This is a genomic window from Rhizobium mongolense subsp. loessense (assembly GCF_900099775.1).
GTDB lineage: Bacteria > Pseudomonadota > Alphaproteobacteria > Rhizobiales > Rhizobiaceae > Rhizobium > Rhizobium loessense.
The window spans coordinates 57,672-115,165 of record NZ_FMTM01000010.1; the positions used below are offsets into that span (position 1 = coordinate 57,672).

At 60.3% G+C, this 57,494-nt stretch carries 50 protein-coding genes (1 of these 50 only partly in view); 17 read left to right on the forward strand and 33 right to left on the reverse strand.

Annotated elements, in window-relative coordinates; all coding sequences use genetic code 11:
- Positions 1-323: 323 nt before the first annotated feature.
- The 6 genes from BLP23_RS25960 to BLP23_RS25985 form a co-directional block, all read right to left on the reverse strand.
- Complete coding sequence (locus BLP23_RS25960; RefSeq protein ID WP_092587626.1) at positions 324-551, reverse strand: hypothetical protein; 228 nt, start codon at positions 549-551, stop codon at positions 324-326.
- Between the two features lie 205 nt (positions 552-756).
- Entirely contained in the window at positions 757-1,605 is an 849-nt protein-coding gene (locus BLP23_RS25965; RefSeq protein WP_092587627.1) for a sugar phosphate isomerase/epimerase family protein, read from the reverse strand.
- Positions 1,606-1,609: 4 nt separating this feature from the next.
- Entirely contained in the window at positions 1,610-2,605 is a 996-nt protein-coding gene (locus BLP23_RS25970; protein ID WP_092587628.1) for an ABC transporter permease, read from the reverse strand.
- Positions 2,602-3,603, reverse strand: coding sequence for an ABC transporter permease (locus tag BLP23_RS25975; RefSeq protein WP_074071933.1), 1,002 nt, complete (start codon positions 3,601-3,603; stop codon positions 2,602-2,604). The genes BLP23_RS25970 and BLP23_RS25975 overlap by 4 nt, the downstream gene beginning before the upstream one ends.
- Positions 3,596-5,107: a sugar ABC transporter ATP-binding protein gene (locus BLP23_RS25980; protein ID WP_092587629.1), complete on the reverse strand. Its 1,512-nt coding sequence runs from the start codon at positions 5,105-5,107 to the stop codon at positions 3,596-3,598. The genes BLP23_RS25975 and BLP23_RS25980 overlap by 8 nt, the downstream gene beginning before the upstream one ends.
- 90 nt (positions 5,108-5,197) lie before the next feature.
- Complete coding sequence (locus BLP23_RS25985; protein WP_092587630.1) at positions 5,198-6,181, reverse strand: autoinducer 2 ABC transporter substrate-binding protein; 984 nt, start codon at positions 6,179-6,181, stop codon at positions 5,198-5,200.
- Positions 6,182-6,442: 261 nt separating this feature from the next.
- On the opposite strand from BLP23_RS25985, the gene BLP23_RS25990 reads away from it, so the two are divergent.
- Positions 6,443-7,501, forward strand: a complete 1,059-nt coding sequence (locus BLP23_RS25990) for a LacI family DNA-binding transcriptional regulator (protein ID WP_092587631.1) — start codon at positions 6,443-6,445, stop codon at positions 7,499-7,501.
- A 736-nt stretch (positions 7,502-8,237) separates the two neighbouring features.
- A complete protein-coding gene (locus BLP23_RS26000; RefSeq protein WP_092587632.1) occupies positions 8,238-8,561 on the forward strand; it encodes a DUF6665 family protein in 324 nt (107 codons plus the stop codon).
- Positions 8,562-8,824: 263 nt separating this feature from the next.
- On the opposite strand, the gene BLP23_RS34115 is transcribed toward BLP23_RS26000, so the two are convergent.
- The 3 genes from BLP23_RS34115 to BLP23_RS33350 form a co-directional block, all read right to left on the reverse strand.
- The gene (locus BLP23_RS34115) at positions 8,825-9,088 is read right to left on the reverse strand and encodes a hypothetical protein (protein WP_208603204.1); all 264 of its coding nucleotides are present in this window, start codon (positions 9,086-9,088) and stop codon (positions 8,825-8,827) included.
- Positions 9,089-9,363: 275 nt separating this feature from the next.
- Positions 9,364-10,137 (reverse strand): TIGR01458 family HAD-type hydrolase, encoded by a 774-nt coding sequence (locus BLP23_RS26010; protein ID WP_092587633.1) that lies wholly within the window; start codon positions 10,135-10,137, stop codon positions 9,364-9,366.
- Positions 10,134-10,451, reverse strand: a complete 318-nt coding sequence (locus tag BLP23_RS33350; protein WP_139187113.1) for a hypothetical protein — start codon at positions 10,449-10,451, stop codon at positions 10,134-10,136. Before BLP23_RS33350 ends, BLP23_RS26010 begins: the two co-directional genes overlap by 4 nt.
- Before the next feature lie 121 nt (positions 10,452-10,572).
- Between BLP23_RS33350 and ppk2 the strand changes: the two genes are divergently transcribed.
- From ppk2 to BLP23_RS26040, 3 genes are all read left to right on the forward strand, one after another.
- Positions 10,573-11,493: a polyphosphate kinase 2 gene (gene ppk2, locus BLP23_RS26020; RefSeq protein WP_092587725.1), complete on the forward strand. Its 921-nt coding sequence runs from the start codon at positions 10,573-10,575 to the stop codon at positions 11,491-11,493.
- A 980-nt stretch (positions 11,494-12,473) separates the two neighbouring features.
- Complete coding sequence (locus BLP23_RS26035) at positions 12,474-13,208, forward strand: SDR family oxidoreductase (RefSeq protein WP_092587637.1); 735 nt, start codon at positions 12,474-12,476, stop codon at positions 13,206-13,208.
- 26 nt (positions 13,209-13,234) lie between these two features.
- On the forward strand, positions 13,235-14,512 hold the full coding sequence (locus BLP23_RS26040; protein WP_092587638.1) for an L-fuconate dehydratase: 1,278 nt from the start codon (positions 13,235-13,237) through the stop codon (positions 14,510-14,512).
- Positions 14,513-14,516: 4 nt separating this feature from the next.
- Here the strand turns inward: BLP23_RS26040 and BLP23_RS26045 are convergent, their stop codons facing one another.
- Positions 14,517-15,530: a Tim44 domain-containing protein gene (locus BLP23_RS26045; RefSeq protein WP_092587639.1), complete on the reverse strand. Its 1,014-nt coding sequence runs from the start codon at positions 15,528-15,530 to the stop codon at positions 14,517-14,519.
- A gap of 85 nt (positions 15,531-15,615) precedes the next feature.
- Positions 15,616-16,074, reverse strand: a complete 459-nt coding sequence (locus BLP23_RS26050; protein WP_092587640.1) for a YbaK/EbsC family protein — start codon at positions 16,072-16,074, stop codon at positions 15,616-15,618.
- A 159-nt stretch (positions 16,075-16,233) separates the two neighbouring features.
- Here BLP23_RS26050 and BLP23_RS26055 point away from each other — a divergent pair, with 159 nt between their 5' ends.
- Complete coding sequence (locus tag BLP23_RS26055; protein ID WP_092587641.1) at positions 16,234-17,067, forward strand: amidohydrolase family protein; 834 nt, start codon at positions 16,234-16,236, stop codon at positions 17,065-17,067.
- Positions 17,068-17,582: 515 nt separating this feature from the next.
- Here BLP23_RS26055 and BLP23_RS26060 read toward each other — a convergent pair.
- The 9 genes from BLP23_RS26060 to BLP23_RS26105 form a co-directional block, all read right to left on the reverse strand.
- Entirely contained in the window at positions 17,583-18,197 is a 615-nt protein-coding gene (locus BLP23_RS26060) for a TerC family protein (RefSeq protein ID WP_092587642.1), read from the reverse strand.
- Positions 18,198-18,339: 142 nt separating this feature from the next.
- Positions 18,340-18,645 (reverse strand): hypothetical protein, encoded by a 306-nt coding sequence (locus BLP23_RS26065; RefSeq protein ID WP_092587643.1) that lies wholly within the window; start codon positions 18,643-18,645, stop codon positions 18,340-18,342.
- Between the two features lie 144 nt (positions 18,646-18,789).
- Positions 18,790-18,900: a cytochrome bd-I oxidase subunit CydX gene (gene cydX / locus BLP23_RS26070; protein ID WP_040115511.1), complete on the reverse strand. Its 111-nt coding sequence runs from the start codon at positions 18,898-18,900 to the stop codon at positions 18,790-18,792.
- Between the two features lie 13 nt (positions 18,901-18,913).
- Entirely contained in the window at positions 18,914-20,065 is a 1,152-nt protein-coding gene (gene cydB, locus BLP23_RS26075; protein ID WP_092587644.1) for a cytochrome d ubiquinol oxidase subunit II, read from the reverse strand.
- Between the two features lie 5 nt (positions 20,066-20,070).
- On the reverse strand, positions 20,071-21,651 hold the full coding sequence (locus BLP23_RS26080) for a cytochrome ubiquinol oxidase subunit I (RefSeq protein ID WP_092587645.1): 1,581 nt from the start codon (positions 21,649-21,651) through the stop codon (positions 20,071-20,073).
- A 69-nt stretch (positions 21,652-21,720) separates the two neighbouring features.
- Positions 21,721-23,409, reverse strand: a complete 1,689-nt coding sequence (locus tag BLP23_RS26085) for an amino acid ABC transporter ATP-binding/permease protein (RefSeq protein ID WP_092587646.1) — start codon at positions 23,407-23,409, stop codon at positions 21,721-21,723.
- Positions 23,409-25,112: a thiol reductant ABC exporter subunit CydD gene (gene cydD / locus BLP23_RS26090; protein ID WP_092587647.1), complete on the reverse strand. Its 1,704-nt coding sequence runs from the start codon at positions 25,110-25,112 to the stop codon at positions 23,409-23,411. The genes BLP23_RS26085 and cydD overlap by 1 nt, the downstream gene beginning before the upstream one ends.
- A 4-nt stretch (positions 25,113-25,116) precedes the next feature.
- Complete coding sequence (locus BLP23_RS26095; RefSeq protein ID WP_092587648.1) at positions 25,117-25,689, reverse strand: GbsR/MarR family transcriptional regulator; 573 nt, start codon at positions 25,687-25,689, stop codon at positions 25,117-25,119.
- 264 nt (positions 25,690-25,953) lie between these two features.
- Positions 25,954-26,886, reverse strand: coding sequence for a dihydrodipicolinate synthase family protein (locus tag BLP23_RS26105; RefSeq protein WP_092587650.1), 933 nt, complete (start codon positions 26,884-26,886; stop codon positions 25,954-25,956).
- A 162-nt stretch (positions 26,887-27,048) separates the two neighbouring features.
- Between BLP23_RS26105 and BLP23_RS26110 the strand changes: the two genes are divergently transcribed.
- The 6 genes from BLP23_RS26110 (at position 27,049) to BLP23_RS26135 (ending at position 31,872) form a co-directional block, all read left to right on the forward strand.
- The gene (locus tag BLP23_RS26110; RefSeq protein ID WP_092587651.1) at positions 27,049-27,528 is read left to right on the forward strand and encodes a DUF2938 domain-containing protein; all 480 of its coding nucleotides are present in this window, start codon (positions 27,049-27,051) and stop codon (positions 27,526-27,528) included.
- Positions 27,529-27,553: 25 nt separating this feature from the next.
- The gene (gene cobF, locus BLP23_RS26115; protein WP_092587652.1) at positions 27,554-28,312 is read left to right on the forward strand and encodes a precorrin-6A synthase (deacetylating); all 759 of its coding nucleotides are present in this window, start codon (positions 27,554-27,556) and stop codon (positions 28,310-28,312) included.
- 101 nt (positions 28,313-28,413) lie between these two features.
- The gene (cobG, locus tag BLP23_RS26120) at positions 28,414-29,748 is read left to right on the forward strand and encodes a precorrin-3B synthase (RefSeq protein WP_233426822.1); all 1,335 of its coding nucleotides are present in this window, start codon (positions 28,414-28,416) and stop codon (positions 29,746-29,748) included.
- Positions 29,749-29,750: 2 nt separating this feature from the next.
- A complete protein-coding gene (locus BLP23_RS26125) occupies positions 29,751-30,383 on the forward strand; it encodes a precorrin-8X methylmutase (RefSeq protein WP_092587654.1) in 633 nt (210 codons plus the stop codon).
- Entirely contained in the window at positions 30,380-31,111 is a 732-nt protein-coding gene (locus tag BLP23_RS26130) for a precorrin-2 C(20)-methyltransferase (RefSeq protein ID WP_092587655.1), read from the forward strand. The genes BLP23_RS26125 and BLP23_RS26130 overlap by 4 nt, the downstream gene beginning before the upstream one ends.
- A complete protein-coding gene (locus tag BLP23_RS26135) occupies positions 31,108-31,872 on the forward strand; it encodes a precorrin-3B C(17)-methyltransferase (protein ID WP_092587656.1) in 765 nt (254 codons plus the stop codon). The genes BLP23_RS26130 and BLP23_RS26135 overlap by 4 nt, the downstream gene beginning before the upstream one ends.
- On the opposite strand, the gene BLP23_RS26140 is transcribed toward BLP23_RS26135, so the two are convergent.
- Entirely contained in the window at positions 31,836-32,606 is a 771-nt protein-coding gene (locus BLP23_RS26140) for a cobalt-precorrin-6A reductase (protein ID WP_092587657.1), read from the reverse strand. The two genes, BLP23_RS26135 and BLP23_RS26140, sit on opposite strands and share 37 nt — an antisense overlap.
- On the opposite strand from BLP23_RS26140, the gene cbiE reads away from it, so the two are divergent.
- Together cbiE and cobM are read left to right on the forward strand one after the other, a co-directional pair.
- Entirely contained in the window at positions 32,605-33,837 is a 1,233-nt protein-coding gene (cbiE, locus tag BLP23_RS26145) for a precorrin-6y C5,15-methyltransferase (decarboxylating) subunit CbiE (RefSeq protein ID WP_092587658.1), read from the forward strand. The two genes, BLP23_RS26140 and cbiE, sit on opposite strands and share 2 nt — an antisense overlap.
- A gap of 2 nt (positions 33,838-33,839) precedes the next feature.
- On the forward strand, positions 33,840-34,598 hold the full coding sequence (gene cobM, locus BLP23_RS26150; protein WP_092587659.1) for a precorrin-4 C(11)-methyltransferase: 759 nt from the start codon (positions 33,840-33,842) through the stop codon (positions 34,596-34,598).
- A gap of 259 nt (positions 34,599-34,857) precedes the next feature.
- Here the strand turns inward: cobM and BLP23_RS26155 are convergent, their stop codons facing one another.
- From BLP23_RS26155 to hutI, 4 genes are read right to left on the reverse strand one after another with little or no spacing between them, the layout of a single operon-like run.
- The gene (locus BLP23_RS26155; protein WP_092587660.1) at positions 34,858-35,433 is read right to left on the reverse strand and encodes a HutD/Ves family protein; all 576 of its coding nucleotides are present in this window, start codon (positions 35,431-35,433) and stop codon (positions 34,858-34,860) included.
- A 3-nt stretch (positions 35,434-35,436) separates the two neighbouring features.
- On the reverse strand, positions 35,437-37,110 hold the full coding sequence (hutU, locus tag BLP23_RS26160; protein ID WP_092587661.1) for a urocanate hydratase: 1,674 nt from the start codon (positions 37,108-37,110) through the stop codon (positions 35,437-35,439).
- 1 nt (position 37,111) lies between these two features.
- Complete coding sequence (gene hutH / locus BLP23_RS26165; RefSeq protein WP_092587662.1) at positions 37,112-38,647, reverse strand: histidine ammonia-lyase; 1,536 nt, start codon at positions 38,645-38,647, stop codon at positions 37,112-37,114.
- A complete protein-coding gene (gene hutI / locus BLP23_RS26170; protein WP_092587663.1) occupies positions 38,644-39,894 on the reverse strand; it encodes an imidazolonepropionase in 1,251 nt (416 codons plus the stop codon). Before hutI ends, hutH begins: the two co-directional genes overlap by 4 nt.
- A 119-nt stretch (positions 39,895-40,013) precedes the next feature.
- Here hutI and BLP23_RS26175 point away from each other — a divergent pair, with 119 nt between their 5' ends.
- The 3 genes from BLP23_RS26175 to BLP23_RS26185 all read left to right on the forward strand — a co-directional run bounded on the left by BLP23_RS26175 (position 40,014) and on the right by BLP23_RS26185 (position 43,324).
- Positions 40,014-41,360 (forward strand): formimidoylglutamate deiminase, encoded by a 1,347-nt coding sequence (locus tag BLP23_RS26175; RefSeq protein WP_092587664.1) that lies wholly within the window; start codon positions 40,014-40,016, stop codon positions 41,358-41,360.
- A 55-nt stretch (positions 41,361-41,415) separates the two neighbouring features.
- Positions 41,416-42,129: a histidine utilization repressor gene (gene hutC, locus BLP23_RS26180; RefSeq protein WP_092587665.1), complete on the forward strand. Its 714-nt coding sequence runs from the start codon at positions 41,416-41,418 to the stop codon at positions 42,127-42,129.
- Positions 42,130-42,205: 76 nt separating this feature from the next.
- Positions 42,206-43,324: an RHE_PE00001 family protein gene (locus tag BLP23_RS26185; protein ID WP_092587666.1), complete on the forward strand. Its 1,119-nt coding sequence runs from the start codon at positions 42,206-42,208 to the stop codon at positions 43,322-43,324.
- A 126-nt stretch (positions 43,325-43,450) separates the two neighbouring features.
- On the opposite strand, the gene BLP23_RS26190 is transcribed toward BLP23_RS26185, so the two are convergent.
- The 8 genes from BLP23_RS26190 to BLP23_RS26225 form a co-directional block, all read right to left on the reverse strand.
- Complete coding sequence (locus BLP23_RS26190) at positions 43,451-44,167, reverse strand: Bax inhibitor-1/YccA family protein (RefSeq protein WP_092587667.1); 717 nt, start codon at positions 44,165-44,167, stop codon at positions 43,451-43,453.
- A gap of 21 nt (positions 44,168-44,188) precedes the next feature.
- Positions 44,189-44,956: an anti-sigma factor family protein gene (locus BLP23_RS26195; RefSeq protein ID WP_092587668.1), complete on the reverse strand. Its 768-nt coding sequence runs from the start codon at positions 44,954-44,956 to the stop codon at positions 44,189-44,191.
- Positions 44,943-45,482, reverse strand: coding sequence for a sigma-70 family RNA polymerase sigma factor (locus BLP23_RS26200; protein WP_092587669.1), 540 nt, complete (start codon positions 45,480-45,482; stop codon positions 44,943-44,945). The genes BLP23_RS26195 and BLP23_RS26200 overlap by 14 nt, the downstream gene beginning before the upstream one ends.
- A gap of 690 nt (positions 45,483-46,172) precedes the next feature.
- Positions 46,173-46,568 (reverse strand): Cu(I)-responsive transcriptional regulator, encoded by a 396-nt coding sequence (gene cueR, locus BLP23_RS26205; protein WP_022717677.1) that lies wholly within the window; start codon positions 46,566-46,568, stop codon positions 46,173-46,175.
- A 12-nt stretch (positions 46,569-46,580) separates the two neighbouring features.
- Positions 46,581-49,091, reverse strand: coding sequence for a heavy metal translocating P-type ATPase (locus tag BLP23_RS26210; protein WP_092587670.1), 2,511 nt, complete (start codon positions 49,089-49,091; stop codon positions 46,581-46,583).
- Between the two features lie 75 nt (positions 49,092-49,166).
- Positions 49,167-51,686 (reverse strand): malto-oligosyltrehalose synthase, encoded by a 2,520-nt coding sequence (gene treY, locus BLP23_RS26215; RefSeq protein ID WP_092587671.1) that lies wholly within the window; start codon positions 51,684-51,686, stop codon positions 49,167-49,169.
- Positions 51,687-51,759: 73 nt separating this feature from the next.
- Positions 51,760-53,841 carry a penicillin-binding protein 1C gene (gene pbpC / locus BLP23_RS26220; protein ID WP_092587672.1) on the reverse strand — a complete coding sequence of 694 codons (2,082 nt, stop codon included), beginning with the start codon at positions 53,839-53,841 and terminating at the stop codon, positions 51,760-51,762.
- Positions 53,841-57,494, reverse strand: the 3' portion of a protein-coding gene (locus BLP23_RS26225) for an alpha-2-macroglobulin family protein (protein ID WP_092587673.1). The gene runs 1,815 nt beyond the window's last position; the window shows 3,654 of its 5,469 coding nt (coding positions 1,816-5,469); its start codon lies off the right edge, out of view; it ends in the stop codon at positions 53,841-53,843. Before BLP23_RS26225 ends, pbpC begins: the two co-directional genes overlap by 1 nt.

Below are 57,494 nucleotides of genomic sequence, written 5' to 3' on the forward strand. Positions count from 1 at the left end.
GAGGGCGGCAATCAGGTCACGAACGGCTCGTGCGCTTTGACCAAAAGGCGAGGAAGGGTTCACAGCTTCTTTGGATTGTTCCAATGGTGATGAAGATCCGGATGGTCCCTTGTGAGGCCCGGTTTCTTCTTCAGCGCCTTCAGCCGGAAATCCTTCGCTCTGCAGCAGCTGCGCAGATTCGGCGGCGGTGCGATCACCAGTCTGATTTGAGCTGCCGGTTTGTTTTGAACTGTCTGCGTTGCTTGCCATTTGTTACCGGCTGGTTGTTTTGAAGCAATTAGCGCGCAATGTTGCGGAGGAAAGACGACTTTGGCACTGCTCTCTCAAGTCTTTTCGAATATAGGCCCAGTCTGGAAAATTGGTGCGGGAAATGTTCTCACATCCGAAGCCAGCCTTTTCATGGCAACCCAGTACCAGATCAACAGCGTGCGTGAGCGGCGTTCGCCTCCGCTGGTGACAATCTGCACCTTCGGCATCCGGCATGGCCATAACGCATCGTGCGCAGCTGCTCGATCGTCGAATTCCATCTCCACCAGGTCGTCGGGCTTCATCGCGAAGGACTAGCTCCCCCTGGGCGTTCCTTCCGTTCAGTCGAGCCAGCCGTGACGGCGCCAAGGCGCGGTCGCAGCGGACCGGGTTCTGGAGGTTCAGCCTTTAGAGGAGATTGCCTGGGGCCAACACGGCGTCGAGGTTGCAACCGCCCCGGTCATTTCCTTTCTGCCTTCTGCGCCATCTTCGCCCGCGCGCCTTACGGCCTCAGATCAGGCCATATTGTTTCGCCTTGTTGCGCAAAAAAGGCAGGCCGTTGCCCATCACCTCTGCCTCGTCCCTGGCGACAGGACGCCAGACTGCGAGACCGTAGGCGACTTCCGCTGGCATGTTGATGAAACTCTCCATAGCAAGGCCGCCTTTGAACCCAATGGCCGCAAGTGCTGTATATATCTCGTCCCAAGGGACGTTTCCGTAGCCGGGCGTGCCACGGTCGCTTTCAGAAAGATGGATATATTTTAGATGTTCGCGCGCATCGAGAATGCCCGTGGCAGCGCCCTTCTCCTCGATGTTCATGTGATAGGTGTCGAGATGCACAAAGATATTGTCAGCGCCCACGCGCTCGATCATCTCAACGGCTTGCCTTCCTGTATTTATCAAATGATTTTCATAGCGGTTCACTGCCTCGACGCCGAGCTCGATGTTGCGGGATTTGGCGTGCTTGGCGGCGGCCGTCAGCGCGCGGGCGATGTTGTCATATTCCTTCTGCGTCGGCGGCACGCCAGTACGCTCGCCAATGCCGCCGAAGATGACGCCGGAGAGCGCCAATGCGCCCATGTCGGCCGTCTTGTCGATCGCGACCTTCAGATGCTCGATTGCCGCCTCCGGCCGCACCGACGCCCAGGCGTGCTCGGGGAGCCCGAGCGAGCAGACGGCCGGCAGGCTGTGCTTTTCGAGAAGCGCCCGGGTGTGTGGCGCATCGACGGCCGGCGCGTTGAGGAGCGCAATTTCGATGAAGTCCATCTTGTAGGACACCGCAGCTGCGATCGCCTTTTCGGCACCTGCCTTGTCCCAGTCCATTGTCCACATGCTGGTATGTACGCCGAAGCCTTGCATCGTCTCATTCCTTTCTGCGCAGAACGGTTCTGAAGTGTCCGGCAAGCCAGCGCAGCATCATGACACCGACGAGCAGGATGCCCCACACGGCCGTCGCCAGATGCTGGTTGGCGCCGAGAAGATTGAGCCCGGACGAAAAGAGCTGGAGTACCACAAGCGCCGCGAAGACCGGGATCACGCGGCCGAAGCCGCCGAAGGGATTTACCCCGCCAAGGAAGCAGGCAAGCACGGTAATGAGCAGGTAGGATTCGCCATGGCCGACGCGCACCGAGTTGAAGCGTGCCAGCATGATGATGCCGGCGACGGCACACATCGCGCCCGACAGCGTATAGACGAAGACGATGACCTTGCGTGTGTTGACGCCGGAATAGCGCGCCGCCTCGATGTTGGAGCCGATCATATAGGTGTTGAAGCCAAGCCTCGTGCGCGAAAGCAGCACATGCCAGAGTGCGACGCACAGGATGAAGATGAGGAGTGGCAGCGGAATCCCCATCACAGAACCATGGCCGAACGGCCGCAGGAAGGCCGGAAAGCCCGACACGTCCCCGCCGCGGGTCAGGAACTCGCCAAGCCCGCGCAGGAAGATCATCATCGACAGCGAGACAAGGATGGGATGAGCCTTCGTATAGGCAATGACAAGACCCATGACGACGCCACTTGCCGCACCTGCGGCAAGCGCAAGCGCCACCCCGAGCAGGAAGGATCCTGGTCCCGCGTCGACGCCACCGTTGGCCTGCAGCGTCCAAGCCACGGTGAGGCCTGCGATGTTGGCGGTGAAGGTGATTGCGAGGTTGAGCCCTCCCGTCAGGATCGGCAGCAGCATGGCAAGAGTAAGAAGGCCGAGCTCCGGAAGCTGGAAAGCAACAGAACCGAAGGTGGCCCGCGACAGGAACTGTGGCGAAGCGAGGCCGAAGACCACGACCACCAAGACGAAGGCGACGACCGAGCCCGCGATTTCCGATCCCAGGAGGTGGCGAGTCTGCCGGACCAGCGTCGTCATCTGCGCCTCCGCTCGTTCTTGACAATAGGCAGCAGCTTCTCGATGCGGGAATTCGAGAGCGTGATCGCGACGAGAATGATGGCGCCGATAATCATCTTGAACGCAAAGGGGGAAACGCCCATCAGGTTGAGGCCGTTCTGGGTGATCGAGATCAGCAGCACGCCGAGCACGCAGCCAAGCACCGAGCCCTTGCCCCCACCGAGGCGGGCGCCGCCGAGCACGGCCGCGGCAAGCACGTCCAGTTCGCGGCCATAGAGCGCATTTGGGACGACTTCCTGGGCATAGTGTGCCTGGATCAATCCTCCGATACCGGCCATGAGTCCCAACCAGCCGAAGGCGATGAACTGCATGGCGCCGATCGAGATTCCGAAGCGGCGGGCACCCTCGGGGTTGTCGCCGAAGGCATAAAGCTGGCGCCCGGTCGTGGTGTGGCGGATCAGGAACCAGGTTGCCGCAACGCAGATCGCCATGACAAGGACCGGCAGGCGGATTTCGGCCCAGCTGCCGTCAGCCATCTCCCGTTCGTAGAGGATGATCCGCTCCGTCCACCAGTCGGGCAGCGTGTAGATCGATACGCCGCGGGTGAAGAACATCAAAAGTCCGAAGTAAATATTGAAGGTGGCGATCGTAACGACGATCGAGATGATCTTGAACCGGTGGATCAGGAAAGCATTGAAGGCGCCGAGCAGGGTGCCGATGCCGCCGGCGATCAGCAGCCCGCTTGCCCAGCCTCCGCCGCCGACCTGGCCGAGGATGAGGGCGGTCACGTACTGCACGACCGAGGCGGCGACCGCAAATGAGATGTCTATGCCCCCCGCGATTAAGACAACGAGCAGACCGACTGCGAAGATGATGTTGACGGAACTGATGTTCAAAAGATCGAAGGCATTGCCGAGCGTAAAGAAACGCGGCGTCGCGAAGGAAAGAAACGCGCCGATCAGAACGATGACGGCGAGCAGGCAGATCTCCGTCGCATGGGTGCGGAAGAGCCTACGCATAGACGGCGGCCTCCAAGTCCTCAAGCGACGTCGCGCGCGGATCGTATTCGCCGGCGATCTCCCCCTGTGCCATGTGGAGCACCCGGTCGGCGTTGAAGTAGACCTCGGGCACCTCGTCGGAGATGAGGATGATGGAAAGCCCGCTTTGCGCAAGCCGTGCGACGATGTCGAAAATTCCGGCGCGCGCGCCGACGTCGACGCCGACCGTAGGTGCGTCGAGGATCAGCAGCTTAGGGTCGGTCGCCAACCATTTTGCGATGGCGATACGCTGCTGATTGCCGCCCGAGAGAGTCGAAATGGCATCCTCCTGCAGCCCAATCCTTATTCCGAGATCGGCAATCCAGCGTGCCGCAAGACCGTGCTTCTTAGGCTCCGAAATGAACCCGTGGGACAGAATCTTGCGCAGGGAGGAAATCACCAGGTTGTCGGCAATCGACTGCGGTTGGATGAGTCCGAGGGACAGGCGGTCCTCGGAGAGATAGGCAATGCCGGTTGCGATCGCGTCCCGATTGGACGAAAAGCGCACGAGCTCGCCATCAAGCCTTATGGTGCCGCGATCGGGACGGCGCATACCGAAGAGCGTCAGTGCCAGTTCCGTGCGGCCGGCGCCCAGCAGGCCAGTGATACCGAGCGTCTCGCCGCGGCGGACGGAGAAGGAGATGTTGCGAAACTCACCGCGCCGTGTCAGCCCCTCAACCGTAATGACGGGCGCGGCCCCATCATGCGATTGGGCGCGCACGCCGTGGTCGAAAATCTTGCCGGTCATAAGTTCGGTGATGCGCGACTGCGTCATGCCTTCGGCCGGATAGACGCCGACGAGCATGCCGTCGCGCAGCACGGTGATACGGTCCGATATTTCCAGCACCTCGGCCAATCGGTGGCTGACGAAGACGACGGCTACGCCCGAGGCGGAAAGATTACGGACGATCTCAAGCAGATGGTCGGTTTCTGACTGCGTCAGCGAAGCCGTCGGCTCGTCCATGAAGACGACCTTTGCCTCGCCGACCAAGGCTCGGGCGATCGCCACGATCTGCCGCTGGGCGACAGCGTATTCGCGCAGCGGCAGATCGACGTCGAGCGTAACGCCGAGGCGCGCCAACACGCGTTCGGCGGTCTCGCGCATGGCCCTGTGGTTGACGCGGCGCGGGCGATGGCCGAGCACGGTCTGGAAAGCGATGTTTTCTGCCACCGACATTTCCGGGAAGAGTGCGAGATCCTGCCAGATCACCTGTATGCCGGAGGCTTGGGCCGTGACCGGCGACATATGCGTATAGGGCTGGCCGTCATACTCGATTGCTGCACCGGCCTGCGGCCGATAGACCCCGGTGATGACCTTGATGAGGGTACTCTTGCCGGAGCCGTTTTCGCCGGCAAGGCAATGCACCTCGCCCGGTCGCACCTCGAAGGAGACGTCGCGGAGCGCGCGCACACCGCCGAAGGTCATGTTGATGTTCTTCATCGACAACAGAGGTCGTTGGACGTCTGCGCCAGTTGGAGATTCCATGTCGCGCCTGCCGTTGTGGTCCGCCGGTGCTCGCAGTCCACCGAGCCAGCCGAAGCCAGCCCGGCGGTCTGGGAGGTGCCTTCGAAAGGTTTAGAGGCCCATGGCCGCGAGTTCGTCGACCGTATCCTTGTTGATGGTCACGAGCTGGTCGACGATAATATCATTTCCCGTCGGGTTGATCTTCCCAAGGCCCTCGATCTCGTCACCCGCCTTGATCTTCTCGCCCTTCATGAGCTTGTCGGCGAGTGTCACGAAGACTTCGCCGGCCTGTTTCGGATTCCACATGAAGCCGCCGGAAATCGCGTCGGATTTAATGAGTTTCTGGCCCTGGCCCGGCGAGAATGGCCCCAGTACGAAGATCTCGCCAACCTTGCGGCGCTCTTCCACGGCACGGCCGGCGCCGATCGGGCCCTGGCTGCCGAAGGCGAGGAAGCCCTTGAGGTCGGGATTGGCTGAAATCAGGTCGAGCGCAGTTGACCGGCTCTTGTCCGCATCTTCAGCAACGCCGTAGCGCTCGCCGACCACTTCCATCTCCGGATATTTCTCTTTGAGATAGGCAATCGCCGCATCGGCCCAGGCATTGTGCAGCGGCACGGTGAGCGAGCCGACGAAAACCGCATATTTGCCCTTGCCGCCCATCTTCTTTGCAAGAAGCTCGGCATGCGCTTCGCCGAATCCGTTGGCCGAGGCGAGTTCGAAATTCCAATCCGCGCCCTTTTGACCGGGTGATTCATGCGTGATGACAATAATGCCGTTTTCCTTGGCCTTGCTGAGAACCGGCTCCAGGACTTTCGCATCGTTGGGCACGACGCCGATCACCTTGACGCCCTGGGCGATGAGATCCTCGATGGCGCGCACCTGCAGCGCCGGGTCGGCACTTGTCGGGCCAATCATGAAGGCATCGATACCGAGCGCGGCACCCTTCTCCTTGATGCCGGCTTCCATCGCGTTGAACCACGGGATGCCGCCGATCTTGACGACGACACCGACCTTTCCGGCCTCCTGCCCAAGGGCGCCGAAAGCGGCTGCGAGCGACAGCGAGGCCGCGAATGCGGCAACAAGCAATTTCCTCATCTTGTTCCTCCTCCATCGTTTCGAGATGGGCACAGGGGCCTGCTGAAGACCGCCGGCCTCCCGTTGCAAGTAACTGGCGGAGAATGTGAATTCCCGCCTCCCTTCGAAACCGCCTCCTCAAGCGGCACCACGTTGCACAATCGATATTTCTCTTTTGCACAATCGATAGTGCAAAGACTATCGGTCAGAGTTATACTTTCGTCAAGCGGAAACGCCTTTCGCCGCTTCGAAATCGGCACTAAGGAAATCCGAGGGTTTTGAATGAAGAACGGCATGAGGAAGAAGGCGACGATTTACGATCTGTCGGTGCTGTCGGGCAGCTCGCCCTCGACAGTCAGTGCCGTGCTGAATGGCACCTGGCGCAAACGGCGCATCAAGGAAGCGACCGCCGCACTGATCCGCGAGCTTGCAGAGAAGTACCAGTACACTGCAAACCGTCAGGCCCAGGGGCTACGCAGTTCCCGGTCCGGCCTGGTCGGTCTGCTTTTGCCGGTCCACGACAACCGCTACTTCTCTTCTATGGCCCAAACTTTTGAGGCGCACGTGCGCAGCAAGGGCCAGTGCCCGATCGTCGTCAGCGCCAGCCGCGATCCCCAGGAAGAGCGCGAAACGGCAGCGACGCTCATTTCCTATTCGATTGACGAGCTCTTCATCTGCGGTGCGACCGATCCAGACGGCGTACACGAGGTCTGCGAGAAGGCAGGGCTGAAGCATATCAACATCGACCTTCCAGGCAGCAAGGTTCCCTCCGTCATCAGCGACAACTACGAGGGCGGGCGGATGCTGACAGAAGCGATCATCCGCCAATTTCCGGCAGATAAGCCCCTTGCACCCGAAGAGCTCTACCTCTTCGGCGGCCGCAACGACCATGCGAGCCACGAGCGCATCCGAGGCTTTCGCGCCGTCAAACGCGAGCTGCTCGCAGGCGACCCCGACATTTGCATTCAAACGACGGGCTACTCGCCAAACAACACGCGCCTCGCCTTCGAAGCCTTCTACGAGCGGGAAGGGCGGCTGCCGCGCGCTCTCTTCGTGAATTCGTCCATCAACTTCGAAGGTTTCCTCCGTTTCATGGCGGGTCATCCACACGAGACCTTCTCCGACATGGTGGTCGGCTGCTACGACTACGATCCCTTCGCCTCTTTCCTGCCCTTTCCCGTGATCATGATAAGGCAGGATATCGAGAGCATGCTGGCAAAGGCGTTCGAGGTCATGAAAGAGCCGCGTCCCGCGCCAACCGTTCACATGATCCGGCCGGAACTCGTCAAACCCCGCACGGCGCTGGCCGGCCCTCTCGACGCATTGAAGGACATCGACTGAACGGTCTTGGGCTCTGGCGCGCCTGATAGCACGGCAGCGCTCCATCTGAAATTTCTGCGACTTCTCGCGATACGCCACCGACAAACAGACGTTGCGGGAGGGCAACCTTTGGGTGGCGTGCTCCTCTCATCGATCCTTCCGACCTTTACGGCCACTCTGCCGGCCTGGCGGGCGTGGTAGGCAAACATCGTATGGCACTAGAATGCAGCGGGGCGACTCCACGCCAACCAGCACAAAATGTGTGGCCTGAGACCCCGTCGCAAGCGCTACGTGAATGCGACCAGTAATAGGAACGCTGCTCCGGCCGCTATCATGCCCACACCCAGCCAGTTCCTCGTCAATCCTAGAAATCGAACCCCTTGGCTCCTGGGTTCCAATGTCCGCCCGCTAAGGGATGATTGGTGAGGGTCGCTGAGAGGCCGTCGGCCAAGAGCCTCCCGACACAGGAGGAGTATGCCGCATATGATGAGAATGGCGCCAATCGAGATTATCCACACGGTCTCCTCCTCTTGATCTCGCCTCATAAAGTACCAAACTTCCGTGGGGCATAACTGTTCCTCTTTGCGCTTGCGAGTATCATTCACCTGCCGCCGCTCGAAGCCGACAAAGTCAGCTGGTGGCAGTCGGCGATTGGCCCACGTCGTGTTGCTTGGCTTGATCAGGAGAATGTCCGGGCTGCCCTCTCGCATGCAAGCTGACGACAAAGCTTGCCCAACCTAACCTGGAAAGGCACTTCGTGAGTTTCAGACCACCACGATCGTTCTCGGATCGGCCGAATTCCGCATTCAGCCCCTTGGAATACGAACTTGCCTCGGAGCGGGCCGATGCACTTGGTCGCCAGGGCCGTAAAGTCGAGGCAGCGCTTGCAAAGCTTGCCGCCTCGACAAAGAGCGATAGTCGCACAGCTGATCGAGAAGACCTCCTGAATGACGCCTCGGAGGCTGTCTGGGCATTGTTCATTCAGCGGGAGATCTGCGGACTGAGCAACAACTGGGACCTCGTCACACAATATGGTATTCCCGGCGAAGTGCTCGCGAGGGTTGGGGCCATACGGCGATGACCTCATCAGGCCCGCCCCTATCCGAGAGCAAAAGACGTGTTTCGTTCAAGGCGAACCGGTCCGTCGCCAGGAAAGCACTGACAACGTCGTGAGACAAAGCGCTACAAACACAAACACTGAATTTGCCGCGTGAGAATACTCCCATTGCTATCTGAGCGTTGCCCAATTTTCGGGAGGTGTTTTCCAGTTGTTCGTGGCCTGATTGGCAGCAAACGTCCAAAGAAAGAATATCGCAAACACCAGGGTAAAACAGAGTGCGGCAGCTACGGAAAGCCTAATGGCCATTTCTGCGAGCGAACAATGACAGCGAGCAGAGCATTGATCGCCACCGCCGCAACCCAGAGCAAACCCAGAATAGCCCAGCCATCGTAGATGGCTTGGACGGTGAAATATTCGGATTGCGGCAGCGCGATCTTGTTGGGTAGGGCGGCAAGATGCGCGCCCGAGGGGATAAGCGCGAGCGCCGAAATGACGATGGCGAGAAACTGAGCGGCCCTAATTGTCGTGAGAATGCCTCTTTCCGTCAAAAACCGGCTCCGCAATGAGAAGTTCCGGGCAAAAGCGACCTGGGGGCATTGCATCAGTGGCGGCAGAACCGGCCAAATGTGGCTCTGTCGCAGAACTGAACCGTGGGAATTTCGCCGGTCAGATTGAAATCCCTGTCAGACAAGCGCGAAGACGTACCATGAACCGCGCAGAGCCCGGGTCAATGAGATCATGCAATGGCAGTACTCGCCCTATACCGGAGCTTCAGCTGACGTCGCCAAGCGGCTGCCGCCGCGATGTATCGCTACGGCCTCCATTAAACGTTGCGTGCCGCGAGGATCCAGTCTGCCGCAGCAGAAATATCGTCGACCGTCACGGTTGGCGAAGGCTTGTATCGTGTGTCGTCGCCGCGACGATACTTGCCTGTGCGCACGAGCACCGCTTTGGAAAGCCCAGCCTGCAAGGCACCTGCGACGTCCGTTTCCGCGTCGTCGCCCACCATGACGGCCTTTGTCTTCGGGCAATTCATGCTGGCGAGCGCGCACAGGAAGAATTCGGGCGCCGGCTTTCCCAGGATAATGGCACGCCTCTGACTTGCGAACTCCAGTGCCGCGATGAAGGCGCCCGCGTCGAGACTGAGTTTGCCGTCAACATCCTGGAAAGCCCGGTTTGGCGCGAGCCCCAGGAATTCCGCGCCTGTGACCAGCTCGCGAAATGCGGCATTCAAGGTTTGGTAATCGAAAGCATCGCCGGCGTCGCCGACAACAAGAGCCTTGTGGGGCCTTCCTGCCAGGCCGTGGAAATCCAGCGCAAGATCGGGATGCACCAACAGATATGGCGATCGATCGTGCTTATCGAGCCACTCGCGAGCGGCTTGCGCCGGGGTGAAGAGCTCATCGCTTGTGGCGTAAAGTCCAAGTTCTGCAAGTCGCTTCAAGAGCGCCTGCTTATTCGAGCGTGTCGTATTGCTCACGAACCGGATGAGTAGGCCGGCTTCGCGCAAGCGCGCAACAGCATCGGTGGCGCCCGGTATGACTTCCTCGCCGTCATAGATAACGCCAGCGAGATCCAGAAGTACTCCGCTGATCATGGACCCAGAATGAACGCCGAAGCATCTGGCGTCAAATTAAGGAATTTCGCCGCTAATCTCATCGCGAATCCGCGGGCTGCAGGGAAGTCACTGGTCTTTTCACTCAACCGCCTGACTTTCGCGGCCGAATCCGCGTCCGCCCGATGGCCGTCGGTGATATTTGCAGCGAGGGAAAATCCACAGAATGGCGAGGATCGCCGTTTTTGAAGGCGCAGCGCGCAATGCTGCCCATTTTCACGCACGCCTGCATCAACCGCTATATCGCGCTCATCAGCCGCATTGGTTTTCGAAGAGCACGAGCTCTCCGGCAGCATATTGTAATCGCTCCGTCATGCTGCAGGAGAAGATGGAGGTACTGTGGCTTCAAAATCCCGTCATATCGGCATGAAATACATTGCAATGCGTGGCATGATGCCGGGCACATCGGAGAGAGATATGAATACGCCAAAGGATGATCTCGATAAACCAGACTGGCTGGAAGCCGAATTGGCCGATACGCTCGACGAAGACTACGAACTCGAGCTCTCCGAACCGGCGCTGTCGGAAGAAATCCGCAAGATCTATCGCACATCGCATCCGCCCCCGATGCCGCGTGTCGATTACTTCCGCGCGCTTCTGGCGCTGCAGGCCGAGCTGATCAAATTGCAGGACTGGGTCTCCTATCATAGGGAGAAGGTCGTCGTGATCTTCGAGGGACGCGACTCGGCCGGCAAGGGCGGCGTGATCAAGCGCATCACGCAAAGGCTCAACCCTCGCGTTGTGAGAGTGGTGGCGCTGCCGGCTCCTTCGGACCGAGAGAAAACCCAATGGTATTTCCAGCGTTACGTGCCACATCTGCCGGCCGGTGGAGAGATCGTGCTCTTCGACAGATCCTGGTATAACCGGTCCGGCGTTGAGCGCGTCATGGGTTTTGCGACCGAAGACCAGGTGGAACAATTCTTCAACGATGTGCCCGAGTTCGAGCGCATGCTGGTGCGCTCCGGCATCCGGCTGATCAAATACTGGTTCTCGATCACTGACGAGGAACAGCAGATGCGTTTTTTGATGCGCATCCACGATCCGCTGAAGCAGTGGAAGCTGTCGCCGATGGACTTGCAATCGCGTGTGCGCTGGGAAGCTTATACCAAGGCAAAGGAAGAGACCTTCGCCCGCACGAATATCGCTGAGGCGCCCTGGTACATCGTCGAGGGCAACGACAAGAAGCGGGCCCGCCTCAACTGCATCGACCACCTGCTTACGCAGGTTCCCTACGAAGACGTGCCACATGAGGACATCACGCTCCCAGAGCGCGTGTTTAACCCCGACTACGAACGCAAGGTCCTCCCGCCGGAGCTCTACGTGCCGCCGAAATACTGAGGCCAGCCCAAAGGCATCAAAGACACTGTGCGGATCGCGCAGCCGTCCTGGCCGCTGGCTCGTCTACTGGTCCTGCAAGGGGCACGTGACGCTGTGGAAAAAGGCTTCCGTCTGCGTAGAGAGGACGGGTATCGTGTCGCCTGCTGCACAATCGGCACGAACACGGCAGCGTTGTCGTCGTCGCCAGGGGTCATCACGTACATCCGGGCACAATTTGCCTACTGCTGCTTCGGAAGATCCGGCGGGATTATGGGGGTGTTGCCAATAGGCGGCGCAGGCTTGACAAGATCTGCGTCGCCGATGGACGGCGGTACTAGCACGCCGTTGCAATCAGACAGTTTCGAGGTATCCGACCTATTCGTAAATCCTGAATTTGAATTGCCGTTCTCAAGGGGGCGCGCCCGGTTTTGCTGCTGATCAGGCGCCTGGCAGCGATCCGACTGACCGGCGATGGGTTGGGCAAGCGCCAATCCGCACAGAAGTCCGACGGCACATGCGCCGATGCGCTTCGTGCAATTGACGACATTTTCTTGAATGGAGAGCATGAACCCTCCTTCATTCGTTTGTCGTGGAAACACTTTGGAATATCGAATGTTCCAGTTGTATCCGCGCGGCGGTCAATCGACGGGAAACGCCCGATTTTGCGGCCGATGCTTTTGTCCCTGCCAGCATCGAAGCGCATGCTGGTTGACGGTCGAAGCAGCGCCGCCAGTTTGTCAGCTCGGCTCGACCTGCTGGATGCGGCTTCGGGATCGTTGCCAAAGCCGTTCGGTGACATACGGCATAAGATAGGGTGTGGCGCGATCGAAGCCGTAGACCCAGTCGGGGAAATGGCCACGTCCTGGATATAGGCTCCCATCAACGTCGAGCGAGAGACAGATTCACTATTCGATTGACACCATAAGAGCCGCCGTTCAGGTTCGGCACCGATGAAAGCGAGCGCTACCTACACCTATTGAAAACCCTGAGAAGGCCAAGACATGACCATCACTCTTTCCGGCAAGACCGTTCTGATCACAGCGGCAGCGCAAGGCATCGGCCGTGCCAGTGCAGTCGCCTTTCAGCAGGCCGGGGCCAAGGTTCACGCGACGGATATCAATACGAATGCGCTGGCAACGCTGGCCGCCGACACCGGGGTGTCGACGCACCAGTTGAACGTGCTCGACGAGGTGGCCGTGAAGGCATTGGTCGCTGAAATCGGCGTCGTCGACGTGCTCTTCAATTGCGCCGGCTTCGTGCATGCCGGATCCATTTTGGAAATGCAGGATGCCGACCTGGAATTCGCTTTCGACCTCAATGTCAAGGCGATGATCCGCACGATACGCGCCGTGCTTCCCGGCATGCTGGAGCGGAAGGACGGGTCGATCATCAACATGGCTTCGGTTGCCTCCAGCATCAAGGGTGTGCCGAACCGCTTTGCCTATGGCGTCACAAAAGCGGCGGTGATTGGCCTTACGAAATCGGTTGCCGCCGACTACGTGGCCGAAGGCGTCCGCTGCAATGCCATTTGCCCCGGCACGGTCGAAAGCCCCTCGCTGCAGGACCGCATGCGCGCGCAGGGCGACTATGATGCGGCACGCGCTGCTTTCATTTCTCGCCAGCCGATGGGCCGTCTCGGCACGCCGGAAGAGGTTGCCGACCTTGCCGTCTATCTTGCCGGTGCTACCTATACCAGCGGACAGGCCTACGCGATCGACGGCGGCTGGACGATCTGACCGCCCGGCCAGTTCGGGAGGAACCCATGACAGGCATTACCGGCCTTCGTGTCTTTGATCTTCGCTTTCCCACTTCGCAAAGCCTCGACGGCTCCGATGCGATGAATCCGGACCCGGACTATTCGGCCGCCTACGTTGTTCTGAATACGGACGAGCCGGGGCTTTCAGGCCACGGGCTCACCTTCACGATCGGCCGCGGCAACGACATCTGCTGCCTGGCAATAAAGGCGATGGAGCATTTGATTGTCGGCGCAGATCTTAGCAAGGTTCTTGCCAATCCAGGTGGATTCTGGCGGCATCTGACAGGCGACAGCCAGCTTCGCTGGATTGGTCCGGACAAGGGCGCCATCCATTTGGCGACGGGGGCCGTGGTCAACGCCGTCTGGGATCTCCTCGCGAAGCAGGCGGGAAAACCTGTGTGGCGGCTGGTGGCGGAGATGGGGGCGGAGGAAATCGCAGACATCGTCGACTACCGCTACCTCACCGACGTGCTGACGCGCGACGAGGCGGTCACGATCCTGAAACGTGCCGAGGCGGGGAAGGCCGAGCGGATCGCAACGCTCGAGAAAGAAGGTTACGCCTGCTACACGACCTCTGCCGGCTGGCTCGGATATGAGGATGCAAAGCTGCGCCGTCTCTGCCAGGAAGCGATAGACGCAGGTTTCAACCATGTAAAGATGAAGGTCGGCCGCGATCTCCAGGATGATATCCGCCGTCTGCGTATCGCCCGCGAGGTGATTGGCCCGGATCGTTACCTGATGATCGATGCCAATCAGGTCTGGGAGGTCAAGCAGGCGATCGACTGGGTGAAGGAGCTAGCCTTCGCCAAGCCCTACTTCATCGAGGAGCCGACAAGTCCCGACGACGTGGCCGGACACCGGAAAATTCGTGAGGCAATCCGACCGGTCAAGGTTGCAACCGGCGAGATGTGCCAAAACCGGATCATGTTCAAGCAATTCATCGCCGAAGGCGCGATCGACATCGTGCAGATCGATGCCTGCCGCATGGGCGGCCTGAACGAGGTGCTGGCCGTGCTGCTGATCGCCGCAAAATACCGTCTGCCGGTCTGGCCGCATGCGGGCGGCGTCGGCCTTTGCGAATATGTGCAACATCTGTCAATGATCGACTATGTTGCCGTGTCCGGTAGCAAGGACGGCCGCGTGATCGAATATGTCGATCATTTGCACGAACACTTCCTCGACCCGTGCGTGATCAGGGACGCGGCCTATATGCCGCCGTCAAAGCCTGGTTTTTCAATTGAAATGAAGGCGCAGTCGATCACCGACTACACCTTCAAGGGCTGATATTTCAGGCAGCGCGCTGCTCTGTGCTCTGAATGGCGGCGAGCTTCCAGTCGCTGCCGGTCCTGCGTACAAAGGTCCAGATTTCAGTGCTTTCGCCGGGGTGGCGATCGTCACCGGAAACGACGCGGCCGCTGTCACGATCGACCATCGCGTCGATCGACGAATAGCGCATTGCAAGCGTTGCGTAATCCTGACCGTCCTCGCGCCAGGCTTCGGCAATGTCACCCTGCAGCAGCTTGACGTCAGAGACGCGGTTGCGCACGCCATTGGTGGCATTTTCGCCGAGTTCTTCGGCGAGATAGGACATGGCTTCGGGCGTTGTGAGCTTGCGCAGCGTATTATAGTCCTCGGCGCCGTAGGCGGTCTGCACCTTGGTCAGCAACTCCTCGAACTGATCCAGATCGGCCTGCGCCAATCCGATTTCGTCACTTGGTCTGTCGTTGCGCTGCTGCTGTTGCTGTTGGTAGCCCGCAGCACCTGAGCCGATCGCCGGAATGCTAAACGACGAATTGCTGTTAGACGACATGTTGCTGTAGGACGAGGCACTCCGGCTGCCTGCCGCACCGTAGGACGGCTGGCGTCGATTGGCAAAGAAGCGCATGGCAAGCATGACTGCGCCGAAGATCAGGGCAATCTGCAGCAGCATGCCGAGGAACCCGAAGCCGCCGCCGAAACCGTGGCCGAGCAGCATGCCGAGCAGGCCGCCGGCGATCAGGCCGCCAATCATCGAACGGCCAAAGCCGCCGAAAAGACCGCCGGAACGTTGAGCGTTGACCGGCTGTTGGGCGGTCGCGGGCGTCTGTGGGCGCGGCGTCATCGAACGTTCCATCGGCGCGGCCGGAGCAGGCGCGGTTCGTGTGACCGGCGGCGCCTGGAAGGTGCGCGTTCCGCGGCTGCCGAACCCGCCAAAACCTCCGGCGCGGCGCGCCTCGGCATCGCTATAGGCAGCAAAAACGGTAGCGCTCGTCAGAACGGCGATCGCCGCAATCTTGGCAAAACGCGAAACGGCACTCTGCATCATATCTCCTGTCATGCAACAACCATGGCATGTTTGCGAGCTAATATAGGTGTTCTCCTGGCAATTTGAAGTTCGCCGACCCGACTTATTGGCAGACATCGACCCATTTGGCGCTGGTGAGTTCGGCAAGCCGCTCCGTCGCGATACGGACCGCCGAATGCGTGGAACCGGCGGCGGGCACGACTTCGTCGAAACGCCTCAATGAAACATCGCAGTAGACTGGAATTGGGGCGGGCAATCCAAAGGGGCAGACGCCGCCCACCGGATGGCTGGTAGCTTCCAGGACTTCTTGCGGTCCCAGCATGCGGCCCTTGCCGCCGAATGCATCCTTGAATTTCCGGTTGTCGAGACGAGCCGTGCCGCTTGCGACAACGAGCATCGTCTCATCCCCGACCCTGAGGCAGATCGTTTTGGCGATCTGCCCCGGCTCGACCCGGTGCGCTTCGGCCGCAAGCGCGACCGTCGAAGAGCTTTCGGCGGTTTCGATGATTTCAATCTCAGGTGCATTTGCGCTGAAGAATGCGCGGACGGACTCAAAGCTCATGGGCGGATCCAGGACCACAATGATCGGGATTTAAATGAGCTTGGAAAGTATCTGATGCTCGAGGAATTTCAATCGCGTTTCGAACCTGGATGCACTTGCGATCCGGCCCGTTTTCTGACCTTCTTTGTCGCGCCTAGAGACGTTTAAGGGAGGAGAGCGATGCGGCGCGTTGATTGCCATATGCATTTCTGGACGCTGGCGATGGAGCCTTACTATTCGCTCTGGATGTCGCCGGATGACAAGGTGCTCTATCGTGACTATGGGCCACGCGATGCCGTTCCGATGATGGAGAAGAACAATGTCGAGAGCGTCGTTGTCGTTTCGGCTGCGTCTTCTGCTCATGAAACCGGCTATCTTCTCGGCCTTGCCGACGGGCGGGATTTCATCAAGGGCGTTGTTGCCTGGCTTGATCTTCTCGCGCCGACGGCGGCCGACGACCTGGGCGGCTGGGCACGCTTTGCGAAGCTGAAGAGCATCCGTCCCTATCTTCAGGATCTGCCTGAAGAGGATTGGATCCTGAAGAAAGAACTCGATCCTGCTTTGCGCGCCATGCTCGACCACGGATTGCGGTTTGACGCATTGATCAAGCCTCGGCATATCCTCAACACGGTGAGGTTCATCGAGCGCTATCCCGATCTGCCGGTGATCATCGACCACATGGCCAAGCCCGAAATCGGAAGAGGCAATTTTGAACCCTGGCGGCGCGACATGGAACACTTCCGTGATCTCGACCATGTCCATTGCAAGATTTCCGGTATTCTCACCGAGGACGGGCCGGATTGGACACCGGAGCGGCTTCAACCCTATCTCGAGGCGGTATTCGACATTTTCGGACCCGATCGCCTCGTCTTCGGCAGCGACTGGCCGGTCGTCAATCTCGTCGCGGATTACAGCCGCTGGATCGCGACGCTCGACCACGCCATGCAGAGCCTGCCTGCTGCCGATCAGCAAAAGATCTGGGCATCAAACGGCGAGCGATTTTACGGGCTTTGACACGGCCGACATGAAGCGTATCGCGCAGCGCTATTGCCCCCGGTTTTCTATTGCCAACCGGCGCCATTTCTGGTCGTGATCGGGATTGCTTCCCGCGCGCGATTTTCGCCGGCGCGCATGCTACTTACCGGTATCGCCATCGGCGCCTTCCGATGGCCGTCGTAACGATTGTCCTCGCGCAAGGCGACATGCGCGGCTACATCCTTCTCACGATGGCTTTCGGGACCGATAAGCCGGGCAGGGCCGTTCGAGGCATGGACAAAGTGACGGTATTGGCCGGTCTGGCAGCGCCGCTAGCCCTCCGGAGCCGATGGTTGACCATCCTGCCGCTCGGTGGTTCGGCCGCGCGCGCCTTCGGCCTGTCGGCCAGGGTGAGCCGTCTGGTGCTAGCAACTAAGCGTCAAGCGAACGGCGTGCTGGAGTCGCTACCCATGCGCATCACTGTTTGTGGAAAAGTAAAAGCGGAGCGGCTCTCGCCGATCCGCTTAAAAGGGCAATTGCGTCGCCTCTTTAGGCTAGAGATGTGGCCACACTTCCAGGACGCCGCGATGAATCATGTCGAGGGAGACATAAAGGATGATGAGCAGGCCGACATAGGCGATCCAGCGATGGCGGTTGAGCAGGCGGGCGATGATGTTCGCCGCGACACCCATCATGGCGATCGAAAGCGCAAGGCCCAGGATAAGCACGGTCGGGTGGTCGCGTGCAGCACCGGCAACGGCCAGCACGTTGTCGAGCGACATCGACACGTCGGCGACGACGATCTGGGTTGCAGCCTGCATGAAGGTCTTCTTAGGTCCGGTGGACGCCTCGCCTTCCAGACCGATCTCCCCGCCGTTTGCGTGCTGGGAACGAAGCTCGCGCCACATCTTCCAGCAGACCCAGAGCAGGAGCAGGCCACCGGCAAGCAGCAGGCCGACGATGCTCAAGAGCTGAACTGTCACGGATGCAAATAGAATGCGCAGAATGGTGGCGGCAAGAATGCCGACCAGAATGGCCTTCTTGCGCTGTGCGACCGGAAGCCCGGCTGCAGCAAGACCAATGACGACGGCATTGTCGCCGGCAAGAACAAGATCGATTGCGATGACCTGCAGGAGTGCAGTCAGGCCCGCAGCAGTAAAGATTTCCATGGAAACGTCCCCAGAATGCCTTCGAGAAGCGTGCTAGTGTCCCCGGAACGCCACGTCAACCATGAATGACGCAAGGTCAAGAAAATGCGAAGCGGGGAAGCGCTCTGTCCCCAAGTTTTTAGGGGCGCGCCTACCAGCAAATTCAGTGCTTCAGCTTGATGATGATCTCCCGGTATTCGTCGGCAATGGCAATCGCTGCCTTTACAACGACCGGACTGATCGATTTGTGGTCAATCGCCAGCCGGCAGGTTTCGAACACGCCGCGCAGTTCGTTTTCGATATCCGAGAGATGTGGATATTTCTGCACCAGAAGATGAGGTAGAACCTTAGCCTTTTCCTTCATAGGTTTGGTTTCATTGGAAAACATCTGCGGATCCGCGATGACTTCCCGGATTGCATCTTCGAGACGCCATGTCGCACCAATCATGTCCGTGACTGACACCGTCATATCTTCTCCTGCCCACGCGCCATTCTTCCGATGGGTATTAAGACGCAATCCTTGTGCCAGATTGACCAAAGGCGCTGCGGGCACGGGACGGCGGTGTGGCAGGCTGCGTTCAGGGCCGGAATTTTGGCCTGACCTTTCTGTTTGTCATTGTTTCTTTTTCTTGGCCTCGTCGTCGACCAGCTCGTACCACATGGCGTTGAGGACGGCGAAGGCGGCCGCCAGCGGCAGCCCGAGCATCCATGCGAAATACCACATCGTCTTGTCTCCTTCAGTAGGCGTGTCCGCTTTTGTCGGTAACCGACTTTTCGTCGACTTTGCCCCACAGCACTTTGTAGACCCAGGCAGTATAAGCGGCGACGATCGGCAGAAAGATCAGCGAAACGACGAGCATGATGAAAAGCGTCATATGGCTTGAGGAAGCATCCCAGACCGTGAGGCTTGATCGCGGATCGAGCGAGGAGGGCAGAATGAAGGGAAACATCGAGACGCCGACCGTTGCGATGATGCCGAAGATCGAGAGCTTGCTGAAGAGCAGGGTCGAGACCTCGCGCCTCGCCCGCATTGCAGCAAACGAAAGTGCCGCACCCAGCAGGCCGAGTAGCGGAGCAATCAGCAGCCACGGATGGGTGTTGTAGTTCGCAAGCCACGAACCGTCGTGCTGCGCCGTTTTCAAGAGCGGATTTGACGGACCGGCCGGGCTGATGGTGCTGGTGATGCGATAGCCATCGATGCCGAGCGCCAGGAAGAGGCCGCCAAGGGCAAAGAGTACGATAACGCAAAGGGCAGCGATGCTTCCATAGTTTCTGGCGCGCTCGGCAACGGGACCGCTCGCCTTCAGCACCAGCCAGGATGCGCCGTGCAGGACGAGCATGGCGACCGAAAGCAGGCCGCAAAGCAGCGCATATGGATTGAGAAGGCCGAAGAACGAGCCTTCGTAAAAAATGCGCATGTCGTCGGCAAAACGGAAGGGCACCCCCTGCAGTACATTGCCGACGGCAACGCCGAAGATCAGCGACGGCACGAAGCCGCCGATGAACAGCGCCCAGTCCCAGTTGTTGCGCCAGCGCGCACTATCGCGCTTCGAACGGTACTTGAAGCCGACCGGGCGCAAGATGAGCGCAAGGAGGATCGCAAACATGGCGAGATAAAAGCCCGAGAAGGAAACGGCATAGAGCGGCGGCCACGCAGCGAAGATGGAGCCGCCCCCAAGGATCAGCCAGACCTGATTGCCTTCCCAGACCGGGCCGATCGTGTTGATTGCGATACGGCGTTCCGTGTCGGTCTTCGCGACGAAGGGCAACAGCGTACCGACACCCAGATCGAAGCCGTCCGTTGCCGCAAAGCCGATCAGCAATATGCCGAGCAGCAGCCACCAGATGAAGCGTAGGGTTTCGTAGTCGATGAGTTCATGAAGGATCATGGCGATCACTCCGCTGCTGGTACGAGGGTTTCGGAAACAAGTGCAGCGTCCGGCTCCTCATCCGGATCAGGCCCTTGCCGGATCGCTTTGATCATCAGGCTCATTTCGACGACGATGAGCGTCGTATAAAGTGCGGCAAAGCCGATGATGGTGAGGAGCACCGTGCTTGCCCCCAGGCTGGAAACTGCCATCGCCGTCGGCAGCACCCCTTCGATGACCCAGGGCTGGCGGCCGATCTCGGCGACGATCCAGCCCGCCTCGATGGCGATCCAAGGAAGGGGTATGGCGAAAACGGCGACCTTCAGGAGCAGCGGATATTTGTCGAGGTGGCGGCGGGCCGACAGCCAGAAAAAGACCGCCGTCAGCAGGATGAAGAACATGCCAAGCCCGACCATGATGCGGAACGACCAGAAAAGGGTCGGTACATGCGGGATCGTGTCGCGTGCAGCCTGGGCAATCTGTTCATCTGTTGCCTGGCGCGGATCATCGACATAGCGCTTCAATAAAAGCGCATAGCCGAGCTGGTGGCCTAGGTCGGCGAAGGAGCTACGAACCTCCTGCGCGATGCCGTTTGGTGTTGAAGCCGCGCGGATTTGCATCAGCGCATCGTAGGCCTTGATGCCTTCGCGGATACGGGTTTCGGCCTGCTGTTCAAGCTTGTCGATCCCTGGAATTTCGGTGGTCAGCGAGCGTGTCCCGATCAGCCCCATGACCCATGGAATATGGACGGCGAAATGCGTCTCACGCGATTGCTGGTCTGGAAAGCCGAAGGCCGTGAAGGCTGCAGGCGCCGGTTCGGTTTCCCACATAGCCTCGATTGCGGCGAGCTTCATCTTTTGGTTTTCCGTTGCCAGATAGCCGCTCTCGTCGCCGAGTACGACTACCGAGAGAGCCGAGGCAAGTCCGAAGGAGGCGGCAACCGTCATCGAGCGCTTGGCAAGCTCGATATGGCGGCCTTTCAGCAGGTACCAAGCTGAGACGCCAAGCACGAAGATCGAGGCACAGACGTAGCCGGCAGAAACCGTATGCACGAACTTCGCCTGCGCGACGGGATTGAAGACCACGTCGAAGAAGCTCGTAATCTCCATGCGCATGGTCTGCGGATTGAGCGCCGAGCCGACCGGGTTCTGCATCCAACCATTGGCGATCAGGATCCACAGTGCCGAGAAGTTGGAGCCGAGCGCCACGGCCCAGGTCGCAACCAGATGCCCCACTTTGGACAGCTTGTCCCAACCGAAGAAGAAGAGGCCGACGAAAGTCGCCTCCAAAAAGAAGGCCATCAGCCCTTCGATGGCCAGCGGCGCACCGAAGATGTCGCCGACATAATAGCTGTAGTAGCTCCAGTTCATACCGAACTGGAACTCCATGACGATGCCGGTCGCCACGCCCAGTACGAAGTTGATTCCGAAGAGCGTGCCCCAGAATTTCGTCATCTGCCGCCAGATCTGTCTGCCGGTCATCACATAGGTCGTTTCCATGATCGCGAGCAGCACCGACAGACCGAGCGTCAGCGGCACGAACAGGAAGTGATAAAGCGCCGTCAGGGCGAACTGGAAGCGCGATAGCGCGACGATATCTAGTTCCATTGTTTTTTCTTCCCACGGTCTGACAGGATGTCGAACGGGCGCCGCCGGCGTCCGCGGTTAGCGCACCATTCAATCCGGCCTTAGCCGCTCGAGCGCTCTTTCGAACGCCGCCTCTCCACGGCGCGATAGTTCTATAATACGACCGCCTTCGATGACTGCGATCTGATCGGCGATCGCAGCCTCCCGGCGGGCATGGCATGCAATGACGAGGGAACGGCCACACGCCCGTTCCTTGAGGCGGGACATGACGTCGCCTGCCGTTGCGCTGTCGAGACCTTCCGTCGCCTCATCGAGCAGCCACAGCGGCGTGTCGCGAAGGAAGAGGCGTGCAAGCGCCAGACGACGGGCCTGGCCGCCCGAAAGACCGAAACCGCCTTCGCCAAGAGGTGTGCCGAGCCCCTTCGGCAGAGCCTCGACATCCGAAAGCAGCCCCGCGGCGACAAGCGCTTCGCGCAATTCCACCTCGCTCGCCTCAGGCTTGGCGAGCCGCAGATTGCCTTCGAGCGTATCCTGAAAGAGTTCGGTCCTTTGCGTCAGAAGCGTCGCATCGACGCATGCAGCAGTCCCAACGCGCGGCTCCACTTCATCTGCAAGCAGCGAAAGCAGTGTCGATTTTCCGGCACCGCTCGGGCCGATGACGGCCAATGCTTCACCCAACCGCAATTCCAAGCTGATTGCGTGGAGCGCATCTCCGGCGGAGCCGTCATGTCTGACGCTTACCTCCTGCAGACAAAGGGCGATGCCGGCTTCAGGGGCACCTCGTTTTTGTCGCGACGTCTCTTCAGTCAGGCGCGGACCGATCCGCTTGGCTGCGACCAGGACACGGCCAAATTCAAGGGCGCCGCGCCGCAGGGCCGTGAAGGGTTCGACGGCTGCAAAGGCAATCAGCAGCCCCAACGCGGCAACCGGTGCAGTGATCGCCTCTACTTCGGCAAGCGCCGATACCGCAAGAAGCGAGCCGGCGAGCAAGATCGCCGTGACGAGGCCGAACGTCAGGGTGACGCCCGTTTCGATCCGATTTAGATGACGATCGGCCCTGGCGGTATAGCGATCGGCTGCGAGAACGGACGCGCATTGCGCTTCCATGCGCGATGCCATCAGGAGGTCCGTCTGGCCGGCGGTCAGGTCGATGGCGCGCGAGCGAAGCGCCTCGATGCCGTACGCGCGGCGCCGGGCAGGCTTTCGGGCAAGGCCGCCTGCGGCGATCGGAACGCAGATGCCGGACCCAAGCAAAATCGCGCCGACCGTGAGCCCGAAGGCGGGGTGCATGATGCCCAGCGTGACGACGGAGACAGTCGCGGCGCCGATCGCGGCACCCATCGGAACGAGAATTCTGAGGTAGAGCGATTCCAGCGCATCGATATCAGCCGTCAGGCGAAATAGCGCTTTGGAGGGCCGGCGGAGAAGATTGCATGCAGCATCAGGTCCCGCCCAGCCGCGAAAAAGCGTCTCACGAAGCGCCGCCAATATGCCCAGCGTTGCATCATGCGTCGTCATCCGCTCGCCGTAGCGCGCCGCCGTACGGCTGATTGCAAGCAAGCGGATTGCGGCCGCCGGCGCAAAGACGTCGAAGGCGACGGCTGCCGCAGATAGGCCGGCAATCGACGCAGCAGTGATGAACCAGCCCGACAAACCGAGCAGGGCAAGGCCCGCAATGACCGTGACGGCAGAAAGCAAGGCACCGGCCAAGAGCCGACGCGGCCGTTCAGAAAAGAAAAGCTTGAGGATCGGCGCAAGGATCCGGATCAGTTTTCTCATTACTCAGCAGCCTCTTTTAAGAACGGTGCATCGATGACGATCCTGCGGTCCATGCGCGCAGCAAGACGCGCGTCATGCGTGGCAACGACAAGCGTTCTCCCGCTGGCAAGGGCAATCAGGCTTTCCGTGATCTCCGCAGCAGTCACGGCGTCGAGATGCGCCGTCGGTTCGTCCGCCAGGATGATGCGAATGAAAGGATTGGCGGCCGCCCGTGCGATGGCAAGTCGCAACGCTTCGCCGCCGGAAAGGCCGGCCCCGCCTTCGCCGAGCGGCCGCTTGCCGTAGGCGGCCGCAACGCCGTCCAGTTTGGCAAGCGCCAAAGCCTCCTGGAGAACGCAGCAATGCCTGTCCAGCAAGACATTGCCGGCCAAGCTTCCGGCAAATATATGCGGCGTCTGGCCGATCCATGCCATGGTGCTGCGCACGCCTGCATCGATGGACCGGCCATCAATCAGCACTTGACCCGTCTGAGGTGCTGCCAGACCGGCGATCAGCGCAAGCAGCGTGGATTTTCCGGCGCCGCTCGCGCCTGCAAGCGCGACATGCTCACCGTCTGTGATAAGACAGTTGAAGCCGGTAAGCGCGGAAGGCCGCGAGCAATCGTAACGGAAGCTGACATCGTTGAATTCAATGTCGAGCCGGTCAACGCCCGGCGCCGGGCCGGTGCTCTGCGTATCGACGATCTCAATGCCGCCGCACGCGCCGAGGCTCTCGAGCGCCTTTATCGCCGCTTCTCCGGCGGCACGGTCATGCCAAACGGAGGAAAGTTCGCGCAAGGGCTCGAAAAAGGCGGGTGCGAGAAGGAGTATGAAAAGGCCTTCGGCCAGGCTGAGCTTGCCCGACCATGTCCCGAAGTGGATTTCGCCGAGGAGGCTGAAGCCCACATAGACCGCGACCATTGCGACGCCGAGCGCAGCAAAGAGCTCCAGCACGGCAGAGGAGAGAAAGGCGATTTTGAGCACCGCCATCGTGCGTGTCTTGAGGTCTTCAGCATCTGCCCGCAGCCGCGTAGCAGTCAGGCCGACTGCACCAAACGAGCGGATCGTGGCCAGTCCACGGAGCCGGTCGAGAAGGAATGCATTGAGCCTGCCTGTTGCAGCGAGCTGCTTTTCGCTCGCCGCCTGTGCGCGCCAGCCGATGAGTGCCATGAAAAGCGGAACAAGCGGCACTGCAATCAAGAGCACGAGCGCGGCAACCCAGGAGGTCGCTAGCACGCAAACAAGGATGACGAGAGGGGTGACTCTCGCTTTGAAGCGAGCGGGAAAAAAGCGCGCGAGGTAGGGAATGACAAGTTCCGCCTGCTCGCCGAGAATGCTCGCAACCTGCCCGGAAGCAGGACGCGTGCCGTCGATCGGCGATCGCCGGGCGAGCGCTGCAACGGCAACCCGTCTCCTCAAACTCAGCGCGGTGCGCGCGCTGTCGAGGGCAAGCTGGCCGCCAACCGCGTCAAGCAGCGCCTTTGCAATACCGAGTACCAACACGAAAAAGGCAGGCCCAAGCACATCACGAAAACCATCGCCATCTGCCATGCCGCCGACGGCATATGCGAGCAGACTGGCTTGCGGGATCCATAAGAGAGCGCCAGCGGTTTGAAGCAAAGCGGCATGACGAAGACCTAAGGGCCGGGCCGAGCGGGCCGGCAAGCCAGTTGCTGGCGCTGCGGCTGCATGCGCTTTTCCCTCGTCGAAGAAAGCACTCCCCATGGCGCTAGCTCTTGTTCGCAGGCCGTCGGCCACGGCCGAGTGAAACCACCCGGTCCTTGGCTTCGAGAAGCTTCGTAACCTTTGCTCCCAAAGAGAGTAGCGCTGCGAGGCGCTCTGTTTCAAGTTGTTTCACGTCCTCATACCAATGCGTCAGCTGCTCGATGAGACCGTGCATTTCGCTCATCCGCTCCTGGGCAAAGCGTTCGGCTTCGCTCGCCGGCCTTTGCATGAGGATTTCACGCAGAACCGAGAGTGTTGGATCGACCTCGCGCTTTTTCCGCTCTTCAGCAAGCGTGCGCAGGATAAGCCAGACATCGTCAGGCGTGGTGAAAAAATCCCTGCGGTCGTCAGGTCTATGTTTCAAAAGCACAAGGTTCCATGCCTGCAGCTCCCGCAGGCTCATCGAAACATTCGATCTCGAGATGCCGAGCGCGTCGACGATCTCATCGGCGCAAAGCGGCGAGGGCGAAACATAAAGAAGCGCATAGATCTGGCCGACCGTGCGATTGATGCCCCAACGCGAGCCCATCTCACCGAAATGCAAAACGAAGGATTGAACGAGCGGTGGAAGATTCATTGCCGATTCCGTTGTTTCTATGATTTCAGAAATTTCTGAAACTACTATACACCGGTTTTCGCAGCTCTCAATCGAGCAAACCAGGGCTGCGGCAATTTGGTTGCAGGCCGAGCTCAGCCTGCTGAGCGTCACGACTCCATTACCTTGTCACGATGTCCAGTCGGAACCAGAGGCTCTTTTTGCTGGCCGCGTGCCGTCCCTTGATGAAAAGAGCAGCGCAAAAACGATAGAGAAACGTAGAGCGCCGAATGGCAGATTGGCGGGCTAGGTTCTGAACGCTGCGCGCTTGTCGTATCTTGCAACGCGTGAAAGGAGGTAATCGATCTCCGCCTTTGCCCTCTGCGAAATGCTTCCCGCGGGCTTGCGCTGGGAATCGCTGGCGATTGCGCCGCGCTTCTTGAGGACATATTTGCGTATGGCAAGGCCAACGCCCTGCTGCTGCTCATAGCGCACGAGCGGCAGATGTGCATCGAAGAGGTCATGTGCCGCCTCGCGATTTCCGGCCCGCTGGAAATTCACGACGTCGACCAGCATATCCGGGAAGGCATAACCGGTCATCGCGCCATCGGCGCCGCGCTCCATCTCGAAATCGAGAAACAATCCGCCGTTGCCACAAAGGATCGAAATGTCGCGCATCTCGCTCGCCTTTTGCGCTGCCCGCAACTGGGAAATCTTCTCAAGGCCCGGCCAGTCCTCGTGCTTCAGCATCACGCAAGATGGATGATTGTTGACGATCTTCTGGATGACGCCAGGCGTCATCACCACGGTCAGCGTCAGCGGATAGTCCTGGATGACGAAAGGAATATCCTCGCCGATCGCCTCGACCGCCTGGGCATAGTAGCCGATGATTTGATCGTCCGTGCGAAGCGATGGCTGTGGGGCGATCATGACGCCCTGAGCACCGAGATCCATGGCGCCACGCGCAAGTGAGCGCATCGCCGCAAAGCCCGGCGCCGAGACGCCGACGATCACCGGAACGCCTGCGCGCTTCACGACCTGCCGGGTGATTGCAAGCGACTCCTCCGGCTCAAGCTTCGGTGCTTCGCCCATGATGCCGAGAATGGTAAGCCCGCTCACGCCGCAGCCGAGATAGAAATCGGTGAGCCGGTCGACTGACACCGTGTCCAGCCGTCCGTCCGGATGAAAAGGCGTTGCGGCGATGGCATAGACGCCCTTGGCTGTATGATCGAGCTTCATTACGCACTCTCCCTTTTGGCCGGAACTTAGGGGTAGTCATCGTTCCGATCAATTGAAATGCGCCGTTTGCGCCGCGATCCGACGTAACTGTAAGAGTGCTGTTGCAGGGCCTGCCGCGCGTGTTTAAGACAGTCCAGCAATCTACGACTCTGGATCTTATTCATGTTCGATATTTTATGGCGCGGCATTGCAATGGGGATCGGTGCGACGATCCTCATGGATATTTGGGCAATCGTGCTTTTCCAGGCCTTCGGTCAGGCGCCTGCCAACTGGGCGCCTGTCGGACGGTGGTTCTGGCACCTTGGGCGCGGCAAGGTATTTCACGACAGTATCGCCGAAGCAGAGCCCTATAGGCACGAGCTGGCACTGGGGTGGATCGGCCATTATGCGACCGGCATCATCTATGGCCTTGCTCTTGCGGCTATCACGGGGCCATCCTGGCTGGCAGCGCCGACTTTCCTCCCCGCCTGGATCCTTGGTATTGTCACGGTCGGGGCCGGCTGGTTCCTGCTGCAGCCCGGGCTTGGCATCGGCTGGGCCGCGTCGAGGTCGCCGAACCCGAACAAGGTGCGCGCGCTCAATCTGATCGCCCATACCGTCTTTGCCATTGGGCTCTACGGCACGGCGCTTTTGATCGCCTAACGGCGCAAGACCGCAAGGAGGCTCAGTGAAGCATATTTACGCGATCGGCATTGGCACCGGAAACCCGGAGCACATGACCATTCAGGCGATCAACGCCATGAATGCTGCAGATTTGGTCTTCATCCCCACAAAAGGTGCACAGAAGGAAGAGCTTGCCGATGTCCGCCGCGAAATCTGCAAGCGGTATCTCAAGCAGAGGGATGGCAAGATCATCGAATTTGCGGTGCCGCTTCGCGAGACGAAGGAGCGTGGCTATGGTCAAAGCGTCGATGAATGGCACGCCGCGATTGCTGCCACCTATCGTCAACTGATCAGCGAGTTGCCTGAAAATGGCACGGGTGCTTTCCTCGTATGGGGCGATCCGAGCCTTTACGACAGCACGTTGCGCATCCTGGAACGGGTGCGGGATAAAGTGGCATTCGATCTCACCGTCATCCCGGGCATTACCAGCATTCAGGCGCTTGCAGCCAGCCACCGCATCCCTATCAATCTCGTCGGCAAGCCGGTGGAAATTACGACCGGCCGAAGGCTTGCCGAAGAGGGGCTTAAGACGGAAAGTACGGTTGTAATGCTCGACGGCACCCAGGCGTTTACGAAGATCGACGACCCGGATGCGGAGATCTTCTGGGGAGCCTATCTTGGCACGCAGGACGAAATCATCCGTGCCGGGCGGCTTAGCGACGTCGCCGATGACATCGTGAGGACCCGGGCCCAAGCGCGCGAACGGCACGGTTGGATCATGGATATCTACCTGCTGCGCAAAGGTCGCGACTTTCAGGATTAGTCCAGTGGATTAGTCGGGCCGCTTTACCGCAAGGGTGCGGCCCCGTAAAGGCATGGATGAAAGGACGCGCCATGGGCCTTGCCGGCGAAAGAGAGATCGACATGGAAGGGCGCGCCATTGGTGCACCAGGCTCGCGCCGAGGCGCCTGTCCGAGCCTTGCTGCGCCGATGGCGACCGGCGACGGCCTTCTCGTACGGTTGCGGCCGGCCGGCGGCGCGCTAACGCCTTCGCAATTGAATATGCTTGCAGCCTCCGCCGCGGCATACGGCAATGGCGTTCTGGAAATTTCTGCGCGGGGAAGTCTGCAAATCCGCGGCCTGCGGCCGGAAACTGTCGGGCGGCTCGCCACTGATGTTGATGCGGCCGGGATCCTTGTTCCAGCAGGTCCGCCGATCGAGCTATCGCCGCTGCATGGCATCGATCCGGGTGAGATAGGAAGTGCCGCCGCGATCGAAGCCCGGTTGCGAGGTGAGCTCAAGATTATGCTGTCTTCACCACTTCTGGCCCCAAAGCTCTCCATCATCGTCGATGGTGGAGGACGTTTCGGTCTATCCGGTCTTTCGGCCGATATCCGTGTTGTCGCTCTGGACGAAAGCCGCTGGCTGGTCGCGATAAACGGCGATGCAAAAACGGCAAAGCCGGTTTGTATCGGTTCAGCCGACGACGCCGCCCGGGCGGTCGGGCAATTGCTGGCGATACTCATGGAAATTGGCAAGAATTCTCGAACGGGCGACATTGGACCGCTTGCATTGCGCGATGTGTTCCCAGCAATGGACGCGCAATTGGCCGCTGGGCCACATTCGCAAATGCCGAGGCCCGGCCTTCATCAGCTTTCCGATCACAGCCCGGTCCTTGGCCTCAGACCGCGCTTCGGCCAGATCAAGGCAAACGACCTGTCAAGATTTCTGGGAGAAGTCGAGCGCCTCGGTGCAGCGGAAATTCGCCTGGCACCGGGCCGCCAGTTCTTCGTGACGGGCTGTAGCACAGAGGAGGCGAAGGCGTTGCAGGCAGCTGCAAAGGGGTATGGCCTCAGCTCCGATCCGGATGATCCATCTGCAAATATTGCCGCTTGCGCCGGGGCGGGCGCCTGCGCCTCGGGCTTTTATGAAACGAGGGTGCGGGCACAGCATTTACTGCAGCATTCACCGGTTCTTTTCGATGGATCGCTGATGTTTCATCTCTCGGGTTGTTCCAAGGGATGCGCCCATCCGCGACCGGCGCTGGCGCTGACTGGAATGGCGAGCGGTTATGGTATTGTGTTGAGCGGATATGCAGGCGACAGCCCCGATGCAACGATTGCTGGCGGCGAGATCGATTTCGCTATAGAGAAGCTCGCCCGGCTTGTCGGGAAGAACAAGAGCGCTGATGAATCGGCTGCTGCCTGCCTAACGCGGCTCGGCCCCCAGACGATCGTGAAGGCGCTGAAACAGGAATAGGTATGCCAGATTACGACTATATTCGCAGCGGCGAGGCGATCTACGAACGCTCCTTTGCGATTATCCGCAGCGAAGCGGACCTCTCGCGCTTTTCGTCGGAAGAAGCCGAGATTGCCGTGCGCATGATCCATGCCTGCGGGCTGGTCGAAGCCGCCACACATTTCGACTTCTCGCCAAATTTCGTCTTTGCAGCGCGCGGCGCGCTCCAAAAGGGCGCACCGATTTTCTGCGACGCGGAAATGGTGGCTCATGGCATCACGCGCGCCAGGCTGCCAGAAAAGAACGACGTGATCTGCACTCTGCGCGACCCGCGCACCCCTGAAATGGCAGCAGCAAGCGGCAACACGCGTTCGGCGGCGGCCATCGACCTTTGGGTCGATCGTCTGGCCGGCAGCGTTGTCGCGATAGGCAACGCTCCAACGGCACTCTTCCACCTTCTTGAACTGCTGCGCGCCGGCGCACCAAAGCCGGCTGCCATCATCGGTATGCCGGTCGGCTTCGTCGGTGCGGCAGAATCCAAGGACGCGTTGGCGGAAAATTCTTATGGCGTGCCCTTTGCGATCGTTCGCGGCCGCCTGGGCGGCAGTGCGATGACGGCGGCCGCAATCAACGCGCTGGCGAGGTCGGGACTATGAGCAGACCCAGCCGTCTGATCGGCGTCGGCACGGGCCCAGGCGACCCGGATCTGCTGACCATCAAGGCAAAGAAGGCGATCGAAGCTGCTGACGTCATTGCCTATTTCGCCAAACAGGGCAGGGCCGGCAACGGCCGGGCGGTCGTCGAGCACCTGATCGGTCCCGAGACAGAACTGCTGCCGCTCTATTATCCGGTTACCACTGAAATCGAAAAGAGTGACGCGCTCTATCAAAGCCAGATCACCGCCTTTTACGATGATTCTGCAGCCCTGGTCGCAGCCTACCTCGATGCAGGGAAAACCGTTGCGGTCCTCAGCGAAGGCGATCCGATGTTCTACGGATCTTATATGCACCTGCATGTGCGCCTCGCCGATCGCTATCCGACCGAGGTGATCCCGGGCATCAGCGCCATGTCCGGCTGCTGGTCGCTTGCCGGCATGCCGATCGTCCAAGGTGACGATGTGCTTTCCGTGCTGCCGGGCACCATGGCCGAAGCGGAACTGACGCGACGGCTTGGCGATACCCAGGCAGCCGTCATTATGAAGGTCGGCCGCAATCTTCCGAAGATCCGCCGCGCTCTCGAAGCGGCAGGGCGTCTCGGTCAAGCCGTCTATGTCGAGCGTGGGACGATGGCGAATGCCGCCATGCTGAAGCTTGTGGAACGGCCGGAGGGTGAGGCGCCGTATTTCTCGCTTGTGCTGGTACCAGGCTGGGAGGCTAACCGATGAGTGGAATCCTGTTTGTCATTGGCACCGGTCCTGGCAACCCAGAGCAGATGACGCCGCAAGCGCATTCAGCCGTTTCGGCATCGACCGATTTCTTCGGCTATGGTCCCTATCTCGACCGGCTGCAACTCGGTGCCCATCAAATCCGCCATCCCTCCGACAATCGCGAGGAGATGAGGCGGGCAGGGGATGCTTTGACGATGGCGGCAGGCGGCCGCAAGGTCTGTATCGTCTCCGGCGGCGATCCCGGTGTTTTCGCCATGGCCGCGGCAGTCTGCGAGGCAATCGACACAGGTCCGGCGGAGTGGCGTTCCGTCGAGCTGGTCGTCGTCCCGGGCATTACCGCGATGCTTGCGGTTGCAGCGCGTGTCGGCGCCCCGCTCGGCCACGATTTCTGCGCGATCTCGCTTTCGGATAACCTCAAATCCTGGGAGATCATCGAAAAGCGCCTGACGCTGGCTGCAAAGGCGGGCTTCGTGATTGCCCTTTACAATCCAATCAGCAAAGCGCGGCCCTGGCAGCTCGGCAAGGCCTTTGAACTGCTGCGCGCACATCTGCCGCGGCAGACGCCGGTGATCTTCGGCCGCGCCGCCGGACGTCCCGATGAGCGGATCATCATTCAGCCCCTCGGTGACGCCCACGCTTCCGTTGCGGATATGGCGACCTGCATCATCATCGGGTCGCCGGAAACACGGATTATTTCGGGCGGCGGCAGGCCCGAACTCGTCTATACCCCCCGTTCCATGGCGGGAGGAAACAAGTGACCGATCGCGCCGAGCGCTTCCTCGACGGTTTCCACCGCTCTCATGGCAGGCGCGGGCGCACGGGCGATCATGAAGACCTCAATGCCGAGGTGGCGAGCCGCCTCGATTTTCGCGTAGGTCGCCCAGCCGCCGCTGTTTTTGGCAACGATCGCATCGATGCGGTGAGAGGCAAGAAGCGCGGCCTCGCCGTCCACATCGAAGGGGCCGCGATCGAGAATATATTCGACGTTTGCAATATTGAGCGGCGGGATGACCGGGTCGACGCTGCGAACAAGATAGAAATGATGTGCCGCCGCCTCGGCACAGTGCGCCTCCTGACGCCCGATCGCCAGGAAGACGCGGCGGGCGGCAGGTCCAAGCGCGGCGATGGCCTGCGGGATGTTTCTGCTGGCGGTCCATTTGTCGCCCGGCCGCTCGATCCATTCGGACCGGCGAAGGGCAAGTGCCGCAATTCCGGAAAGTCGTGCTGCGTCGAAGGCATTGGCGGAGATGCGGGCGGCAAAGGGATGTGTCGCATCGACGAGAAGGTCAAATCCTTTGTCGCGCAGGAAAGAAGCAAGGCCCTCCGCTCCGCCGAAACCACCAGTGCGAACGGGAACAGGCTGGATCGATGGTTTTTCCGTGCGGCCGGCCAAAGACAAAAGGATGTCAAAACCGGCCTTCTTGGAGAGCATCTGCGCCAAAGCACGCGCTTCACTCGTTCCGCCCAGTATCAGCACGCGGATTTTTGCCATGTCTGATATGCCTAGCCACACCCCGAAACCCTGGCTAACCATTATCGGTATCGGCGAGGATGGTCCAGAAGGACTTGGCGATCACGCCAAGCGCCTGATCCTGGCCGCGCCCGCCGTCTTCGGAGGCGAACGGCACCATGCGCTGATGGATAGTCTGATTGCGGGCGAGCGGCTCGTCTGGCAAAGCCCCTTTGAGAAGTCGATCGACGCGATCCTTAGGCGGCGCGGCACACCGGTCGTCGTACTCGCTTCCGGTGACCCATTTCTATTTGGTGTCGGCGCGACACTCTCGCGGCATGTGAATGCCGAGGAGATGCGCACCATTCCAGCTCCGTCGGCCTTCAGCATGGCCGCGTCCCGTCTCGGCTGGCCATTGCAGGAAACCGCCTGCCTCTCGCTTCATGGCCGTTCCATCCATCTCATCCGCCCCCATTTGCATTCCGGACGGCGCATTATTGCGCTGACTTCCGACGGGAAGGGGCCCGGGGAACTGGCTGTGCTGCTGTCAAACAGCGGCTTCGGCCATTCCCGCATAACCGTTCTGGAGGCGCTCGGCGGCGCGCGCGAGCGTATCCTCAGCACGTCTGCAGAAAACTTCCAGTTTAGAGATATCGACCCTCTCAATGTCTGCGCCATCGAGGTTAAGGCAGGAATAGAAGCTCGCGTCCTGCCTTTTGCAACCGGCCTGGAAGACGAGCTGTTTGAACATGACGGGCAGATCACCAAGCGCGAAATCCGCACTCTGACGCTATCGGCACTTGCGCCGCGCCATGGGGAACTGCTGTGGGATATCGGGGCCGGCTCGGGTTCGATCGGCATCGAGTGGATGCTCTGCGACCCATCACTGAAGACGGTCGCTATTGAGCAATCGCCAGATCGCGTCAGCCGGATCGCGCGCAATGCCTCTGCGCTGGGCGTGCCGGGCCTTGCCGTTGTCGAGGGAACAGCCCCTGCAGCTTTCAGCGGATTGCCGGAACCTGACGCCATATTTGTCGGCGGAGGCGGCAGCGAGCCGGGCGTCATGGATGCCGCAATCGTCTCGCTCAAGAGCGGCGGGCGCCTTGTCGCCAACGCGGTGACACTGGAAATGGAGGCCGTTCTGCTTGCCGAACAGGCCAGGCGCGGCGGCTTCCTGACAAGGATCGAGATTTCCCGAGCCGGCCCCCTCGGCGCAATGAGCGGCTGGCGCCCGGCAATGCCCGTGGCGCAATGGCGCTGGATCAAGGACTAAAAATGACGGTTCACTTCATCGGAGCAGGCCCAGGTGCAGCCGATCTCATCACCGTTCGCGGCCGCGACCTCATTGGCAGATGCCAGGTATGCCTTTATGCCGGATCGATCGTATCCCCGGAACTGCTCAAATACTGCCCGCCTGATGCGCGCATCATCGATACCGCGCCGATGTCGCTCGATGAGATCGAGACGGAATATCTGCGTGCGGCCAACGCAGGAGAGGATGTGGCTCGTCTGCACTCCGGCGATCTTTCCGTCTGGAGCGCTGTCGCTGAGCAGGTTCGGCGCCTTGACAAGCATGGCATCGCCTACACGATGACACCGGGCGTTCCGGCCTTTGCTGCTGCGGCCTCCGCGCTTGGCCGGGAACTGACAATTCCGGCCGTTGCCCAGAGCCTGGTGCTGACCCGCGTCTCGGGCCGCGCTTCGCCGATGCCGAATGAGGAAACGCTTGCCAGGTTTGGTGCGACGGGTTCGACGCTTGCAATCCATCTGGCAATTCATGCACTCAGCCAGGTCGTTCAAGAACTGACACCGCTTTATGGCGCTGATTGTCCTGTTGCGATCGTCGTCAAAGCGTCCTGGCCGGACGAGCGCGTCCTGCATGGCACGCTTGCTGACATCGAGGCGAGGGTCGCCCTCGAACCGATCGAGCGCACGGCGATCATCTTCGTCGGTCGAACGCTTGCTGTAGGCGATTTTCGCGAAAGCGCCCTTTACGATGCCTCCTACCAGCGGCGGTTCAGGGGCAGGCAATAGCGAGCCGGAATTCCGGCTCGCCATCCACGCTCAGAGCCTTGCCGACAGATAGTTCGGCTGCGAAAGGCTCGAAGGAGAAGGGACCTGTGTCGTTAGCCTGGAAGAGCGCGCAGATCTGCCCGGCCTTGTCGAGGCGGTCGCAGGCGTCGACGAGAACTCGAGTGCAGATGGCGCATGAGCCTTGCGGTTGATGAGTGTCTCGACCACCTCGAAATCTGGCGCATTTGTCTATACAAAATGCGAGGAAATCGTCGTGGCTTCAGATGGCGGTGATGCTGATCAAATAGCAGGTCGCGGCACCAGCAAGCGTCAACGCGGCGCGGCAAGGAGCCTCGATCATCAATACGTCGCCGGCATAAATCATGCCGTTTTCTTCGGCCAATTCGAATGCTGCTTCGCCTTCGTGGCACAGCACAAGCGATATTGCGGCCGGTAGAGAGCCGCTCCAACTGCGCTCGATATGCAGCCTTTCGACCTTGTGCATAAAGGCGTCGCGCCGCGTCATGACATTGAGGTCGGTGATCGGTCCCGCCATAAGCTGTGCCGTCACGGCAATGTCGGCTGCAAAAGCAAATGGCGGGCTCTGCTGCGCCAAGACCACAGGCTCATGCCCGTCGATCTCCAGCATCATGCCAGTGCCGGACAGGATTGAAAGTGTGCGGTCGATGCCGGGAAAGATCGAAAACGGTCCATCGAAAGCAACCGTGGCCATGCTGACCCGCCAGTCGAAATCGCCGAGGGTTGCCCCTTGCGGCGAAACGGCCACCTCCACTGTCTCGCCGCCGCCGTTCTTCCACGGCATGCGCCGGTGATTGGCCGCGCGAAGGATCTGCATGGTTCAATCCCCCAAGATCCCCGGCAATCTCAGCCCCTTCTCCTTGGCGCAATCAAGCGCGATATCGTAGCCCGCGTCGGCATGGCGCATGACGCCGGTTGCCGGGTCGTTCCAAAGTACGCGTTCGATGCGGCGCGCCGCATCGTCGGTGCCGTCGCAGCAGATGACCATGCCTGAATGTTGCGAATAGCCCATGCCGACGCCGCCGCCGTGATGGAGCGAAACCCAAGTTGCGCCGGAGGCGGTGTTCAAAAGAGCGTTCAACAGCGGCCAGTCGGAGACGGCATCAGAACCATCCTTCATCGCTTCCGTCTCGCGGTTCGGGGATGCAACCGAGCCGGAATCGAGGTGATCGCGGCCGATAACGATCGGCGCCTTTAACTCGCCGCTCCTCACCATCTCGTTGAAGGCAAGGCCGAGACGATGGCGGTCGCCAAGGCCGACCCAGCAGATGCGCGCTGGCAGACCCTGGAAGGCGATACGCGCGCGGGCCATGTCCAGCCAGTTGTGCAGGTGCTTGTTGTCCGGCAGCAATTCCTTCACCTTGGCGTCGGTCCTGTAGATATCCTCAGGATCGCCCGAGAGTGCCGCCCAGCGAAAGGGACCGATGCCGCGGCAAAAGAGCGGGCGGATATAGGCAGGCACAAAGCCGGGGAAGGCGAAGGCGTTCTCGAGACCCTCATCTTGAGCAACCTGCCGGATATTGTTGCCGTAATCGAGCGTGGGAATACCTGCATCCCAAAATGCGATCATCGCTTCGACATGCTCGCGCATAGAGGCGCGAGCCGCTCTTTCGACAGCCTTCGGATCGCTTTCGCGCATCGCTTTCCATTGCGCGATCGTCCATCCTTTCGGTAAGTATCCGTTGATCGGGTCGTGCGCTGATGTTTGGTCGGTGACAATATCCGGGCGGATGCCGCGGCGGACCATTTCAGGCAGGATTTCGGCGGCGTTGCCGAGCAGACCGACCGATTTGGCTTCGCCCGCCTTGGTCCAGCCGCCGATCATTTCGAGGGCTTCGTCCAGCGTTTCGGCCTTGGCATCGAGATATCGAGTACGCAGGCGGAAATCGATCGAGTCCGGATTGCACTCGACGGCAAGGCAGCAGGCACCTGCCATCACGGCAGCGAGCGGCTGCGCACCACCCATGCCGCCAAGGCCACCGGTCAAAATCCATTTGCCCTTGAGGTTGCCGCCATAATGCTGCCGGCCCGCCTCGACAAAGGTTTCATAGGTCCCCTGGACGATGCCTTGTGTGCCGATATAGATCCATGATCCTGCCGTCATCTGGCCATACATCGCCAAGCCCTTCTTATCGAGCTCGTTGAAGTGGTCCCAAGTCGCCCAGTGCGGCACGAGGTTGGAATTGGCGATCAGGACGCGCGGTGCATCCTTGTGTGTGCGGAAGACGCCGACCGGCTTGCCGGACTGCACCAGAAGCGTCTCGTCTTCGCTAAGCGTCTTCAACGTCGCGACGATGCGGTCGAAATCCTCCCAGGTGCGGGCAGCGCGGCCGATGCCGCCATAGACGACGAGTTCGTTCGGATTTTCTGCCACATCTGGATCTAGATTGTTCATCAGCATGCGAAGCGGCGCTTCGGTCATCCAGCTCTTGGCATTGAGCTCCGGTCCGCGAGGTGCCCGGATTTCGCGGATGTTGTGACGGGGATTGTTCATCTCAGATCTCCAGGGACGGAAGGATGTTTTCGGAAACCGACGCGTTCAATACGCCGGTTGCAACAAGTTCGCTGACGGCTTGCAGGTCGCCCGCCATGTAGCGATCGACCTCCAGCGTCGGCACCACATTGCGGACGGCAGCGATCGCCTTTTGCAGTTCAGGGCTGGTTGCAAGCGGTGTGCGCAATTCTACGCCTTGTGCGGCCGTCAATGCCTCGATGCCGACGATGCCGAAGAGGTTTTCGGTCATCTGCAATAGACGGCGTGCACCATGGCAGGCCATGGAAACATGGTCTTCCTGGTTCGCCGAGGTCGGCGTCGAGTCGACGGAAGCTGGATGCGACATCTGCTTGTTTTCCGACATCAGCGCGGCAGAGGTGACCTCCGCAATCATCAGACCGGAATTGAGCCCCGGCTTCTTGGCGAGGAAGGCTGGAAGCCCGTAAGACAGAGCCGGATCGACGAGAAGCGCGATGCGGCGCTGCGAAATTGCACCGACCTCGCAAACCGCAAGCGCGATCTGATCGGCGGCGAAGGCGATCGGCTCGGCATGGAAGTTGCCACCGGAAACGACGGAGTTGTCGGAAAGCACCAACGGATTGTCGGTCACTGCATTGGCTTCGATTTCGAGCGTGCGTGCGACCGACCGGAGAAGATCGAGGCAGGCGCCATCGACTTGCGGCTGACAACGAATGCAATAGGGATCCTGCACGCGCTCGTCGCCCTCTATATGACTTTCACGGATAACGGAGCCTTCAAGCAGCGCCCGCAAGGCCGCGGCCGTATCGATCTGGCCGCGATGACCGCGAAGCGTGTGGATATCCGGATGGAACGGTGCCGAAGAGCCCATGGCCGCATCGGTGGACATGGCGCCGGTGATCAGGGCCGCATGGGCGGCACGATGCGCACGAAATAGGCCGGCAAGTGCAAGCGCAGTCGAGGTCTGCGTGCCATTGATCAGCGCAAGGCCTTCTTTTGCGGCGAGAACGACCGGCGTAAGCCCCGCCTTGTTCAAGGCTTCCGCGCCTGGAAGCCGCTCGCCTTTGAAGTAGGCTTCGGCCTCTCCCATCATTACGGCCGCCAGATGCGCAAGCGGCGCAAGATCGCCCGAGGCGCCGACGGAACCTTTTTCCGGAATGACCGGTATGACGCCCTTGTCGAGCATTGCTTCGATCAGCCGCACCAGCTCAAGTCGAACGCCGGAGGCGCCGCGGCCGAGTGACACGAGCTTCAGCGCCATGACGAGACGCACGATATTTTCGGGTAGCGGCGCGCCCACACCACAGCAATGCGAGAGGATGAGATTGCGCTGAAGTGTGGCGACATCGGCACTGTCGATCTTAATCGAAGCGAGTTTTCCGAAACCGGTATTGATGCCGTAGACCGGCGCATTGCCGGCGGCGATCTCGGCTATACGCGCCGCCGCCTTGTTTATGCCGGCATCAAATGCGGGATCGAGTTCTGCCGATTCGCCGGTCCAGTAAATTTTTTCCAGCTGTTTCAGCGAAACGGAGCCTGGATGGAGAATGATGGTCAACGGTCGATCCTTTCGCCCTTGAAGACACGCGCAAAGAGCGGGTTGTACCCGATGCGATAGACAAGTTCGGCCGGGCTCTCGATCTCCCAGATGGCAAGATCGGCGGATTTTTCGGCCTGTATTGTTCCCGTTTCGGCAAGAAGGCCGAGTGCGCGAGCGCCTTCACGTGTGGCCCCTGCAATACACTCCTCAACCGTCAGGCCGAAGAGCGTCGCCGACATATTCATCGTCAAAAGCAGGGAGGTGAGAGGCGATGTGCCCGGGTTGCAATCCGTCGCGACCGCGATCGGAACACCGGCGGCGCGCAGCGCCTTTACGGGTGGCTTCTGTTTTTCGTTGATGGAATAAAATGCGCCGGGCAGCAATACCGCGACGGTTCCGGCTGCCGCCATGGCGACCACGCCGTCGTCGTCGAGATATTCGAGATGATCCGCCGAAAGCGCACCATACTCAGCGGCAAGTGCAGCTCCACCAAGATTGGACAACTGCTCGGCATGCAGCTTCACCGGAAGGCCAAGCGCCTCGGCGCGATCAAAGACAAGGCCGATCTCTTCCGTTGAGAAGGCGATGCCTTCGCAGAACCCATCGACGGCATCGATGAGGCCTTTGCCGTGTGCCTCTTCAAGCGCGGGCAGCACGACTTCGGTTATGTAGTCGCTATTGCGGTCCTTGTATTCGGCGGGTGTCGCATGGGCGCCGAGATAACTCGTCTTGACGCGCACCGGACGCATACTGCCGAGAACACGGGCAGCCTCGAGCATCTTCACTTCGCCAGCGATGCTGAGACCGTAGCCCGACTTGATCTCGATCGTCGTCACCCCCTCGCAAAGCAATGTATCGAGGCGGGGCAGGGAAGCTTGCACAAGGCCTTCGACAGAAAGCGCATTCGTCGCCTTGACCGAGGAGACGATGCCGCCGCCAGCGCGGGCAATCTCTTCATAGGTCGCGCCCTCAAGGCGCATTTCGAATTCGCGCGCCCGGTTGCCGCCATGAACGATGTGGGTGTGGCAATCGACGAGCCCCGGCGTCACCCAGCGACCCTCAAGGTCGATGATTTGGGCACGTTCGATGACGGAAACCGGCAATTCGCCCTCCGGGCCGGCATAGCGGATTCGGCCGTTTTCAGTGACGATTGCGCCTTTTTCAACGATACCCAGCCCCGGCTTACCCGGATCGAGCGTCGCGAGCCGGCCATTTCGCCAGAGGCTCGGTCGCTGCTCCCGCGTAAAAAGATTGTTCCCGCTCATCAGCTTTACGCCTTTCCTTCGCTCGAAACATGTATATACATAATAATCGGGTGACAAGTGGAAATTTGGGCGTTTCCATGGAAAAGAAAGATGGAAGGCGAACGGGAAGGGAAAAGGCGATGACGACACTTCATGCGGCGACTGCGCTCCTGCCTAAGGGGTGGCAAAGCGACGTGCGTCTCACAATTGATGGCGGCATTATCGCGAAGATTGAGGTCGACGCGAAGGCCGAGGCGGGCGACGAGTGCCACAAGCTCCTCGTTCCTGCGATGCCCAACCTGCACAGCCATGCCTTCCAGCGCGCCATGGCGGGCCTTGCTGAAGTCCGTGGTCCTGCAAGCGACAGCTTCTGGAGTTGGCGGACGGTCATGTACAGGTTCGCGCATTCGATGACGCCGGAGCATGTCCAGGCCGTTGCCGCACAGCTTTACATGGAAATGCTTGAAGCCGGTTTCTCGCGCGTCGGCGAATTCCACTATCTGCATCATGACAAGGACGGCAGTCCTTATGCCAATATTGCGGAGTTGGCGGAACGCATCGGCGCGGCGAGCGAGACGGCCGGTATCGGCCTGACATTGCTGCCGGTCTTTTACGCGCATTCGAGCTTCGGTGGTGCTGCTCCCCTCGAAGGCCAGCGGCGCTTCATCAACTCGCTTGAGAGCTTCGGCAAGCTGATGGAGCGGGCTCACACGATCACCCGCAAGCTGGAAGGCGCAAAGATTGGGATTGCGCCACACAGCCTTCGCGCCGTCACGCCTGATGAGTTGGCAAAGCTTTTGCCGCTTGCAGAAGGCGGTCCGGTCCATATCCACGTCGCCGAACAGGTCAAGGAAGTGGACGATTGCATCGCCTGGTCAGGCGCAAGACCGATCGAGTGGCTCCTTGAGCATGCGCCCGTCGACGACCGCTGGTGCCTCATCCATGCTACCCACATGACCGAGGACGAAACGCGGCGTATGGCAAAAAGCGGATCGGTCGCCGGTCTCTGCCCCATCACTGAAGCCAATCTGGGCGACGGAGTTTTTCCGGCGCCGATCTTTCTCGAAGAGGGCGGGCGTTATGGCATTGGTTCGGACTCGAATGTGCAGATAACGCTTCCGGGGGAGCTTCGCCAGCTCGAATATTCCGAGCGCCTGAATCTTCAGGCCCGCAACGTGATTGCACAAACCAGCGGCTCGACGGGCCGCACGCTGTTCGATCACGCGCTTTTAGGTGGTGGGACCGCGCTCGGTGCTGCCGCGGGCCTGGCCGAAGGCAATTACGCGGATATCGTCGCGCTTGACTGCAGCACGGTGCCTTATCTCGCACATGATCAAATCCTCGACCACTGGATATTTGCCGGCAGCGTCGCTGTCGATTGCCTCTGGGCGCTTGGCCGCAAGCAGGTCGAAGCCGGCCGTCATCGGCAACGCGAGGCGATCAGTCGACGTTTCCGCGCTGTGATGAACGAAATGCTTGCCGCCTAAGGCTTTCCTTGCTGCTGCATTCGCAATAAGCAGGTGGCGCGAAGCGGAGAGAATGATGAACGACAGCAAGGATGCGACCCTGCATCAGCGCATCTTGAGCGAGATCGAAGGTCGCATCGTTTCGGGCGAGTGGCCGCCGGGTTATCGCATCCCCTTCGAGGTCGATCTCGCTGCGCAATACGATTGCTCACGAATGACCGTCAACAAAGTGCTGACGCAGCTGGCCAAAGCCGGGTTGATCGAGCGGCGCAAGAAGTCCGGCAGCTTCGTCACCCAGCCGCAGGCGCAGTCCGCTGTGCTGGAAATCCACGACATCAAGGCAGAAGTTCAATCGCTGAATTTACCGTATGCCTATTCGGTCACAAAAAACGCGAGCCGCAAAACAAAGGCGGATGACAAACTCGATCTTCCGGCCGGTGGTCTCGTTAAAGAGGTCGTTTGCGTCCATTTTGCGGGCACCCGGCCTTTCTGCCTGGAACAGCGTCTCATCAATCTTGGCACCGTTCCGGAAGCGGGTGATGCCAACTTCGGCGCAGTCGCGCCTGGCCCCTGGCTTCTAAAGCAAGTTCCTTGGAGCAGGGCGGAGCACAAGATTTACGCCTTTGCGGCCGGTGCTGAGGAAGCCGCAGCGCTCGACATTCCCCGCTCTGCGGCGTGCCTCGTTATCGAGCGTCGCACCTGGAGCAGTGCCGGGCCTGTGACGCATGTGCGCCTTACCTATCCCGGCGACCGCCATGCGCTCGTTGCCCGTTTCAGCCCGGCCTCCTGAGAATTCGCAGCAGGTCTATTGCGAATCATCCCACAAATAGCGGAAGTAAACATCAAGATGACTTCCGGCCGATAAGATGCGCTACGAAATCGACAATACCCTGTTGAAGAGCCTGCTGCCCGCATTCGCGCTGGCGGAGGATATGCTGGCCAGGCTGGATGAGAGGGTGGCCCGTTCTCCGGTCGGCGCTGGTTTTGCCGAGCGCGGCCACTTTTTCGACGCCGCAAGCGCGCTGTGGGTTGCTGGAGAACTCGTGCATGTCGAAGATCTGGTGCTGCATGACGCGCATATGGACAGCCGGACGCCGAGCCACGAGCTGACGATTGCCCATGCCGTGCTGCGCGCACGGCGTCGCATCTGGACGGCCGACCCCATCTGGGCGCTGAGTGGCGCCGGACTGAATGTACTTGCCGGCGCCGGTTTAGAGGATGCCGGTCGGGCACCCGAGGCAAGGAGCACGCTGGCGTCTTCTGAAGAAGAAAAGGACGAAGGCGAAGCGCTGCTGTCGATGGAACTTGCCGAGATCGACGCCGTACTGGCGCGCTCTCAGCGATTGCTCGACACTCACCTCGGCAGAGGTTCTAAGGTGGAAGAAAGGCCGAAGGAGACGCCGGCCGATCCGCTTGGCCTGCTTGGCGACGATGAATGGGACGAGGCCCAGCGTCTATCCGATTGGCGTGCGGTTATTCCACTCGCCGAGGAGTTGCCTTCCGCATTGGGCGCAGCCGTCCTTTTCGAGGCCTGGGAGAGAACCGAACCGCTTCGGCGGCAGCACTGGCTGGGTGGGCTTTTAGTTTCGAGCTATCTACGATCGCGTGGCAAGGTCGCCTCCCATCTCTTTTCATTCTATGCCGGATTGAAGGTAATCCGCCATGAGCGGCGCCGCTCGCGCGACCGGGCGACGCGGCTGCTCGCCTTCCTGGAGGCAATGCGTGAGAGTGCGGCGGCTGGCCTGAAGGATATGGATCGTTTGTCCCTTGCCCGCACCCAGATGGAACTGCGGTTCAGGGATCGCCGCTCGAACAGCAGCCTGCCGCAGCTTGCGGAATTCGTCCTTTCGCGGCCCATGGTCTCCTCGACGATGGTTGCCCGTCAGTTGCGGGTGACGAGCCGGGGCGCACTCAATCTTCTCAACGAGATCGGCATCCGCGAGATCACCGGCCGCGGACGCTACCGCGCCTGGGGTATCATCTGACGCAAAATGAAGACGGCCGGGCATGAGGCCCGGCCGTCTTTTTTCAGTGAACGCCCGGCCCGCCATCCTGTCTCAGACTACGGACCGAGCGTTCTTGCGCTTCCATTGCCCCCAGAAGCGCAGTCTTTATTCCCGCTCGCCCGTGAAGTTGAGCAGGAGCTGGAAGATGTTCACGAAGTTCAGATAGAGCGAGAGCGCGCCGAAGACAGCAAGCTTCTGGTTCGATTCCTGATCGTGATTTTCCGAATACTGTTCCTTGATGTTCTGCGTGTCCCAGGCGGTCAGGCCGACGAAGACGACGATACCGATCACCGAAATGGCGAACTGCAGCGCGCTCGAACCCAGGAAGAGGTTGACGATGCTGGCGATGATGACGCCGATCAGGCCCATGATGAGAAACGAGCCGAAGCGGGAAAGATCACGCTTTGTCGCGTAGCCATAGAGACTGGTCGCGCCGAACATCGTCGCGGCGATGAAGAAAGTGCGCGCGATGCTCGTGCCGGTAAAGACCAGAAACACCGAGGCAAGCGACAGTCCCATCACCGCGCAGAACGCCCAGAAAGTCATCTGCGCAGCACTTGCCGACATCGTCTGGATGCGGAACGTGAAGAAGAAGACGAAGGCAAGCGGTGCGAGCATCACCACCCACTTCAAGGGTGACTGGAAGATCGGGACGTAAAGAGCCGGCGTGCTGCCGACGATGAAGGCGACGATCCCGGTGATGACCAGGCCGAGACCCATGTAGTTATAGACGCGCAGCATATGCTGGCGGAGGCCTTCGTCCAAGATAGCCTGCGAGCCTGCGGCGGAGCCGTAGCCGTATCGCGGATTGTTCGGATTCATGTTGATCTCCTCGGGTTGACACTAGTAGAGCGAACGGGCGAGCCCTTCGGCAGCCCGGTCGAGTTCAAGTTCCTTGTCGCTGGCAATCAGCGCATAGGCGACCTCGCCGATTTGCCAGTAAGCAGCCTCGGCATTGTCGAGCGCCAGATGGCTGACCGGCTGAACGGCAAACGCCCCGGGCCGCACGGCAAAAAGCGAAAGCCGCTTTCCGTCCGGTTCCCGGATTGCCATTTCGACACTTGGGCCGAACTCAGACGGAAAGATCTGGACATCGGAAACCTTCCAGTCTTTTGGGAGCTCTGGCATCGCGATTGCGGTCGCCGCACGAATGTCGTCGGCATTATATTGCGCCGCCGGCTGCGAGAGCATCGTTTCGCGAAGCTTGGCTGTCTGGTAGGCGCGCACTGCATCCTCGACGTAGGGCGGGGCCGGAACGGATGCGGCCACCTCCGTCGCCGTAAAGGCACCAAAGGATGTATGCGCCACCCAGCCTGCCATCACGAGCACGCCGACGGCGGCAATCCGCTGAACCGAATGCAGGATACGGCCGTAGGAAAGTCCCCGCTCTAGCCGCCGTGCGGCATCGCGTATTTCGATCCGGCCAAAGGCGTTTTCTCCGGCAAGCGCCAGACGAAGCTCGCCCTTGATGCTGAGATCTGCCATGACCTTTGCTGCAATCGCCGGATTCTCAGACAGATAAGACTCCACCTGGATGCGGCGCGCCACGTCCAGTTCGCCATCCACATAGGCGTCGAGATCGGCATCGATGATCGGATCAACTGCTTTCATTGCCGTTCCTTCCGATTAACTTCAGGTGCGAGGCGCGCGGCGTCGCTGCCTCGAATTCACGAAGCTGGGCCCGGGCGCGCGAGATCCGCGACATCAGCGTTCCGACCGGGATGCCGAGCGAGGCTGCAGCTTCTTGGTAGGAAAGATCCTCGATCGCAACGAGATGCAGTGCTTCGCGCTGTTCTTCCGGCAGGTCGAAGAAAGCATCGCGGACCTGCTGAAGACGCACAGCGTGTTCCTGTCCTGCCGGCAGCGACTGGTCTGCCTCGATGGCTGCCTGGTCATGCCGGCGCGTTATGGACCGGTTCTGACGAACCCGGTCGATATGGGCGTTGTGGAGAATGGAAAGCAGCCAGGTCCTGAGGTTGCCGCCGCGCCTAAAGCTCTGCCGCTTCTCGAAGGCACGCACAAGCGCATCATGGACAAGATCTTCGGCGTCATCCGAATTGCGCACCAACGCACGCGCATAGCGCCTCAGCGCCGCGAGCTGCCCGATGACGTCGAATGGCCGTTCTTTCCGTTCCATGATTGAGTATACGACTGTCCGTGAGGTTTTATTCCAATTCTTCGAAAGTTTTTTAACGGGCGCTCTCAATATGCGAAGCGGAAATCGTCAATCCGCTGGCTGAAGAGTTGGCTGCCACGAAGCGTATCAACAAGACCGCGGCCGTGCGGCTCGCACTTGAAAACGGGCTTGGCCGCACAGATGAAAAGCTCCCTCCGTGAGCGTTTAACGCCACTGCAGGAAAAGATCGCCCCCATCGGGACAGCGCCGTCGTTCTCGATAAGACGTTCTTCGACGATCTCACCGGCGAATACTGATATTCGTCGATGCGCCGGCCATCATTGCACCGCTCTTGCAAGGACAGAAATGGGTAGTTTCGCGAGAGCCCTCGATGAGGTTCCTCGCGGGCAGAGCGCTCGTCACTTCCGTCGTTGCCGTGTGGGAGGCGTCGGCCGTCATCCATCGTAAGAAACAGATTCCGATGGCTAAAGCCGAGGCTTAGATCCGGGAATTTCTACGGCTTGCAGAGATCGCATTCGTATCGATAACGCTTGGCGAAAACACCATTGCCCTCAGCGCCTTGAAAATATGGACGCCATCGTTATCGGGCTGCTAACCGCAACAGTCCTCAATCTGGCTGATTGTTTTCACTATCCTGGCGAAGGATGCCGGTTTCGCGCTGACCGACCTCAAGGCAATTGGTCCTGATTTCTAGACAGTTTTTCCATCCGACAACTCCTCAAGAATTGGACAATCCGGCCGGCCGTTGCCGTGGCAGGCATGCACCAGATGCTCCAGCGTCCGGCGCAGTTCCATCAACTCGCGGATCTTGCGATCAATCTCATTGAGCTTGCCTTGGGCGATCTCCTTCACATCGGCGCTTGCCCGGCTTTTGTCCTCGTAGAGCGCCAAGAGCTGGCGGCATTCCTCGACGGAGAAACCCAAGCCACGCGAGCGCTGGAGGAAACGCAGCTTATGGACATCGGCTGCGGCATAGTCGCGGTAGCCGTTTCCGCCCCTGTCGGGGCGGATCAGGCCGATATCCTCGTAGTATCGGATGGTCTTCGATGGCAGACCGGACCGGTCCGATGCTTCGCCGATGTTCATCCTCTTGTCCTTTCAGAGTTTCTGGAGCCTCAGTCTCAACGCGTTGCCGATCACGGAGACCGACGAAAGGCTCATGGCGGCTGCGGCAATCATCGGCGAGAGCAGTAGGCCGAAGACCGGGTAGAGCACGCCTGCTGCAACGGGCACGCCAAGCGCATTATAGCCGAAGGCGAAGCCGAGATTTTGGCGGATGTTGCCCATTGTCGCCTCCGCCAGCCGCCGGGCACGCACGATTCCGTTGAGGTCACCCTTCACCAAGGTAATGCCGGCGCTTTCCATCGCAACATCTGCGCCCGTTCCCATGGCGATGCCGACATCTGCAGCTGCAAGCGCCGGAGCGTCATTCACGCCGTCGCCGGCCATTGCAACGACCGCGCCCTTTGCATGCAGTTCGTCGATCAGCGCCTTCTTGCCTTCCGGCAATACGTCGGCGCGCACTTCATCGATCCCGAGGCTTTTTGCGACGGCGCTTGCCGTGCGCTCGTTGTCGCCGGTCGCCATGATGATGCGCAGCCCGCTTTCGTGCAACGCGCCGATCGCCTCGGCCGTTGTCGCCTTGATGCGATCGGCAACCGCAACGAAACCCGCAAGGCTGCCGTCGATGGTGACGAACATCACGGTCTTGCCTTCGTCACGCAAGGCGCGGGTCCTTTCGGCAAGCGGCGCGGGATCGATACCGAGATCACCCATCATCGCGGTGTTGCCGAGCGCCACGGCCGTATTGTCGGCATTGCCTTTTACGCCTTTGCCGGTCACAGCCTCGAAGCCGGTGACCTCAACCAGTTTGACGTTCCGCTCTTCTGCGCCGGCGACGATCGCTTCGGCAAGCGGATGTTCGGAACCGCGCTCCAGGCTCGCCGCCAGCAGCAGCAGCCGTTCCTCGCTTACGGCGTCCATCGGCACGACGTCGGTTAGACGCGGCTTGCCTTCGGTCAATGTGCCCGTCTTGTCGACGATCAACGTATCGACCTTCGAAAAACGCTCCAGTGCTTCAGCATCCTTGATCAGCACGCCCTCCTGCGCGCCACGGCCGGTCGCAATCATGATCGACATCGGCGTCGCAAGGCCAAGCGCGCACGGGCAGGCGATGATGAGCACGGCAACTGCAGCAAGCAGTCCATGCGCCATCGACGGCTCCGGCCCGAAAATGGCCCAGGCGAGGAAGGCAACAATCGCGATTACAACGACGGCAGGTACGAAAATGGCCGAGACCCGGTCAACTGCACCCTGGATCGGCGCACGCGAGCGCTGTGCCTTGGCGACCATATCGACGATACGCGACAAGGTTGTTTCCTCGCCCACCCGCTCGGCCGTCATTACGAACGTGCCGTTGCGGTTGATCGTGCCGCCGGTGACAGCATTGCCTTTTGTCTTTTCAACGGGAAGCGGCTCACCGGTGATCATCGATTCATCGACGGTTGATTGCCCTTCGCTGAGCGACCCATCGACCGGTACGCGCTCGCCCGGCCGTACCCGCAGCCGGTCACCGCTTGCGATCTCGTCCACTTCGATGTCCGTTTCGCTGCCGTCGGCATTAAGGCGGCGCGCCGTCTTTGGCGCAAGGTTGAGCAGTGCCCTGATGGCTGAGCCAGTCCGCTCGCGCGCCTTCAGTTCCAGAACCTGTCCGACGAAGACCAGCGCCACGATGACGGCAGCCGCCTCGAAATAGACAGGCACCGTCTCGTCGTGCCCCCTGAAACCCATGGGAAAGAGGCCGGGCGCAAGCGTCGCGACGACGCTGTAGACATAAGCGGTACCGACGCCGAGGCCGATCAGCGTCCACATGTTCGGGCTGCGGTTGAGGAGTGAGTTCCAGGCCCGGCGGAAGAAGGGCAGGGCCGCCCAGAGCACGACAGGGGTTGCGAGCAAGAGTTCGGTGAAACTCACCAGCGGTTCGCCGATCGCATCGCGCAACGGCAGTCCGATCATCGGACCCATGCTGAGCACGAGCAGCGGAATGGCCAACACGGCGCTGATCCAGAGCCTCCGCGTGAAATCGGCAAGCTCCGGGTTCGGACCCTCTTTGGCTGGTGGAATACCCATCGGTTCCAACGCCATGCCGCATTTCGGGCAGTCGCCAGGATGATCGCTGACGATTTCCGGATGCATGGGGCAGGTATATTGGGTACCCTTGGGCATAGGCTTCGGCGCTTGCGGTTTTTCCTGACGAGAGATTTCTGGGTCGGCCTCGAACTTTGCCTTGCACCTGGCCGAGCAGAAGTAGAGTTTATCGCCGTCGTGCTTCAGGAAATGCTGCGCTGTGGCGCGATCGACGGACATGCCGCAAACCGGATCCTTCGCCGTCAGATAATCGTCCGGACTGGCTTCGAATCTCTTCCGGCAACCGTCGCTGCAGAAATGATAAGTATGGCCCTGGTAATTGAGGCTCGGTTTGCCCGCGTTCGGATCAACTGTCATGCCGCAGACCGGATCGCGTGCCAAAGCGGCGCCGAGATTGTCCAGGCTTTGGTGGCAGGAGCAACTGCTACTTCCGTGATGACGATGATGATCAAGCGTATTCATAGGCTTCTCCTTTGCCCGGACAGGCAGTGGATAGGCTTATGAACCTTCCAGCAACTGGAAGGTCAAGCGATAATTTCATCGTGCTTCGTCGGTTGCGACAGGTTCGATGAGCGCCACAGGCTGGCTGCCAAGGAGCGCCGAAAGTGGCAGCTCGCCTCGCGGATCCAGAATTCGGCCGGTCAGGAGATCGCAGCGGCGACCTTCAAGGAAGGCCGGGACCTGGATTGCCGTATCGTTCCAGAATTCCGGACCGGCGAATAAAACGCCTGGATCGAGCCAGCCGAGCATCGACCGTGGAACGACGGTCATCGCATAGGTTCCGTTCAACTCTCGCGCAAAGGCAACAACATGATCCTTGCGGCTGCCTGACACCTTGAGCGGAACATAGTTGCCTTTCGCAAAAAGCTCCGGCTGCCGCTTTCGAAGATGAAGACCGATCTGGACGATGCGCTGTTTCAGCGCAGGCACCGTCAGACTTGCAATTGGCGTTCCTTCCGAGAGGCTGGAAGACAACGCCGTCATGTCGACAGGCCTGCGGTTATCAGGATCGACGAAGCTCAAATCCAAAAGCTCGGCCCCCTGATAAATATCTGGAACGCCGGGCGCCATCAGCTTAATCAGCGTCTGTGACAGGCTGTTTAGATAGCCGGCCTCGATGAAGGGCCGCATTACCGCTCCGAAATCCTCGTGGAAGACGAGATTGGTCGATGAAAGCAACGCTGTTGCATAAGCTTTCACTGCCGCCTCGTATCCCGCATGCGGCTCATTCCAGCTCGTGCCGAGCTTTGCTTCACGGATCGCCTTTTCTGCAAAGGCCGTGAAGCGCCCGATCAGCGCTTCGGCCTTTCCGTTTAAGAAATCCTCCGGCCATATCCCGGCAAGCGCCTGGTAGAGCATCCATTCGACATTCGGATCCGGCGTCAGTCCGCCCGGCAGTTCGATCAGACGGTCGCGGTTCATCTCGCGCCAGCGTTCCACCGCCTGCGCCCAGACATCGGCTCCTTCACTCAAGGTATAAAGCCTTGCACGCGCGTCCTCGCCGCGCTTGGTATCGTGCGTCGACGTCGTCGAGAGCCCGTGCGGATTAAGTTGCGCGCGCTTAAGCATCAGCGCATGGAAAGCCTCGACGCCGCCCGGCTTGATATCCGGATCGCCGCCGACTTCGTTTACGGCAAGCAATCGGTTGTAGCGATAAAAGTGCGTGTCCTCCATTGCCTTGGCCATGACCGGTCCGCTCAACTGCTGGAAACGGCGACGAAATTCTTTCGCCGCTGCTTCGCGTATCTCACCTTTCAACAGCCTTGCCACAACGTCGATCGCCCGCCGGTCGGCAAGCTTTTCAGCCGCGCTGGAAATGACCCTGCTGAGCACGTCCGCGTCCCGTGCTTCAAGCGGACCCTTGCTGCCATAGATGCGATAGACGGGAAAGGCGATCAGCGATTCGTGGATAGCTGCCGCAATTGCGGCGCGCTCAAGGTCGGGATAAAGTCCATGGACGATCTTCACCAGCCGCGTCGTCTCGCCTTCGAAGTTCCGCTCCACCATCAATTGCTTGGCCGCGCGAAGACCAGCGGCTATATCGGCCATATCCGGGGCAATATTCGCATAGGCAGTACCAAGCTGCTGCAGGCCGTCGCCGTCGACGAAGAGATGGCCGAGTGCCGCAATGAATTCGTAGCCGGTGGTCCCGGCGATCGGCCAGCTTGCGGGCAGTGTCTCGTCATGGCCGAGGATCTTCTCGACGACTATATAGGTCTTGGATCCTGTCTCAGTGCGGAGCCTTTGCAGATATTGCTTCGGATCGGCCAAGCCATCGATATGGTCGAGCCGCAAACCCACTACCTGCCCGGACCGAACGAGTTCGAGAATGAGGCGATGGCTGTCTTCGAAAACCTGCTCGTCCTCAACGCGCAGGCCGACGAGACCCGCTACTTCGAAGAACCGCCGGTAGCTCAGATGTCTGGCCGCCTCTTTCCAATATGTCAGCCGCCAATGCTGGGCCTGGTGTAGGCTGACGATCAGCTCTTGGTCTATTGCGAGGTCGACCAGCGCCGGCTCATCTGCGCTTGCTGGAACAAGATTGATGCTGTCGGGATTTAAGGGCAAAAGCGTATCGCAGTAGCCAAGTGTCAGTTCGCCGCTTTCCGGATCGCGCTTAAGCCGCAACTCGCCATCCGACAGTGCATCTTTGAACGGCTTGCCGAGGATCGGCAGGGTGAGCCGTTCGCTCCAGTCGATATCGAAATGACGCGCATAGGGGCTTTCCCGGCCGAGCTTCAACACGCTTCGCCACCAGGGATTTTCCGTCGAGGCGGCCATATGGTTCGGCACAATGTCGAGGATGAGGCCGAGCCCGGCGTCTTTCAAAGCATCGCTCAAGCGGTCAAAGCCCTCACGTCCGCCGATTGCTGGCTCGATTTCATTGACATCCGTTACGTCATAACCATGCGTCGAACCTCTCGTCGCGGTAAAGATCGGCGAAGCGTAAAGATGGCTGATCCCAAGGGCTTTGAGATAGGGCACACATTCGATGGCCCGGTCGAATGTCATGCCGTTGCGGAATTGAACGCGGTATGTCGATGTCGGAAGCATCATTTTCGCCTGCCGTTCCGGAGGAGACGGCCCGGAACGGTGACAACGGGCCCTTTGTTCCCCCCAATTCCAAGGTTTAGTCGATGAAGACACCGACGCTTGCCGCACGGCCCATCGCATCGATCACCGTCAGTTTCGAGTAACCGCCACCATCCGGCATCCATTGGTTGGTGCGGCGGCGAGAAAGATCGGGCAGCGGCTTGCCGTTTGCAAGCCAGCGGAACGGCGCTCGGCCGCCCTGCAGTTTCAACATCAAGGGTGACAGATCACCGCTTCTTGCGCCGAGGTCGACATGCGCGCCCTCCGGTGGATAGACGATCTGCGGTGCCTGTTCGCGACTGGAGTTGGAAAGCAATCCGCTGGCATTTATCGAAAAACGCCGCTGGCTCACCGGCAGATCCGCCTGGGCGATGCGCACTGCGCCAGAGGGCGGGCGCGGCAAAGGTGTGGTTGCGATGCTCGACCTTGCAAAGGCCTCAAACAGGATAGGGGCTGCCGTGCCGTAACCGGTCGAACCCGGCACCGCGCCATTGTCCGGCCTTCCGACCCAGACACCGAGCACATACCGCCCATCGTAGCCGACCGACCATGCGTCGCGATAGCCGTAGCTGGTCCCCGTCTTGTAGGCGATGCCGCGCTGGGGGGCGCCTGCCGGTGGGATGACGCTGGAAAGAATATCCGAAACATTCCAAACGGCGACCGGCTCCAGCAATGGCTCGCCGTCTATCTTGCCGGGCTTTGCAGTTACGCCGTCGCCGATGCGAACCGGCTCGCCTTTGTTGGCAAGCGCCGTATAAAGCTGCACGAGGTCTTTCAACGTGATGCCTACGCCGCCGAGCCCGATCGCCAGACCCGGCGCTTCGTTCGGCGGCAGGATGGGGCGAACGCCGGCGCGGCGGAAGCGCATCAAAAGCCGCGCCGGATTGACGGCGTCAAGCAGCCTGACGGCCGGCACATTCAACGAAAGCTGCAATGCCTCGCGGACCGTTACGTCGCCTTGATAGCTCATGTCGAAATTGCGCGGCCGGTAACCGAAGAAATCTGCCGGCCGGTCCTCAATGATCGTTTCCTGGCTGACCAGTCCCTGCTCGAAGGCAAGACCATAGATGAAGGGTTTCAGTGTCGAACCGGGTGAGCGGTTGACACGCGTCATGTCGATCCAGCCGGAACGGCTCGCATCGAAATAGTCCGCCGAGCCCACTTCGCCGACGATTTCGCCGGTGCGCGCATCGGCCATCACCATTGCGAGAGAAAGCTTCGGACGAAGTTTCATCGCGGCACTTTTCGCCGTTGCTTCGAGCCCTGCCTGTATCTGCTTCTTCAGCGTCGTGCGATGCTCGCGCTCGTTCGGCTTGCTGCGAAGCGCTGCTTCGGCAAGATGCGCGGCAAGGGCTGGCAACTGCATGCGCGTTGCCGGCACGAGTGTCGCCTCGGCGCGCTCGGCCTCTCCCTCGCCGATGGCTTCGACCACGGCGGCGCGCTTCAGAACGCGCTTTCGTGCCGCTTCCGCTGCCGCCAGATTCCTGTCGGGGCGTCGTCGTTCAGGAAGCTGGGGGAGGGCAACGAGGAGGGCAGCCTGCGCCACCGTCAGCCGCTTTGGCTCCTTGCCGAAATAGGCAAGGCTTGCGGCGCGCACGCCTTCCAGATTGCCGCCATAGGGCGCATGCGTCAGATAAAGATCGAGGATCTCTTCCTTCGAAAGCCGCCGCTCGATCTGGACGGCGCGTATCACCTGCAGGATTTTCGCCGAAAGCGAACGTCCGGCGCGCGGTTCGATCAGTCGCGCCACCTGCATGGAAAGCGTCGAGGCGCCGGAAACGATGCGGCCGTTGGTAACCAGCTGCAGGCCCGCGCGCCCGATCGCCAGCGGATCGATGCCGTGGTGCTCGTAGAAGCGCCGGTCCTCATAGGCGATCAGCATGCGTATGAATTGCGGGTCGACATCCGCGACAGTGGTCTTCAAACGCCAACCGCCTTCCAGCGTCGCAAAGGCGCGCAGCAACTGACCATCTGCATCGAGCACTTCGACCGAAGCCTCACCGGTCTTTTCGAGAGGTGGCGGAAAGACCCTGTCGGCAGCGTCCAGCGCAAAGATAACCGCGCCGGCAAGAATGAAACCGACCGCAGTTGCAATCGTGAGCTTGCGCCAGAGCCGCATTATCGTGCTGCGACAACCTCCATCTTGCCGGTCGCGGTGCGAGCCGAATATTCGGGGCGGTACATATCTTCAACGGTCGCCGCCGGATGGTCGTAAACGCCCGGGGTGACGGCCCGCACGATATAGGCGACGTTGATTTCACGGTTGTCGTCCGAAGTCCGGTTGAAGGCCGCAACGAAGCGATCGTTGCGGAATTCGGTGTGCGCCGTCGTCTGTTCGCCGATCCAGTCGAAATTGGTGAGCTGAGCGCTGTCGACCAGGCTCGGATTATCGATCTGGAGGCCCGCAGGCAGCAGATCGGTCATGACGATACGCGACGGCCAGGCGTTGGTTTCGGTCACCTGCAGCACGACCACATAACGCTCGTTCTGCTGCGCCTCGCTGATATTCACCGGCTCGCCATCAAGCGTGTAATAGGTGCGCTCGATGGCAAAGCCGTTGCCGCCGGCAGGCAGCGGCGTGACGGGTGCTGCGACTGTCGTGACGACCGCCGATACCGGATCGGTCATGGCGCTCGTCAGCGTCAGGGGATTGTTCATCAGCGCCTCGCCGCTCATCTTCGCCATGTAGGCACCGCTATGCAGAGCGCCGTTGACGTCCACCTTCAGCGAATCATCGCCGCTCTGGATCGCGCGCGCGGCAAGCAGCGTCCAGGCCTGTTCCTGGGTGCTCGTCCACTTGCTGCGGTCCCATTCCCTGCCGACGGCCTTTGCCAGTTCCGGAATGACTGGCGGGACAGGGCGACTTTCGGCCGCAAGTGCCAGGATGGCCGCACCGTCGCGCAGGATCGAGCCGTAGTCGGTGCGCGAAAGATTGACGCGATGAATGATGGAATTCTCGGTCATCTGCAAAGCGTCGACGAAGATATTCTTCGAACGCGTCGCATCTCCGTAAAGTGCCAATGACGCAGCGATATGCGCCTTGGCAAGCGGCGTCGGAAAGTCGTTGATCATCGTATCGGCGTAGTAGCGCAGATCGCTGATCGAGGCCTTCCTGTTGCGGGCAAGAACATAGATTGCATAGGCAATTTGATCGCCTTGCGTCTTGACGTTGACGTCGTAGCTCAGCGCGTTCTGCAGGTTCTCGAGCGCTTGGACAAGCGCACGGTCGGGCACGTCGTACTTCTCTTCACGCGCCCTTGTCAGGAAATCCGTGACATAGGAATCGAGCCAGAGGTCGCCCGAATCCGGTCCCCAAAGGCCGAAGCTGCCCGCCGATGCCTGATAGGACAGCACACGATAGATCGCATCCTGGACGCGCTTCTTGACGTCTGCATCGTCTTCGAGCCCGTTTTGTTTTGAAAGCTCGCTGAGATAAAGAAGCGGCAGCGCGCGGCTCGTCGTCTGTTCGGCGCAGCCGAAAGGATAACGGTCGAGTGACATCAGCAGTGCGGGAATGTCGAAGGCGGCCGAACGCGTGACGTTGACGCTGACCGAGGCGCCCGGCAGAACGCTGTTGGCCAGAAGTTCCTTGTCGACCCTCAGTTTCGCCCCCGGTTTTAAGGCGATGACGCGCCTTTCGGTCACGGGCAGTGACGATGGTCGGACCGGTACGTCGACCGTCTGATCAAGCGACAGTCCAGATGCATCCGACAGGTTGATCGAAACAGCGCCGTTGCCGGGCTGCTTGCCGATCACCGACAGCGTGATGTCGGATTTCGCGCCGGCATCCAGATGGATCGTCCGCGAGGCTGCGGCCTCCTCGATGCCGACGGCTTCGTTGCCGGTCAGCTGCAGTTCGAAATCGCCGGCCGGCGCATCGGTATTGGCGATGTCGAGGCGCAGTTCCGCCTTGTCGCCAGGCGCCAGGAATTTCGGCAGGCTGGCGGTGACGACCACCGGATCGCGGATGACGATATCCTTGACGGCGTGGCCGACCCCATCCTTCGACCAGGCAACGGCCATGACACGCGCCGTGCCGTTGAATTGTGGAATGTCGAAGCTGACATTCGCCTTTCCATCGGCGTCAAGCTTCACCGGACCGGAGAAGAAGGCGACGAGCTTTTGCGTCGGCGGGCTGCCTTGCAGCGCCACCGCGCCGCCATCGCCGCCGGTTCTGAGCTTGCCTGTCGCGCCGAGCGAACCGTCAATCAGGCGGCCATAGAGGTCGCGGATTTCAAGACCGAGCTGGCGCTGGCCGAAATACCAGTCCTCGGGATTGGGCGCCTCGTAGCGCGTCAGGTTGAGAATGCCGACATCGACGGCCGCAACCGTGACGTAAGCATCCTCATTGGCTCCAGCACCGGTCACCGCAAGGCTGATGTTCAGCGGTGCGCGCGGCAGCATCTTTTCCGGGACATCGACTACGACCTGCAGCGCGCGCTGCTCGGGATCGACCGTCAGCCATTTGATGCCGATCGAGCGCATCGGCATATGGCTGTCCTGTGCGTCGCCCGGGCGGAAGAGGGTTGCCGTCACATAGGCGCCGGCGCCCCATTCGGCGGTGACTGGGATCTCCACTTCGCCTCCAGTCTCGCCGATCGTCGCATTTTGTACGGCAACGAGGTTTTCCGTTCCGGCCGTTACCATCAACTCGCCGCCATAACGGGAAGAAACCTTGAGCTTCGCCGTCTCGCCGACCATGTAGCTCTCTTTGTCGAGCGCGATCTCAAGGCCGTCCGGCGTTTCGGTCGAGACAGCCTCCACCATCCAGCCAGCGTCGAATTCGACGCTGGATGTCGGGCCGTCGGCGTGCGGGCTTTCGACTTCAAGTCGGTAGCGGCCCCAGCCGACCTGCGACGCTATCTTGCCGCCGTCCAAGCCGGCATCAGTCGTGCCGCTGGCAAGCTGGCGCGCATTGAAAGCGGTTTCGTATTTCCATGCCGTGCCTTCCCGATACCATTGGTATTCGCGCTGAAGGAGTGAAAGCTTCCAGCGCAGCCCCTTCATTTCCTGCTTCTGGCCGTCGGCCGAGACGCCGATGACGTTGAAGCTGGCGATCGAATTCTCGGCTACATCGCCCGAAAATTCAGGCTTGATGCCGATCATCGGTCCCTGGTTTTTGACCGGGATCACCAGCGAGCGCTCCAGCGCCCGGCCGCCCGTTTCTTGCATGCGGATATAGACCGTCGCGTTCAACAACTGCGTGGTTGCTGGAAGATCACCGACCGCAAGATCTGTCGTTGCTTGGCCGTTCTCGTCCAATTGCGGCAGGCCTTCGATCGCCTGGCGGCTTTCCTCGTTCGCCTCCTCGTCAGAAAGACCAAAGACGTAACCCGGAAAGGTTTGGCTTTCGCGCGTCGGCTTGATGACGACATCGCCTTCGAGCGTCAGGCCGGCTGCCGGCGCGCCGTAGAGATATTTGCCGCTGATGAACATCGTTGCCGGCGTATCGGGACCGATTTCCTTGGCTTCTGTCTTCAGCTCCAGGTCGGTGCGATCGGGAACGAAATCGTCGACGAGGAATGTTCTGGTGCCGATTGGCGACCCCTTGGGGTCGGTATGGACGTTCATTGTCCAACTGCCGCGCATGGCATTTTCCTGGATCGGGAGATCGATCAAATAGCCGCCGACGTCGCTGCTTTGGCGGACGATGCGCCGGTCTTCGACGCCATCGGGACGCATGAAGATGAAGGTCAGCGGCAGCTTCTCGATCGCCTTTCCATCCGTATCGCGGGCAAGCGCGGTGGCATGCACGGTTTCGCCCACCCGATA

Excerpts from the sequence above, each read along its gene's own strand:
- BLP23_RS25960 (WP_092587626.1), bottom strand. The coding sequence starts at position 551 with ATGAAGCCCGACGACCTGGTGGAGATGGAATTCGACGATCGAGCAGCT.
- BLP23_RS25965 (WP_092587627.1), bottom strand. The coding sequence starts at position 1,605 with ATGCAAGGCTTCGGCGTACATACCAGCATGTGGACAATGGACTGGGAC.
- BLP23_RS25970 (WP_092587628.1), bottom strand. The coding sequence starts at position 2,605 with ATGACGACGCTGGTCCGGCAGACTCGCCACCTCCTGGGATCGGAAATC.
- BLP23_RS25975 (WP_074071933.1), bottom strand. The coding sequence starts at position 3,603 with ATGCGTAGGCTCTTCCGCACCCATGCGACGGAGATCTGCCTGCTCGCC.
- BLP23_RS25980 (WP_092587629.1), bottom strand. The coding sequence starts at position 5,107 with ATGGAATCTCCAACTGGCGCAGACGTCCAACGACCTCTGTTGTCGATG.
- BLP23_RS25985 (WP_092587630.1), bottom strand. The coding sequence starts at position 6,181 with ATGAGGAAATTGCTTGTTGCCGCATTCGCGGCCTCGCTGTCGCTCGCA.
- BLP23_RS25990 (WP_092587631.1), top strand. The coding sequence starts at position 6,443 with ATGAAGAACGGCATGAGGAAGAAGGCGACGATTTACGATCTGTCGGTG.
- BLP23_RS26010 (WP_092587633.1), bottom strand. The coding sequence starts at position 10,137 with ATGATCAGCGGAGTACTTCTGGATCTCGCTGGCGTTATCTATGACGGC.
- BLP23_RS33350 (WP_139187113.1), bottom strand. The coding sequence starts at position 10,451 with ATGCTGCCGGAGAGCTCGTGCTCTTCGAAAACCAATGCGGCTGATGAG.
- ppk2 (WP_092587725.1), top strand. The coding sequence starts at position 10,573 with ATGAATACGCCAAAGGATGATCTCGATAAACCAGACTGGCTGGAAGCC.
- BLP23_RS26035 (WP_092587637.1), top strand. The coding sequence starts at position 12,474 with ATGACCATCACTCTTTCCGGCAAGACCGTTCTGATCACAGCGGCAGCG.
- BLP23_RS26040 (WP_092587638.1), top strand. The coding sequence starts at position 13,235 with ATGACAGGCATTACCGGCCTTCGTGTCTTTGATCTTCGCTTTCCCACT.
- BLP23_RS26045 (WP_092587639.1), bottom strand. The coding sequence starts at position 15,530 with ATGCAGAGTGCCGTTTCGCGTTTTGCCAAGATTGCGGCGATCGCCGTT.
- BLP23_RS26050 (WP_092587640.1), bottom strand. The coding sequence starts at position 16,074 with ATGAGCTTTGAGTCCGTCCGCGCATTCTTCAGCGCAAATGCACCTGAG.
- BLP23_RS26055 (WP_092587641.1), top strand. The coding sequence starts at position 16,234 with ATGCGGCGCGTTGATTGCCATATGCATTTCTGGACGCTGGCGATGGAG.
- BLP23_RS26060 (WP_092587642.1), bottom strand. The coding sequence starts at position 18,197 with ATGGAAATCTTTACTGCTGCGGGCCTGACTGCACTCCTGCAGGTCATC.
- BLP23_RS26065 (WP_092587643.1), bottom strand. The coding sequence starts at position 18,645 with ATGACGGTGTCAGTCACGGACATGATTGGTGCGACATGGCGTCTCGAA.
- cydX (WP_040115511.1), bottom strand. The coding sequence starts at position 18,900 with ATGTGGTATTTCGCATGGATGCTCGGGCTGCCGCTGGCGGCCGCCTTC.
- cydB (WP_092587644.1), bottom strand. The coding sequence starts at position 20,065 with ATGATCCTTCATGAACTCATCGACTACGAAACCCTACGCTTCATCTGG.
- BLP23_RS26080 (WP_092587645.1), bottom strand. The coding sequence starts at position 21,651 with ATGGAACTAGATATCGTCGCGCTATCGCGCTTCCAGTTCGCCCTGACG.
- BLP23_RS26085 (WP_092587646.1), bottom strand. The coding sequence starts at position 23,409 with ATGAGAAAACTGATCCGGATCCTTGCGCCGATCCTCAAGCTTTTCTTT.
- cydD (WP_092587647.1), bottom strand. The coding sequence starts at position 25,112 with ATGGGGAGTGCTTTCTTCGACGAGGGAAAAGCGCATGCAGCCGCAGCG.
- BLP23_RS26095 (WP_092587648.1), bottom strand. The coding sequence starts at position 25,689 with ATGAATCTTCCACCGCTCGTTCAATCCTTCGTTTTGCATTTCGGTGAG.
- BLP23_RS26105 (WP_092587650.1), bottom strand. The coding sequence starts at position 26,886 with ATGAAGCTCGATCATACAGCCAAGGGCGTCTATGCCATCGCCGCAACG.
- BLP23_RS26110 (WP_092587651.1), top strand. The coding sequence starts at position 27,049 with ATGTTCGATATTTTATGGCGCGGCATTGCAATGGGGATCGGTGCGACG.
- cobG (WP_233426822.1), top strand. The coding sequence starts at position 28,414 with ATGGAAGGGCGCGCCATTGGTGCACCAGGCTCGCGCCGAGGCGCCTGT.
- BLP23_RS26125 (WP_092587654.1), top strand. The coding sequence starts at position 29,751 with ATGCCAGATTACGACTATATTCGCAGCGGCGAGGCGATCTACGAACGC.
- BLP23_RS26130 (WP_092587655.1), top strand. The coding sequence starts at position 30,380 with ATGAGCAGACCCAGCCGTCTGATCGGCGTCGGCACGGGCCCAGGCGAC.
- BLP23_RS26135 (WP_092587656.1), top strand. The coding sequence starts at position 31,108 with ATGAGTGGAATCCTGTTTGTCATTGGCACCGGTCCTGGCAACCCAGAG.
- cbiE (WP_092587658.1), top strand. The coding sequence starts at position 32,605 with ATGTCTGATATGCCTAGCCACACCCCGAAACCCTGGCTAACCATTATC.
- BLP23_RS26140 (WP_092587657.1), bottom strand. The coding sequence starts at position 32,606 with ATGGCAAAAATCCGCGTGCTGATACTGGGCGGAACGAGTGAAGCGCGT.
- cobM (WP_092587659.1), top strand. The coding sequence starts at position 33,840 with ATGACGGTTCACTTCATCGGAGCAGGCCCAGGTGCAGCCGATCTCATC.
- BLP23_RS26155 (WP_092587660.1), bottom strand. The coding sequence starts at position 35,433 with ATGCAGATCCTTCGCGCGGCCAATCACCGGCGCATGCCGTGGAAGAAC.
- hutU (WP_092587661.1), bottom strand. The coding sequence starts at position 37,110 with ATGAACAATCCCCGTCACAACATCCGCGAAATCCGGGCACCTCGCGGA.
- hutI (WP_092587663.1), bottom strand. The coding sequence starts at position 39,894 with ATGAGCGGGAACAATCTTTTTACGCGGGAGCAGCGACCGAGCCTCTGG.
- BLP23_RS26175 (WP_092587664.1), top strand. The coding sequence starts at position 40,014 with ATGACGACACTTCATGCGGCGACTGCGCTCCTGCCTAAGGGGTGGCAA.
- hutC (WP_092587665.1), top strand. The coding sequence starts at position 41,416 with ATGAACGACAGCAAGGATGCGACCCTGCATCAGCGCATCTTGAGCGAG.
- BLP23_RS26185 (WP_092587666.1), top strand. The coding sequence starts at position 42,206 with ATGCGCTACGAAATCGACAATACCCTGTTGAAGAGCCTGCTGCCCGCA.
- BLP23_RS26190 (WP_092587667.1), bottom strand. The coding sequence starts at position 44,167 with ATGAATCCGAACAATCCGCGATACGGCTACGGCTCCGCCGCAGGCTCG.
- BLP23_RS26195 (WP_092587668.1), bottom strand. The coding sequence starts at position 44,956 with ATGAAAGCAGTTGATCCGATCATCGATGCCGATCTCGACGCCTATGTG.
- BLP23_RS26200 (WP_092587669.1), bottom strand. The coding sequence starts at position 45,482 with ATGGAACGGAAAGAACGGCCATTCGACGTCATCGGGCAGCTCGCGGCG.
- cueR (WP_022717677.1), bottom strand. The coding sequence starts at position 46,568 with ATGAACATCGGCGAAGCATCGGACCGGTCCGGTCTGCCATCGAAGACC.
- BLP23_RS26210 (WP_092587670.1), bottom strand. The coding sequence starts at position 49,091 with ATGAATACGCTTGATCATCATCGTCATCACGGAAGTAGCAGTTGCTCC.
- treY (WP_092587671.1), bottom strand. The coding sequence starts at position 51,686 with ATGATGCTTCCGACATCGACATACCGCGTTCAATTCCGCAACGGCATG.
- pbpC (WP_092587672.1), bottom strand. The coding sequence starts at position 53,841 with ATGCGGCTCTGGCGCAAGCTCACGATTGCAACTGCGGTCGGTTTCATT.